Annotated in this window: 52 protein-coding genes and 1 pseudogene (1 of these 53 only partly in view); 44 read left to right on the top strand and 9 right to left on the bottom strand. The window is 67.3% G+C overall.

Translation table 11 applies throughout. The features are described 5' to 3' along the window. The 41 genes and pseudogenes from ACIBI5_RS45695 to truA all read left to right on the top strand — a co-directional run. Positions 1-1097, top strand: a pseudogene (locus tag ACIBI5_RS45695) (DNA-directed RNA polymerase subunit beta); the annotation flags it as partial. Positions 1098-1111: 14 nt separating this feature from the next. Next, positions 1112-4987 carry a DNA-directed RNA polymerase subunit beta' gene (locus ACIBI5_RS45690; protein ID WP_397256737.1) on the top strand — a complete coding sequence of 1292 codons (3876 nt, stop codon included), beginning with the start codon at positions 1112-1114 and terminating at the stop codon, positions 4985-4987. Positions 4988-5549: 562 nt separating this feature from the next. After that, positions 5550-5924, top strand: a complete 375-nt coding sequence (gene rpsL / locus ACIBI5_RS45685) for a 30S ribosomal protein S12 (RefSeq protein WP_020542315.1) — start codon at positions 5550-5552, stop codon at positions 5922-5924. A gap of 2 nt (positions 5925-5926) precedes the next feature. Next, positions 5927-6397, top strand: a complete 471-nt coding sequence (rpsG, locus tag ACIBI5_RS45680; RefSeq protein WP_184958080.1) for a 30S ribosomal protein S7 — start codon at positions 5927-5929, stop codon at positions 6395-6397. A gap of 36 nt (positions 6398-6433) precedes the next feature. Then, positions 6434-8533, top strand: a complete 2100-nt coding sequence (gene fusA / locus ACIBI5_RS45675; RefSeq protein ID WP_397256735.1) for an elongation factor G — start codon at positions 6434-6436, stop codon at positions 8531-8533. Positions 8534-8649: 116 nt separating this feature from the next. Next, positions 8650-9843 (top strand): elongation factor Tu, encoded by a 1194-nt coding sequence (gene tuf / locus ACIBI5_RS45670; RefSeq protein ID WP_397256733.1) that lies wholly within the window; start codon positions 8650-8652, stop codon positions 9841-9843. A gap of 267 nt (positions 9844-10110) precedes the next feature. After that, positions 10111-10419 carry a 30S ribosomal protein S10 gene (gene rpsJ / locus ACIBI5_RS45665; RefSeq protein ID WP_012887830.1) on the top strand — a complete coding sequence of 103 codons (309 nt, stop codon included), beginning with the start codon at positions 10111-10113 and terminating at the stop codon, positions 10417-10419. 14 nt (positions 10420-10433) lie between these two features. Next, entirely contained in the window at positions 10434-11087 is a 654-nt protein-coding gene (rplC, locus tag ACIBI5_RS45660; protein ID WP_184958077.1) for a 50S ribosomal protein L3, read from the top strand. Next, positions 11084-11740, top strand: coding sequence for a 50S ribosomal protein L4 (gene rplD, locus ACIBI5_RS45655; protein ID WP_184958076.1), 657 nt, complete (start codon positions 11084-11086; stop codon positions 11738-11740). The genes rplC and rplD overlap by 4 nt, the downstream gene beginning before the upstream one ends. Then, positions 11740-12042 carry a 50S ribosomal protein L23 gene (gene rplW, locus ACIBI5_RS45650; protein ID WP_379614536.1) on the top strand — a complete coding sequence of 101 codons (303 nt, stop codon included), beginning with the start codon at positions 11740-11742 and terminating at the stop codon, positions 12040-12042. The genes rplD and rplW overlap by 1 nt, the downstream gene beginning before the upstream one ends. A 90-nt stretch (positions 12043-12132) precedes the next feature. After that, the gene (gene rplB, locus ACIBI5_RS45645) at positions 12133-12969 is read left to right on the top strand and encodes a 50S ribosomal protein L2 (RefSeq protein ID WP_379570559.1); all 837 of its coding nucleotides are present in this window, start codon (positions 12133-12135) and stop codon (positions 12967-12969) included. A gap of 11 nt (positions 12970-12980) precedes the next feature. After that, positions 12981-13259 carry a 30S ribosomal protein S19 gene (rpsS, locus tag ACIBI5_RS45640; RefSeq protein WP_184958073.1) on the top strand — a complete coding sequence of 93 codons (279 nt, stop codon included), beginning with the start codon at positions 12981-12983 and terminating at the stop codon, positions 13257-13259. 29 nt (positions 13260-13288) lie between these two features. Then, positions 13289-13642, top strand: a complete 354-nt coding sequence (rplV, locus tag ACIBI5_RS45635) for a 50S ribosomal protein L22 (protein ID WP_379614534.1) — start codon at positions 13289-13291, stop codon at positions 13640-13642. Then, positions 13642-14502 (top strand): 30S ribosomal protein S3, encoded by an 861-nt coding sequence (rpsC, locus tag ACIBI5_RS45630; protein ID WP_397093431.1) that lies wholly within the window; start codon positions 13642-13644, stop codon positions 14500-14502. Before rplV ends, rpsC begins: the two co-directional genes overlap by 1 nt. A 2-nt stretch (positions 14503-14504) precedes the next feature. Further along, a complete protein-coding gene (rplP, locus tag ACIBI5_RS45625; RefSeq protein ID WP_184958070.1) occupies positions 14505-14924 on the top strand; it encodes a 50S ribosomal protein L16 in 420 nt (139 codons plus the stop codon). Then, complete coding sequence (gene rpmC, locus ACIBI5_RS45620) at positions 14924-15163, top strand: 50S ribosomal protein L29 (RefSeq protein ID WP_184958069.1); 240 nt, start codon at positions 14924-14926, stop codon at positions 15161-15163. Before rplP ends, rpmC begins: the two co-directional genes overlap by 1 nt. Further along, entirely contained in the window at positions 15156-15437 is a 282-nt protein-coding gene (gene rpsQ, locus ACIBI5_RS45615; RefSeq protein WP_184958068.1) for a 30S ribosomal protein S17, read from the top strand. Before rpmC ends, rpsQ begins: the two co-directional genes overlap by 8 nt. 205 nt (positions 15438-15642) lie before the next feature. Further along, a complete protein-coding gene (gene rplN, locus ACIBI5_RS45610) occupies positions 15643-16014 on the top strand; it encodes a 50S ribosomal protein L14 (protein WP_043623452.1) in 372 nt (123 codons plus the stop codon). A gap of 11 nt (positions 16015-16025) precedes the next feature. After that, positions 16026-16322 carry a 50S ribosomal protein L24 gene (rplX, locus tag ACIBI5_RS45605; RefSeq protein ID WP_379614716.1) on the top strand — a complete coding sequence of 99 codons (297 nt, stop codon included), beginning with the start codon at positions 16026-16028 and terminating at the stop codon, positions 16320-16322. Then, positions 16322-16897 carry a 50S ribosomal protein L5 gene (rplE, locus tag ACIBI5_RS45600; RefSeq protein WP_184958066.1) on the top strand — a complete coding sequence of 192 codons (576 nt, stop codon included), beginning with the start codon at positions 16322-16324 and terminating at the stop codon, positions 16895-16897. Before rplX ends, rplE begins: the two co-directional genes overlap by 1 nt. 3 nt (positions 16898-16900) lie before the next feature. Continuing rightward, complete coding sequence (locus ACIBI5_RS45595; RefSeq protein ID WP_020542298.1) at positions 16901-17086, top strand: type Z 30S ribosomal protein S14; 186 nt, start codon at positions 16901-16903, stop codon at positions 17084-17086. A gap of 249 nt (positions 17087-17335) precedes the next feature. Then, complete coding sequence (gene rpsH / locus ACIBI5_RS45590) at positions 17336-17734, top strand: 30S ribosomal protein S8 (RefSeq protein WP_184958065.1); 399 nt, start codon at positions 17336-17338, stop codon at positions 17732-17734. Positions 17735-17750: 16 nt separating this feature from the next. After that, positions 17751-18293, top strand: coding sequence for a 50S ribosomal protein L6 (rplF, locus tag ACIBI5_RS45585; RefSeq protein WP_379614528.1), 543 nt, complete (start codon positions 17751-17753; stop codon positions 18291-18293). A 2-nt stretch (positions 18294-18295) separates the two neighbouring features. Next, complete coding sequence (rplR, locus tag ACIBI5_RS45580; protein ID WP_184958063.1) at positions 18296-18679, top strand: 50S ribosomal protein L18; 384 nt, start codon at positions 18296-18298, stop codon at positions 18677-18679. 52 nt (positions 18680-18731) lie between these two features. Continuing rightward, entirely contained in the window at positions 18732-19364 is a 633-nt protein-coding gene (gene rpsE / locus ACIBI5_RS45575) for a 30S ribosomal protein S5 (protein WP_379614526.1), read from the top strand. Between the two features lie 2 nt (positions 19365-19366). Further along, complete coding sequence (gene rpmD / locus ACIBI5_RS45570; protein ID WP_049572666.1) at positions 19367-19549, top strand: 50S ribosomal protein L30; 183 nt, start codon at positions 19367-19369, stop codon at positions 19547-19549. 2 nt (positions 19550-19551) lie between these two features. Then, a complete protein-coding gene (gene rplO, locus ACIBI5_RS45565) occupies positions 19552-20007 on the top strand; it encodes a 50S ribosomal protein L15 (RefSeq protein ID WP_397256731.1) in 456 nt (151 codons plus the stop codon). A 171-nt stretch (positions 20008-20178) separates the two neighbouring features. Beyond that, complete coding sequence (secY, locus tag ACIBI5_RS45560; RefSeq protein WP_397256729.1) at positions 20179-21489, top strand: preprotein translocase subunit SecY; 1311 nt, start codon at positions 20179-20181, stop codon at positions 21487-21489. After that, on the top strand, positions 21489-22139 hold the full coding sequence (locus tag ACIBI5_RS45555; RefSeq protein ID WP_379614521.1) for an adenylate kinase: 651 nt from the start codon (positions 21489-21491) through the stop codon (positions 22137-22139). Before secY ends, ACIBI5_RS45555 begins: the two co-directional genes overlap by 1 nt. A gap of 107 nt (positions 22140-22246) precedes the next feature. Continuing rightward, positions 22247-23053, top strand: coding sequence for a type I methionyl aminopeptidase (gene map / locus ACIBI5_RS45550; protein WP_397093435.1), 807 nt, complete (start codon positions 22247-22249; stop codon positions 23051-23053). A gap of 38 nt (positions 23054-23091) precedes the next feature. Next, positions 23092-23505: a DUF1707 domain-containing protein gene (locus tag ACIBI5_RS45545; RefSeq protein WP_397256727.1), complete on the top strand. Its 414-nt coding sequence runs from the start codon at positions 23092-23094 to the stop codon at positions 23503-23505. Positions 23506-23602: 97 nt separating this feature from the next. Further along, positions 23603-24007, top strand: coding sequence for a hypothetical protein (locus ACIBI5_RS45540; RefSeq protein WP_397256725.1), 405 nt, complete (start codon positions 23603-23605; stop codon positions 24005-24007). Between the two features lie 857 nt (positions 24008-24864). After that, positions 24865-25473: a class F sortase gene (locus ACIBI5_RS45535; protein WP_397256723.1), complete on the top strand. Its 609-nt coding sequence runs from the start codon at positions 24865-24867 to the stop codon at positions 25471-25473. A 195-nt stretch (positions 25474-25668) separates the two neighbouring features. Next, the gene (gene infA / locus ACIBI5_RS45530; protein WP_012887858.1) at positions 25669-25890 is read left to right on the top strand and encodes a translation initiation factor IF-1; all 222 of its coding nucleotides are present in this window, start codon (positions 25669-25671) and stop codon (positions 25888-25890) included. Between the two features lie 88 nt (positions 25891-25978). Then, positions 25979-26092, top strand: a complete 114-nt coding sequence (rpmJ, locus tag ACIBI5_RS45525) for a 50S ribosomal protein L36 (RefSeq protein WP_003956441.1) — start codon at positions 25979-25981, stop codon at positions 26090-26092. 193 nt (positions 26093-26285) lie between these two features. After that, a complete protein-coding gene (rpsM, locus tag ACIBI5_RS45520) occupies positions 26286-26666 on the top strand; it encodes a 30S ribosomal protein S13 (protein WP_379614509.1) in 381 nt (126 codons plus the stop codon). Positions 26667-26710: 44 nt separating this feature from the next. Then, positions 26711-27115: a 30S ribosomal protein S11 gene (gene rpsK, locus ACIBI5_RS45515; protein ID WP_020542285.1), complete on the top strand. Its 405-nt coding sequence runs from the start codon at positions 26711-26713 to the stop codon at positions 27113-27115. A gap of 20 nt (positions 27116-27135) precedes the next feature. Further along, the gene (gene rpsD, locus ACIBI5_RS45510; RefSeq protein WP_379614507.1) at positions 27136-27762 is read left to right on the top strand and encodes a 30S ribosomal protein S4; all 627 of its coding nucleotides are present in this window, start codon (positions 27136-27138) and stop codon (positions 27760-27762) included. A 101-nt stretch (positions 27763-27863) separates the two neighbouring features. Then, on the top strand, positions 27864-28880 hold the full coding sequence (locus ACIBI5_RS45505) for a DNA-directed RNA polymerase subunit alpha (protein ID WP_184958053.1): 1017 nt from the start codon (positions 27864-27866) through the stop codon (positions 28878-28880). A 140-nt stretch (positions 28881-29020) separates the two neighbouring features. Further along, positions 29021-29569, top strand: a complete 549-nt coding sequence (gene rplQ, locus ACIBI5_RS45500; protein ID WP_397256721.1) for a 50S ribosomal protein L17 — start codon at positions 29021-29023, stop codon at positions 29567-29569. 75 nt (positions 29570-29644) lie between these two features. Continuing rightward, positions 29645-30493, top strand: coding sequence for a tRNA pseudouridine(38-40) synthase TruA (gene truA, locus ACIBI5_RS45495; RefSeq protein WP_397256719.1), 849 nt, complete (start codon positions 29645-29647; stop codon positions 30491-30493). A gap of 285 nt (positions 30494-30778) precedes the next feature. Here the strand turns inward: truA and ACIBI5_RS45490 are convergent, their stop codons facing one another. The 3 genes from ACIBI5_RS45490 to ACIBI5_RS45480 all read right to left on the bottom strand — a co-directional run bounded on the left by ACIBI5_RS45490 (position 30779) and on the right by ACIBI5_RS45480 (position 34944). Next, positions 30779-33268 (bottom strand): hypothetical protein, encoded by a 2490-nt coding sequence (locus ACIBI5_RS45490; RefSeq protein WP_397256717.1) that lies wholly within the window; start codon positions 33266-33268, stop codon positions 30779-30781. A gap of 102 nt (positions 33269-33370) precedes the next feature. Further along, the gene (locus ACIBI5_RS45485; RefSeq protein WP_397256715.1) at positions 33371-34186 is read right to left on the bottom strand and encodes a hypothetical protein; all 816 of its coding nucleotides are present in this window, start codon (positions 34184-34186) and stop codon (positions 33371-33373) included. Between the two features lie 17 nt (positions 34187-34203). After that, positions 34204-34944 carry a CAP domain-containing protein gene (locus tag ACIBI5_RS45480; RefSeq protein WP_397256713.1) on the bottom strand — a complete coding sequence of 247 codons (741 nt, stop codon included), beginning with the start codon at positions 34942-34944 and terminating at the stop codon, positions 34204-34206. Between the two features lie 311 nt (positions 34945-35255). On the opposite strand from ACIBI5_RS45480, the gene rplM reads away from it, so the two are divergent. The 3 genes from rplM to glmM are packed head-to-tail and all read left to right on the top strand — an operon-like array spanning position 35256 to position 37600. Next, entirely contained in the window at positions 35256-35699 is a 444-nt protein-coding gene (gene rplM, locus ACIBI5_RS45475; RefSeq protein WP_184958047.1) for a 50S ribosomal protein L13, read from the top strand. Between the two features lie 26 nt (positions 35700-35725). Then, the gene (rpsI, locus tag ACIBI5_RS45470; RefSeq protein WP_379614493.1) at positions 35726-36250 is read left to right on the top strand and encodes a 30S ribosomal protein S9; all 525 of its coding nucleotides are present in this window, start codon (positions 35726-35728) and stop codon (positions 36248-36250) included. After that, positions 36251-37600, top strand: coding sequence for a phosphoglucosamine mutase (glmM, locus tag ACIBI5_RS45465; protein ID WP_397256711.1), 1350 nt, complete (start codon positions 36251-36253; stop codon positions 37598-37600). It abuts the gene before it with no gap. Here the strand turns inward: glmM and ACIBI5_RS45460 are convergent. The 6 genes in view from ACIBI5_RS45460 to ACIBI5_RS45435 are tightly spaced (at most 44 nt apart) and all read right to left on the bottom strand, a layout consistent with a single transcriptional unit that may run on beyond the window. Next, positions 37518-38255 (bottom strand): hypothetical protein, encoded by a 738-nt coding sequence (locus ACIBI5_RS45460; RefSeq protein WP_397256710.1) that lies wholly within the window; start codon positions 38253-38255, stop codon positions 37518-37520. The two genes, glmM and ACIBI5_RS45460, sit on opposite strands and share 83 nt — an antisense overlap. A 44-nt stretch (positions 38256-38299) precedes the next feature. Next, positions 38300-38449 (bottom strand): hypothetical protein, encoded by a 150-nt coding sequence (locus tag ACIBI5_RS45455; RefSeq protein ID WP_397256708.1) that lies wholly within the window; start codon positions 38447-38449, stop codon positions 38300-38302. A gap of 13 nt (positions 38450-38462) precedes the next feature. After that, positions 38463-39182: an ABC transporter permease gene (locus ACIBI5_RS45450; RefSeq protein ID WP_397256706.1), complete on the bottom strand. Its 720-nt coding sequence runs from the start codon at positions 39180-39182 to the stop codon at positions 38463-38465. Further along, a complete protein-coding gene (locus ACIBI5_RS45445) occupies positions 39182-40096 on the bottom strand; it encodes an ABC transporter ATP-binding protein (protein WP_397256704.1) in 915 nt (304 codons plus the stop codon). Before ACIBI5_RS45445 ends, ACIBI5_RS45450 begins: the two co-directional genes overlap by 1 nt. Then, positions 40093-40950, bottom strand: coding sequence for an ABC transporter permease subunit (locus tag ACIBI5_RS45440; RefSeq protein ID WP_397256702.1), 858 nt, complete (start codon positions 40948-40950; stop codon positions 40093-40095). The genes ACIBI5_RS45445 and ACIBI5_RS45440 overlap by 4 nt, the downstream gene beginning before the upstream one ends. After that, on the bottom strand, positions 40940-41014 hold the 3' end of the coding sequence (locus tag ACIBI5_RS45435) for an ABC transporter ATP-binding protein (RefSeq protein WP_379614479.1). Its footprint extends 837 nt past the window's final position; only the last 75 of its 912 coding nucleotides appear in the window; its start codon lies off the right edge, out of view — the gene reads right to left on this strand; the stop codon is at positions 40940-40942. Before ACIBI5_RS45435 ends, ACIBI5_RS45440 begins: the two co-directional genes overlap by 11 nt.

Below are 41014 nucleotides of genomic sequence, written 5' to 3'. Positions count from 1 at the left end.
AGACCGAGCTGACCCCCGAGGAGCGGCTGCTGCGCGCGATCTTCGGTGAGAAGGCCCGCGAAGTGCGCGACACCTCGCTGAAGGTGCCGCACGGCGAGCAGGGCAAGGTCATCGGCGTCCGCGTGTTCTCCCGTGACGAGGGCGACGAGCTTCCCCCCGGTGTCAACGAGCTGGTCCGCGTGTACGTGGCCCAGAAGCGTAAGATCACCGACGGTGACAAGCTCGCCGGCCGCCACGGCAACAAGGGCGTCATCTCCAAGATCCTGCCCGTCGAGGACATGCCGTTCCTCGAGGACGGCACGCCGGTCGACATCATCCTCAACCCGCTGGGCGTGCCCGGCCGGATGAACATCGGGCAGGTGCTCGAAGCTCACCTCGGCTGGATCGCGGCCCGCGGCTGGGACATCTCGGGCCTGACCGAGCAGTGGGCGGAGCGCCTGCGCGAGAAGGGCTTCGAGCAGGTCGCGCCGCGGACCAACGTGGCCACGCCGGTCTTCGACGGCGCCCACGAGGAGGAGATCGTCGGTCTGCTCAGCAACACCCTGCCCAACCGCGACGGCGATCGCATGGTGCAGGAGAGCGGAAAGGCGCTGCTGTTCGACGGCCGCTCCGGCGAGCCGTTCCCCTACCCGATCGCGGTGGGTTACAGCTACATCCTGAAGCTGCTGCACCTGGTGGACGACAAGATCCACGCTCGGTCCACCGGCCCGTACTCCATGATCACCCAGCAGCCGCTCGGCGGTAAGGCCCAGTTCGGTGGCCAGCGCTTCGGTGAGATGGAGGTGTGGGCGCTGGAGGCCTACGGCGCGGCCTACGCCCTGCAGGAGCTCCTGACCATCAAGTCCGACGACGTCCTCGGCCGGGTCAAGGTCTACGAGGCCATCGTCAAGGGCGAGAACATCCCCGAGCCCGGCATCCCCGAATCCTTCAAGGTCCTCATCAAGGAAATGCAGTCGCTGTGCCTGAACGTCGAGGTGCTCTCCAGCGACGGCATGTCCATCGAGATGCGCGACACCGACGAGGACGTCTTCAGGGCCGCCGAAGAGCTCGGTATCGATCTGTCCCGGCGTGAGCCGAGCAGCGTGGAAGAAGTCTGAGGGGGAGATCGCACATGCTAGACGTCAACTTCTTCGACGAGCTCCGGATCGGGCTGGCGACGGCCGACGACATCCGCCAGTGGTCACACGGCGAGGTCAAGAAGCCGGAGACGATCAACTACCGGACGCTCAAGCCGGAAAAGGACGGACTCTTCTGCGAGAAGATCTTCGGCCCGACCCGCGACTGGGAGTGCTACTGCGGTAAGTACAAGCGCGTCCGCTTCAAGGGCATCATCTGTGAGCGCTGCGGCGTCGAGGTCACTCGCGCCAAGGTGCGTCGTGAGCGGATGGGCCACATCGAGCTGGCCGCGCCCGTCACGCACATCTGGTACTTCAAGGGCGTTCCCTCGCGTCTCGGCTACCTGCTCGACCTGGCCCCGAAGGACCTCGAGAAGGTCATCTACTTCGCGGCCTACATGATCACGCAGGTCGACGCCGAGATGCGCGACCGTGACCTGCCCTCGCTCGAGGCGAAGATCTCGGTCGAGCGGCAGCACATCGAGCAGCGTCGTGACGCCGACATCGAGACCAGGCAGAAGAAGCTCGAAGGCGACCTGGCCGAGCTTGAGGCCGCCGGCGCCAAGGGCGACCAGCGCCGCAAGGTCCGTGAGGGCGCCGAGCGCGAGATGCGCCAGCTGCGCGACCGCGCACAGCGCGAGCTCGACCGCCTGGACGAGGTGTGGAGCCGGTTCAAGAACCTCAAGGTCCAGGACCTCGAGGGCGACGAACTGCTCTACCGCGAGATGCGCGACCGCTTCGGCCGCTACTTCAAGGGCGGCATGGGCGCGCAGGCGATCCAGGACCGTCTGACCAGCTTCGACCTCGACGCCGAGGCCGAGAACCTGCGCGAGACGATCCGCAGCGGCAAGGGCCAGAAGAAGGCCCGCGCGCTCAAGCGGCTCAAGGTCGTCTCGGCGTTCCTCAACACCACCAACTCGCCCCGCGGGATGGTGCTCGACTGCATCCCGGTCATCCCGCCGGACCTGCGCCCGATGGTGCAGCTCGACGGTGGCCGGTTCGCGACCTCCGACCTCAACGACCTCTACCGTCGTGTGATCAACCGGAACAACCGCCTCAAGCGTCTCCTTGACCTCGGCGCCCCCGAGATCATCGTGAACAACGAGAAGCGGATGCTCCAGGAGGCCGTCGACTCGCTGTTCGACAACGGCCGCCGCGGCCGCCCGGTCACGGGCCCCGGCAACCGTCCGCTCAAGTCCCTCAGCGACATGCTGAAGGGCAAGCAGGGCCGCTTCCGCCAGAACCTGCTGGGCAAGCGCGTCGACTACTCCGGCCGTTCGGTCATCGTCGTCGGCCCGCAGCTGAAGCTGCACCAGTGCGGTCTGCCCAAGCAGATGGCGCTGGAGCTGTTCAAGCCGTTCGTGATGAAGAGGCTCGTGGACCTCAACCACGCGCAGAACATCAAGTCGGCCAAGCGGATGGTCGAGCGCGCCCGCCCGGTCGTGTGGGACGTACTCGAAGAGGTCATCACCGAGCACCCCGTGCTGCTCAACCGCGCTCCGACGCTGCACCGCCTGGGCATCCAGGCGTTCGAGCCGCAGCTGGTCGAGGGCAAGGCCATCCAGATCCACCCGCTCGTCTGCACCGCGTTCAACGCGGACTTCGACGGCGACCAGATGGCCGTGCACCTGCCGCTGTCGGCTGAGGCCCAGGCCGAGGCACGCATCCTGATGCTCTCGACCAACAACATCCTCAAGCCGGCCGACGGCAAGCCCGTGACGATGCCCACCCAGGACATGGTCATCGGCCTCTACTGGCTGACCACGCAGAAGGAGGGCGCCCTCGGCGAGGGCCGCGTCTTCGGCTCCGTGGCCGAGGCCCAGATGGCGTTCGACCGCCGCGAGCTGGACATCCAGGCGAAGATCCAGATCCGGCTCAAGGACGTCTTCCCCGCGCGCGACTGGGTCGCGCCGGAGGGCTGGGAGCAGGGCGACCCGATCCGCCTGGAGACGACGTTCGGCCGGTGCCTGTTCAACCAGACGCTGCCGCCGAACTACCCGTTCGTCAACTTCCAGGTCGGCAAGAAGCAGCTGTCCACGATCGTGAACGAGCTGGCCGAGACCTACCCCAAGGTCGAGGTCGCGGCTTCGCTCGACGCGCTCAAGGACGCAGGCTTCCGCTGGGCGACCCGCTCCGGTGTCACGATCTCGATCGATGACGTCGTCGCGCCGCCCAACAAGGCCGAGATCATGGAGAACTACGAGCGCCGGGCCGACAAGGTCCAGCGTGAGTACGAGCGCGGCCTGATCACCGACGAGGAGCGCCGCCAGGAGCTCATCGAGATCTGGACCCACGCCACCGCGGACGTCGAGACCGACATGGTCAACGCGTTCCCGGCGACGAACCCGGTCTGGATGATGCTCAACTCCGGCGCCCGCGGCAACAAGATGCAGGTGCGTCAGATCGCCGGTATCCGTGGCCTGGTGTCCAACACCAAGGGTGAGACGATCCCGCGTCCGATCAAGGCCTCGTTCCGCGAGGGCCTGTCGGTGCTGGAGTACTTCATCTCCACCCACGGACAGCGGAAGGGTCTGGCCGACACCGCCCTGCGTACCGCCGACTCGGGTTACCTGACCCGTCGTCTGGTGGACGTGGCGCAGGACGTCATCGTGCGCGAGATCGACTGCGGCACCGACCGCGCGGTCCCGCTGCACGTCGGCGACCGTGACGCGTCGGGCAACCTGGTCAAGGCCGACAACGCCGAGTCCAACGTGCACGGCCGCATCCTGGCCGAGGACGTCGAGGTCGACGGCAAGATCATCGCCCCGGCGGGTGTCGACATCAACGACATCCACGTGACCGACCTGGTCAACGCCGGGATCGAGACCGTGCGCACCCGCTCCGCGCTGGTGTGCGAGGCCAAGATCGGTGTCTGCGCGACCTGCTACGGCCGCTCGCTGGCCACCGGCAAGCTCGTGGACGTCGGCGAGGCGGTCGGCATCATCGCCGCCCAGTCGATCGGTGAGCCCGGTACCCAGCTGACGATGCGTACCTTCCACACCGGTGGTGTGGCCGGTGCGGACATCACCCACGGTCTGCCCCGTGTCCAGGAGCTCTTCGAGGCGCGCATCCCCAAGGGTGTCGCCCCGATCTCCGAGGCCGAGGGCCGCGCGCGGATCGACGAGACCGACAAGACCCGCAAGGTGGTCATCACCCCGGACGACGGTTCCGAGGAGATCGCCTACCCGGTGTCGATGCGGTCGCGTCTGCTCGTCTCCGAGGGCCAGCACGTCAAGGTCGGCCAGCAGCTGATCGCGGGTGCGGTCAACCCGAACGAGGTCCTGCGCATCATGGGCCCGCGCGAGGTGCAGCTGCACCTGGTCGCCGAGGTTCAGCAGGTGTACCGCTCGCAGGGTGTGTCGATCCACGACAAGCACATCGAGATCATCGTCCGCCAGATGCTCAAGCGCGTGAACGTGCTGGAGTCGGGCGACACCGACCTGCTCCCCGGCGAGCTGGTCGAGCGTCCCCGCTTCGAGAACATGAACCGCGAGACCGTGGCCGAGGGCGGCCAGCCCGCCGCCGGCCGTCCGGTCCTCATGGGCATCACGAAGGCGTCGCTGGCCACCGAGTCGTGGCTGTCGGCGGCCTCCTTCCAGGAGACGACCAGGGTCCTGACGGACGCGGCGATCCACGCCAAGTCCGACTCGCTCCTGGGCCTGAAGGAGAACGTCATCATCGGTAAGCTCATCCCGGCCGGTACGGGCATGCCCCAGTACCGCAACATCCGGGTGGAGCCGACCGAGGAGGCCAAGGCCGCGATGTACACGGTCGGCGGCTACGACGGCTCCGCGGCGGACTACACGTTCGGCACGGGGTCGGGCGAGGCTGTGCCGCTGGAGGAGTACGACTTCGGCCAGTACAACCGATGAGCCTGTCGCGCTGGACGGTTAGCTAGGAGAAGCGCCCGAGATCTACGGATCTCGGGCGCTTCCGCGTTCGCCCGGCCCTGTGGGGGTATCCGCGTGGTCTGGGTGCATCCGCCCGGTGTCCGGCTCCCGGGCGCGCAGGGCCTCGCTGGGAGCTCCTCACGCACTCGTGTGCGGGAAGGGTTGCCGGGGCTTGCCGTACCCGCGGAGAAGGTTGGTGTAACAAGGGCAGAACAGTGGCCCGGAGCGGGTAAACTTGGCGCGGAGTCTGCTACTGACCACGGCGCGAAACATATCGACGCGCAGCCGTTTTGACGTGCTGCGCGGGGCTAGGTAGTCTTGCCCTTCGTGCCCGTGTATTCATGGGCTCTCACGCGTGCGCTCGCAATGGCGCAGTGTGGCCTCCCCCTGGCGTTCTTCTGCGCGGGAGTGTGGCTCTGTAAGAGCGCGACACGCCCGACCGCGTGGGTCGAAGCAGGGGAGAAAACCGCAGGTCATGACACCGGCAGTACCTGCGAAATGCACAACCTGACGTATCACCGGCTTAGGCATGAACGGAGTGGCAGTGCCCACTATTCAGCAGTTGGTCCGCAAGGGCCGGCAGGACAAGGTCTCCAAGACCAAGACTCCTGCCCTAAAGGGGAGTCCGCAGCGACGCGGCGTCTGCCAGCGCGTCTACACCACGACCCCCAAGAAGCCGAACTCGGCACTGCGCAAGGTGGCCCGTGTCCGCCTCACCAACGGCATCGAGGTCACGGCCTACATCCCGGGTGTGGGTCACAACCTGCAGGAGCACTCCATCGTGCTCGTGCGTGGCGGTCGTGTGAAGGACCTGCCGGGTGTTCGCTACAAGATCATCCGTGGCTCGCTCGACACCCAGGGCGTCCGTAACCGCAAGCAGGCCCGCAGCCGCTACGGCGCGAAGAAGGAGAAGAGCTAACTATGCCTCGCAAGGGTTCTCCTGGCCGTCGTCAGCTCATGTCTGACCCGGTTTACAGCTCGCCGCTGGTTACGGCCCTGATCAACAAGGTGCTGCTGGACGGCAAGCGCTCCATCGCGCAGTCGATCGTCTACGGCGCCCTCGAGGGTTGCAAGGACAAGACCGGCAACGACCCGGTCATCACGCTCAAGCGTGCCCTCGACAACGTCAAGCCCACTCTTGAGGTCCGCAGCCGCCGTGTCGGTGGCGCGACCTACCAGGTCCCGGTCGAGGTGCGCGCCTCGCGCAGCACCACCCTGGCCCTGCGCTGGCTGGTGCAGTACTCCCGCGCCCGCCGTGAGAAGACCATGACCGAGCGCCTCATGAACGAGCTCCTCGACGCCAGCAACGGCCTGGGGGCGAGTGTCAAGAAGCGCGAGGACACCCACAAGATGGCCGAGTCCAACAAGGCCTTCGCCCACTACCGCTGGTAACAGCGGGTTCGACGAGACGACGAGGACGCGAGAGAAGTGGCCGCAACGACCGCTCTTGACCTGGCCAAGGTCCGCAACATTGGGATCATCGCCCATATCGATGCGGGCAAGACCACGACGACCGAGCGCATCCTGTTCTACACCGGTATCAACTACAAGATCGGTGAGGTCCACGATGGCGCTGCCACCATGGACTGGATGGAGCAGGAGCAGGAGCGCGGCATCACGATCACGTCCGCCGCGACGACTGCCGAGTGGGACGGTCACACGATCAACCTGATCGACACGCCGGGCCACGTCGACTTCACCATCGAGGTTGAGCGCAACCTGCGCGTCCTCGACGGCGCGGTCACCGTGTTCGACGGTGTCGCGGGTGTCGAGCCGCAGTCCGAGACGGTGTGGCGGCAGGCTGACCGCTACGGCGTTCCGCGCATCTGCTTCGTGAACAAGATGGACCGCGTCGGCGCGGAGTTCCACCGCTGCGTCGACATGATGGTCAGCCGGCTGGCGGCGACGCCGGCGGTTGTCCAGCTTCCGTGGGGCGTCGAGGCCGGCTTCAAGGGCGTCATCGACCTCATCCGGATGAAGGGCCTGCTCTGGAGCGAGGAGGCGGCCAAGGGCGAGATGTACGACGTCGTCGACATCCCGGCCGACCACGCCGAGATCGCTCGCGAGTGGCGCGACCGTCTGGTCGAGACCGTCGCCGAGAACGACGACGAGCTGATGGAGCTCTACCTCGACGCGGTCGAGCCCACCGAGGAGCAGCTGGTCGCCGCCATCCGGCGCGCGACCCTCGCCAGCGCCATCAACCCGGTCCTCACCGGCACCGCGTTCAAGAACAAGGGCGTGCAGCCCCTGCTCGACGCCATCGTCGCCTTCCTCCCCGCGCCGACCGACATCCCGGCCTTCAAGGGCCACGCGGTCGGCAACGAAGAGGAGATCATCGAACGGCACGCGGACCCCGACGAGCCCTTCTCGGCTCTGGCCTTCAAGATCATGAGCGACCCGCACCTGGGCAAGCTCACCTACCTCCGCATCTACTCGGGTTCGCTCGAGACCGGCTCGCAGGTGCTCAATCCTGTGAAGGGCCGTAAGGAGCGGATCGGCAAGATCTACCAGATGCACGCCAACAAGCGCGAAGAGCGCCCGGCGGCCTACGCTGGTCAGATCGTCGCCGTCATGGGTCTGAAGGACACCACGACCGGTCACACGCTCTGCGACGTGAACAAGCCCGTGGTTCTGGAGTCGATGACGTTCCCGGCCCCGGTCATCCAGGTCGCGATCGAGCCCAAGACCAAGGGCGACCAGGAGAAGCTGTCCACCGCCATTCAGCGTCTGGCCGAGGAGGACCCGTCCTTCCGCGTCCAGCGTGACGAGGAGACCGGTCAGACGATCATCTCCGGCATGGGCGAGCTCCACCTGGAGATCATCGTCGACCGTATGCGCCGCGAGTTCAAGGTCGAGGCCAACGTCGGTCGTCCGCAGGTCGCCTACCGCGAGACCATCCGCCGCAAGGTGGAGAAGGTCGACTACACCCACAAGAAGCAGACCGGTGGTTCCGGTCAGTTCGCGCGGGTCATCATCAACCTCGAGCCGCTCGGCGAAGGCAACGACGGGTACGAGTTCGAGAACAAGGTCTCGGGTGGCCGCGTCCCGAGGGAGTACATCCCCTCGGTCGACGCCGGCGCCCAGGAAGCCGCCGAGTTCGGCGTGCTGGCCGGTTACCCGATGGTCGGCGTGAAGGTGACGCTGACCGACGGTGCCGCGCACGACGTCGACTCCTCGGAAATGGCCTTCAAGATCGCTGGCTCGATGGCCTTCAAGGAGGCCGCGCGCAAGGCGGACGCTGTGCTTCTCGAGCCGATGATGGCCGTCGAGGTCACCACGCCCGAGGACTACATGGGTGACGTCATCGGTGACCTCAACGGCCGCCGCGGGCAGATCCAGTCGATGGACGAGCGCTCCGGCGCCCGCGTCATCACCGCCCTGGTTCCGCTGTCCGAGATGTTCGGCTACGTGGGTGACCTTCGTAGCAAGACGCAGGGCCGCGCGAGCTACAGCATGCAGTTCGACTCCTACGCGGAGGTGCCGCCCGGCATCGCCAAGGAGATCGTCGCGAAGGCCCGGGGCGAGTAGTACGAACCCCGGAGTCCCTGGTGGGGCGGCGCGAGCCGCCTCACCGCCCAGGGGCCGGGTAACTTCCCGGGCCCGAGTGTGAAGTAAGTCAGTCAGATTCTCTAAGGAGAGAACCAGTGGCTAAGGCCAAGTTCGAGCGGACTAAGCCGCACGTGAACATCGGCACCATTGGGCACATCGACCACGGCAAGACCACTCTGACCGCGGCGATCACCCAGGTGCTGCACAAGCGCTTCCCCGAGATCAACGAGGCGACCCCGTTCGACAAGATCGACAAGGCGCCCGAGGAGAAGGCTCGCGGCATCACGATCTCGATCGCGCACGTCGAGTACCAGACCGAGAAGCGCCACTATGCCCACGTGGACTGCCCCGGTCACGCCGACTACGTGAAGAACATGATCACCGGTGCTGCCCAGATGGACGGCGCGATTCTGGTGGTCGCGGCGACCGACGGTCCGATGCCCCAGACGAAGGAGCACGTTCTCCTGGCTCGCCAGGTCGGCGTTCCCTACATCGTCGTGGCGCTCAACAAGTCCGACATGGTGGACGACGAGGAGATCCTGGAGCTCGTCGAGCTCGAGGTTCGTGAGCTCCTGTCCGCTCAGGAGTTCCCCGGCGACGACCTCCCCGTGGTCCGCGTCTCCGCGCTCAAGGCGCTGGAGGGCGACACCAAGTGGGAGGACAGCATCATCGAGCTGATGACCGCTGTCGACGAGAACGTCCCCGAGCCGGTCCGTGAGACCGACAAGCCGTTCCTGATGCCGGTCGAGGACGTTTTCTCGATCACGGGTCGCGGCACCGTCGTCACCGGTCGTATCGAGCGCGGTATCGTCAAGGTCAACGAGACCGTCGACATCATCGGCATCAAGACCGACAAGACCACCACCACGGTCACCGGTGTCGAGATGTTCCGCAAGCTGCTCGACGAGGGCCAGGCCGGTGACAACGTCGGTCTGCTCCTGCGTGGCATCAAGCGCGAGGACGTCGAGCGCGGTCAGTGTGTCATCAAGCCGGGCACCACGACCCCGCACACCGACTTCGAGGCTCAGGTCTACATCCTGGGCAAGGACGAGGGCGGCCGCCACACGCCGTTCTTCAACAACTACCGCCCGCAGTTCTACTTCCGTACGACGGACGTGACCGGTGTGGTGAACCTCCCCGAGGGCACCGAGATGGTCATGCCGGGCGACAACACCGAAATGCGCGTTGAGCTGATCCAGCCCATCGCCATGGAGGACGGTCTGAAGTTCGCGATCCGTGAGGGTGGCCGCACCGTCGGCGCCGGTCGCGTGACGAAGATCCTCAAGTAGCACGATTCGCCGGGGCGGCGGTCGGCCTCATCACAGGGCCGGCCGCCGATCCGCGAAAGCTCCAGCACGGCTCCACGCAAAGCCGTGATCTCGCAGTGGCTTCGGACGACCGCAGGTTGTGACCGAAGTAACTGCCGGATCACGGAAGAAAACGGCAGATCGTATACGTCTGCTACGTGGGGTTATCGGGCGGTTTCGCCCGTATGAACAGCGGCAACAGGCCGCACGATACTTTTTCAGACGACAGCGAAGGACACCGAGGCCACTATGGCGGGACAGAAGATCCGCATCCGGCTTAAGGCCTATGACCACGAGGTCATCGATAGCTCGGCCAAGAAGATCGTCGAGACGGTGACGCGGACTGGCGCGAAGGTCGCGGGCCCGGTGCCGCTGCCGACCGAGAAGAACGTGTACTGCGTCATCCGCTCGCCGCACAAGTACAAGGACAGCCGCGAGCACTTCGAGATGCGCACGCACAAGCGGCTGATTGACATCATCGACCCCACGCCCAAGACCGTCGACTCGCTCATGCGTCTCGACCTCCCCGCGGGCGTTGACATTTCGATCAAGCTCTGAGGGAACGCACTGACATGGCTAAGACGATCAAGGGCGTCCTGGGCAAGAAGCTCGGCATGACCCAGGTCTTCGACGCGGACAACCGGATGGTTCCGGTGACCGTGGTCGAGGCCGGTCCGTGCGTGGTGACCCGCGTCCGCAGCGCTGAGAAGGACGGCTACTCCGCCATCCAGCTCGGCTTCGGGCAGGTCGACCCCCGGAAGGTCAACAAGCCGCTCGGCGACTACCTGCGTAAGCACGACATCACCCCGCGCCGTTACTTTGCGGAGATCCGCACCGACGACGCGAGCGACTACACCCTGGGCCAGGAACTGCTGGCCGACACCTTCGAGGCCGGCCAGTACGTCGACGTGACTGGCAAGTCCAAGGGCAAGGGTTTCGCCGGTGTCATGAAGCGCCACGGCTTCAAGGGCCTGGGCGCCTCGCACGGTACGCAGCGCAAGCACCGCTCGCCGGGTTCCATCGGTGGCTGCGCCACCCCGGGCCGCGTATTCAAGGGTCTTCGCATGGCCGGCCGGATGGGTAACGTCCGCACCACCGTGCAGAGCCTCAAGGTTCACGCCGTGGACGCCGAGAAGGGTCTCATCCTGATCAAGGGTGCGATCCCCGGTGCCAACGGCAGCCTGGTCCTCGTCCGTACCGCTGCCAAGAAGGGGGCTGCCAAGTGAGTACCACTATTGACGTCCTCGACGCCAGCGGCGCGAAGACCGGCACGGTTGACCTCCCCGAGAACATCTTCGGGGCCAAGGTCAACGTTCCGCTGATCCACCAGGTGGTCGTGGCCCAGCTCGCCGCTCGCCGGCAGGGCACCCACAAGGCCAAGACCCGTGGTGAGGTCCGTGGCGGCGGCAAGAAGCCGTACCGCCAGAAGGGCACCGGCCGCGCCCGTCAGGGTTCGACCCGCGCGCCCCAGTTCGCCGGCGGTGGCGTCGTCCACGGTCCGGTTCCGCGCGACTACTCGCAGCGGACCCCGAAGAAGATGAAGGCCGCCGCCCTGCGTGGCGCCCTGTCCGACCGGGCGTCCGGCAACCGCGTTCACGTGGTCAGCACGCTGGTCACGGGGGAGACCCCGAAGACCAAGGCCGCCCTGGAGGCGCTGCGTAAGATCACCCAGGCTCCGCGCGTTCTCGTCGTCGTCGACGAGGCCGACGAGCTGACCTGGATGAGCCTGCGCAACGCTCCGGAGGTCCACCTGCTGGACGCCGGGCAGCTGAACACCTACGACGTGCTCGTCCACGACGACGTGGTCTTCACGCAGGAGGCCTACGACCAGGTCGTCGCGCGGCTTTCGGTCGAGTCGAGCAAGAAGGAAGACGCCTGATGGAGAAGATCGCCGACCCGCGCGACGTCATCATCAAGCCGGTCGTCTCCGAGAAGAGCTACGGCCTGATCGATGAGCACAACAAGTACACGTTCCTGGTCCGTAAGACCGCGAACAAGACTCAGGTGAAGATTGCCGTTGAGCAGATCTTCGGGGTCAAGGTCAGCAGCGTGAACACCATCAACCGGCAGGGCAAGCGCAAGCGCACCCGCACCGGTTTCGGCAAGCGTCCCGACACCAAGCGCGCGATTGTGAGCCTGGTCGAGGGCGATCGGATCGACATCTTCGGTCAGATCGGCTAGTGCTCGCCGTACATAGCTAGAAAAGGGCGAACCGCCGCACGTTCGTGCGGCGGGCTCTCCCATGTAACCGACAAAGGATGAACGAAAAAGATGGGCATCCGTAAGTACAAGCCGACGACCCCGGGTCGCCGCGGCTCGAGTGTCTCGGACTTCTCCGAGATCACCCGCAGCACGCCCGAGAAGTCGCTGCTTGCGCCCCTTCACAGTAAGGGCGGCCGCAACGTACACGGCCGGGTCACCGCTCGCCACCAAGGCGGCGGTCACAAGCGCGCCTACAGGATTATCGACTTCCGCAGGCATGACAAGGACGGCATTCCGGCCAAGGTCGCTCACATCGAGTACGACCCCAACCGGACCGCCAACATCGCTCTGCTGCACTACGCCGATGGTGAGAAGCGCTACATCATCGCTCCCACCGGCCTCAAGCAGGGCGACCGGATCGAGAACGGCCCTTCGGCCGACATCAAGCCGGGCAACTGCCTGCCGCTGCGCAACATCCCGACCGGTACCTTCATCCACGCGGTGGAGCTCCGTCCGGGCGGTGGCGCCAAGCTGGGTCGTTCCGCCGGTGCGCAGATCCAGCTGCTCGCCAAGGAGGGCCAGTACGCCACGCTGCGTATGCCTTCCGGCGAAATGCGCATGGTCGACGTGCGTTGCCGCGCGACTGTCGGTCAGGTGGGCAACGCCGAGCAGGCCAACATCAACTGGGGCAAGGCCGGACGTATGCGGTGGAAGGGCAAGCGCCCGACCGTCCGCGGTGTCGCGATGAACCCCGTCGACCACCCCCACGGTGGTGGTGAGGGTAAGACCTCCGGTGGTCGCCACCCGGTCAACCCCAAGGGCAAGCCCGAGGGCCGTACCCGTCAGGCGAACAAGGCCAGTGACAGGCTGATCATCCGCCGTCGGTCCAAGAGGAAGAAGCGGTAGGAGCAGCCACAATGCCACGTAGCCTTAAGAAGGGCCCCTTCGTGGACGACCACCTTCAGAAGAAGGTCGAAGTCCAGAACGAAAAGGGCTCCAAGAACGTCATCAAGACGTGGTCGCGCCGGTCGATGATCGTGCCCGACATGCTCGGTCACACGATCGCCGTGCACGACGGCCGCAAGCACGTCCCGGTGTTCGTCACCGAGTCGATGATCGGCCACAAGCTCGGCGAGTTCGCGCCTACGCGGACGTTCCGCAGCCACGTCAAGGAAGACCGCCGCAGCCGGCGATAAACAGCCTTCAGAAGTAAGAGGAGTAAGCGATGGAAGCCAGGGCTCAGGCGCGGTTCGTCCGTGTCACGCCCCTCAAGGCCCGCCGCGTGGTGGACCTTATTCGCGGGCTGCCCGCTTCGGAGGCGCAGGCCGTGCTGCAGTTCGCTCCCCAGGCGGCGAGCGAGCCGATCTACAAGGTGCTCTCGAGCGCGATGGCGAACGCGGAGCACAACTTCAAGCTCGACCCCGAGTCGCTCGTCGTGAGCCGTGCGTGGGTCGACGAGGGCCCGACGCTGAAGCGGTTCCGACCGCGTGCCCAGGGTCGCGCCTATCGGATCAACAAGCGGACGAGCCACATCACCGTGATCGTGGAGTCCCGCGAGCCGAAGGGAAGGACCCGATAGTGGGCCAGAAGGTTAACCCGCACGGGTTCCGCCTCGGCATCACGACCGACTTCAAGAGCCGGTGGTACGCCGACAAGCTGTACAAGTCGTACGTCGCCGAGGACGTGTCGATCCGCCGCATGCTGCAGAAGGGCATGGAGCGGGCCGGCATCTCCAAGGTCGAGATCGAGCGCACGACGGACCGCGTCCAGGTGGACATCCACACCGCGCGTCCGGGCATCGTCATCGGCCGCCGCGGCGCTGAGGCGGACCGCATCCGTGGCGACCTGGAGAAGCTGACCAAGAAGCAGGTTCAGCTCAACATCCTCGAGGTCAAGAACCCGGAGATCGACGCTCAGCTGGTGGCTCAGGCCGTCGCCGAGCAGCTGTCCAGCCGTGTCTCGTTCCGCCGCGCCATGCGCAAGGCGATGCAGTCGGCCATGAAGTCCGGCGCCAAGGGCATCCGTGTCCAGTGCTCCGGTCGTCTGGGCGGCGCCGAGATGTCCCGGTCGGAGTTCTACCGCGAGGGTCGCGTGCCGCTGCACACCCTTCGCGCGGACATCGACTACGGCTTCTACGAGGCCCGCACGACCTTCGGCCGTATCGGCGTGAAGGTCTGGATCTACAAGGGCGAGGCTCCGACCAGCCGCGCCGAGCGTGAGGCAGCTGCCGCCGGTGCTCGTGCCGGCCAGCGTCGTGAGCGCGACGACCGTCGTGGTGGTGGCGGCGGCGACCGTCCGCGTCGTGGTGGTGGCGCCGGTGGCGCTCGCCGCGGCGGCGGTGGCGGTGGCCGTGGCGACCGCGCCCCCCGCACCGAGGCGGCCGCACAGGCTGCCCCCGAGACCGGCCCGGCTGCGCAGCCGGGTGCTGAAGGGAGCTGACCATGCTGATCCCGCGCAGGGTCAAGCACCGCAAGCAGCACCGGCCCGACCGCAGTGGCGCCGCCAAGGGTGGCACCAGGGTCACGTTCGGCGAGTTCGGCATTCAGGCGATTGAGCACTCCTACGTGACCAACCGTCAGATCGAGTCCGCGCGTATCGCGATGACCCGCCACATCAAGCGTGGTGGCAAGGTGTGGATCAACATCTACCCCGACCGTCCCCTCACCAAGAAGCCCGCCGAGACCCGTATGGGTTCCGGTAAGGGTTCGCCGGAGTGGTGGATCGCCAACGTCAAGCCCGGACGCGTGATGTTCGAGCTGTCGGGTGTCGCGGAGCCGGTGGCTCGTGAAGCGCTGAAGCGCGCGATCCACAAGCTGCCGATGAAGTGCAAGATCGTCAAGCGTGAAGTGGGTGAGGCGTGATGGCCAAGAGCCTGACCGCCGGCGAGCTGCGGGTGGAGGACCAGGACACCCTGGTCCAGAAGCTCAAGGAAGCCAAGGAGGAGCTGTTCAACCTCCGCTTCCAGTCAGCGACCGGTCAGTTGGAGAGCCACGGGCGGCTGCGCGCCGTTCGCCGCGAGATCGCCCGCATCTACACCGTGATGCGCGAGCGCGAGCTCGGCATTGTCACGGTGGTTGAGAAGGAGTCGAGCGATGGCTGAGACCGAGACCACTGAGACGACGCAGCGGACCTTCCGCAAGGTCCGCGAGGGCCTGGTCGTCAGCGACAAGATGGACAAGACCGTCGTCGTCGCTGTCGAGGACCGCGTCAAGCACCGTCTGTACGGCAAGGTCATCCGCCGTACGACCAAGTACAAGGCACACGACGAGGCCAACGCCTGTGGCGTCGGCGACCGCGTGCTGCTCATGGAGACCCGCCCGCTCTCCGCCACCAAGCGGTGGCGCGTGGTGGAGATCCTCGAGAAGGCCAAGTAAGGCCTGCTCGGATATATGCGCGCCTCGTGGGGGCTGTCTCGACAGCCCCCATGACGGCGTCCAAGGACGTGGCCGTCGTACGGCTGCCGCGTCGCCTGCGGTGCGGCCTCTCTCCTTGAGAGGGGCTGTGGCCGTGGGAACAAGACAACGACAGGTTCCGCCAGGCTCAGCTCGCTGAGAACCGGCGCGACTAACAGGAGTAACAGTGATCCAGCAGGAGTCGCGACTCAAGGTCGCCGACAACACGGGTGCCAAGGAGATTCTCTGCATCCGCGTTCTCGGTGGCTCGGGTCGACGCTACGCGGGTATCGGCGACGTCATCGTCGCCACGGTTAAGGACGCCCTCCCCGGCAGCACGGGCGTCAAGAAGGGTGACGTGGTCAAGGCCGTCGTCGTCCGCACGGTCAAGGAGCGCCGCCGGCCTGACGGCTCCTACATCCGCTTCGACGAGAACGCCGCCGTCATCATCAAGGACAGCGGTGACCCTCGTGGCACTCGTATCTTCGGCCCGGTCGGCCGCGAGCTGCGCGACAAGAAGTTCATGCGCATCATCTCGCTCGCTCCGGAGGTGTTGTAATGCCGAAGTTCCTGCACGTGAAGAAGGGTGACCTGGTTCAGGTCATCGCCGGCAAGGACAAGGGTGCCAAGGGCCGGGTCATCGCCTCCCTCCCGCACGAGGACCGTGTGGTGGTCGAGGGCGTCAACCTGATCAAGAAGCACTCGAAGGAGACCAACCAGGGTCCGCGTGGCGCCAAGCAGGGCGGCGTGCAGACCATGGAGGCCCCCATCCACGTGAGCAACGTGAAGAAGCTCAAGGACGACAAGCCCGCGGAGAAGAAGGCCGACGAGAAGAAGGCCGACGCTTCGGAGGGTGAGGACAGCTGATGACTGCCACGACCACCGAGACCGAGCGTCCGACGCCGCGCCTCAAGACGAAGTACCGCGAGGAGATCATCGCGAAGCTTCGTGAGGAGTTCGGCTTCGAGAACGTCATGCTGGTGCCCGGCCTGACCAAGATCAAGGTCAACATGGGTGTCGGCGAGGCCGCTCGCGACTCCAAGCTGATCGAGGGCGCTGTCCGCGACCTCACGGTGATCACCGGCCAGAAGCCGGCCGTCGTCCGCGCCCGCAAGTCCATCGCGCAGTTCAAGCTGCGTGAGGGCATGCCGATCGGCGCGCACGTGACCCTTCGCGGCGACCGGATGTGGGAGTTCCTCGACAGGCTGCTGTCGCTGGCGCTGCCCCGTATCCGTGACTTCCGCGGTCTGTCGCCGAAGCAGTTCGACGGCAACGGCAACTACACCTTCGGTCTGACCGAGCAGGTCATGTTCCACGAGGTCGACCAGGACAAGGTCGACCGGCCGCGGGGCATGGACATCACGGTCGTGACCACCGCGAAGAACGACGACGAGGGCCGGGCGCTGCTGAAGCTCCTCGGCTTCCCTTTCAAGGAGGCCTAAACGATGGCGAAGAAGTCGCTGATCGCCAAGGCGGGGCGTAAGCAGAAGTTCGAGGTCCGGGCCTACACCCGTTGCTCTCGCTGTGGCCGTCCCCGCGCCGTCTACAGGAAGTTCGGCCTGTGCCGTGTCTGCTTCCGTGAGATGGCGCACCGGGGCGAGCTGCCCGGCATCACCAAGTCCAGCTGGTAGGTACTCTAAGGGGCGGCCGTTCTCCGGCCGTCCCTGGAGTGCGCCAGCCGTACTTTCCAGATATATCCAAACTGGGTGCTCCGTCGGAGCGCCCGTGACCACGCCGAAGGTCCACCGGTAGAGCGCGGAGAGGTAGCTGAAGCGGACACTGAGGGAGGCATTCGCCCACCCCGAGGTGCGAGCTGAGGCGGACTCGACCATCAGAAGCGCTTCACCGACTGGAAACCGCGGCGAGGAAGGCCGTTGGCCATGACGATGACCGACCCGATCGCAGACATGTTGACGCGTCTGCGCAATGCGAATTCGGCATATCACGACAGCGTGACCATGCCGTATTCCAAGATCAAGGCGCACATCGCCGAGATCCTCCAGCAGGAGGGTTACATCCAGGCCTGGACCGTTGAGGACGCCAAGGTCGGGAAGAACCTCGTGGTGGAGCTCAAGTTCGGGCCGAGCCGTGAGCGTTCGCTCGCGGGGCTGCGCCGGGTTTCCAAGCCCGGGCTGCGTGTATATGCGAAGAAGGACAACCTGCCTCGAGTTCTGGGTGGGCTGGGCGTCGCGATCATCTCGACGTCTGGCGGGCTCATGACCGACAAGCAGGCCGGCAAGCGTGGCGTGGGCGGCGAAGTCCTCGCCTACGTCTGGTAGAGGGGAGGAACACAGCATGTCGCGAATCGGACGGCTGCCCATCCCTGTGCCCAGTGGCGTAGACATCACGATCACCGGCCAGGACGTCCAGGTCAAGGGCCCGAAGGGCACGCTTTCTCACACGGTGGCCGAGCCCATTTCGGTGGCTCGCGCCGAAGACGGGACCATCGCGGTCTCCCGTCCCAATGACGAGAACAAGGTCCGTGCGCTGCACGGCCTGTCTCGCACGCTCATCGCCAACATGGTGCAGGGTGTCACTCAGGGCTACTCCAAGAGCCTTGAAATCGTCGGTGTCGGCTACCGCGTTCAGGCCAAGGGCCCGTCGCAGCTCGAGTTCGCGCTCGGCTTCAGCCACCCGGTGATCGTTGACGCTCCCGAGGGTGTCACCTTCCGCGTCGAGAAGCCGACGCTGTTCCACGTGGACGGCATCGACAAGCAGAAGGTCGGCGAGGTCGCCGCGAACATCCGCAAGCTGCGCAAGCCTGACCCGTACAAGGGCAAGGGTGTGCGGTACCAAGGCGAGCAGATCCGCCGCAAGGTCGGAAAGGCTGGTAAGTAGGCATGGCTGGCAAGACTGCGTACAGCAAGCACACGGCTGCCCGCACCGTCTCGCGGGCCCGCCGTCACGGCCGCGTCCGCAAGAAGGTCGTCGGTACGGCGGAGCGTCCGCGCCTCGTCGTCAACCGCTCGACCCGGCACCTGTTCGTCCAGATCGTGGACGACTCCAAGGGTCACACGCTGGTCAGCGCCTCGACCATGGACGCCACGCTGCGTTCGGCCGAGGGCGACAAGACCGCGAAGGCCAAGAAGGTCGGCGAGCTCCTCGCTCAGCGGGCCAAGGATGCCGGTATCACCGCTGTCGTGTTCGACCGTGGTGGTAACCGCTACGCGGGCCGTATCGCCGCTCTGGCGGACAGCGCCCGTGAAGGCGGGCTCGAGTTCTGATGAGGAACCGAGGATCGCAACTGATGGCAACAGCTGAGAAGAGGAACCACTGATGGCTGCAGCTCCGCGTCGCGGTGGCGGCACCGGTGGCGAGCGGCGGGACCGTCGCGACGACCGCCGCGGTGGCGCCGCCGACAAGGGCGTTTCGTACATCGAGCGCGTAGTGAAGATCAACCGAGTGGCCAAGGTCGTGAAGGGTGGTCGTCGCTTTAGCTTCACCGCCCTGGTAGTCGTCGGTGACGGCAACGGCCTGGTCGGCGTCGGCTACGGCAAGGCCAAGGAAGTCCCCGCGGCCATCGCCAAGGGTGTCGAAGAGGCGAAGAAGCACTTCTTCCGCGTTCCTCGCATCCAGGGCACCATTCCGCACACCGTGCAGGGCGAGGAGGCGGCCGGCGTCGTCTTCCTGCGTCCGGCCTCGGCCGGTACCGGCGTCATCGCCGGTGGCCCGGTGCGCGCGGTTCTGGAGTGCGCGGGCATCCACGACGTGCTGTCCAAGTCGCTCGGCTCGGACAACCCGATCAACATCGTGCACGCCACGGTCGCGGCGCTGCGGGGTCTTTCGACTCCCGAGGCGATCGCGGCCCGTCGTGGCCTGCCGATCGAGGACGTCGCTCCCAAGGCGATGCTCAAGGCGCGCGCCGAGGGTATTGCCGAGGCTGCCGCGGCGGCTAAGGCGGTGAGCTAGTCATGGCACGCCTGAAGATCACTCAGGTTCGCTCGAAGATCGGTGGCAAGCAGAACCAGCGTGACTCGCTGCGTTCGCTTGGCCTGAAGCGAATCGGCGACGTCGTCGTCAAGGAGGACCGTCCCGAGATCCGTGGGATGGTCTCCGTGGTGACGCACCTCGTCGTGGTGGAAGAGGTCGACTAGTCATGACTGACAAGGCTCCGCTCAAGATTCACGACCTGCGTCCTGCTCCTGGATCCAACAAGTCGAAGGTCCGCAAGGGCCGCGGCGAGGCGTCCAAGGGCAAGACCGCTGGTCGCGGCACCAAGGGCTCGCGGGCCCGCACGACGGTTCCCCTCGGTTTCGAGGGTGGCCAGGTGCCGCTGCAGCGCCGTCTGCCGAAGCTGAAGGGCTTCTCCAACGCGCTGTTCAAGACGACGTACCAGGTTGTCAACCTGGACAAGCTCGGCGAGCTGTTCCCCGACGGTGGCGAGGTCACCGTCGAGACGCTGGTCGCCAAGGGCGCCGTCCGCAAGAACCAGCTGGTGAAGGTCCTCGGCACCGGTGAGATCTCCGTCGCGGTGAACGTGCAGGCTCACGCCTTCTCGGGTTCCGCGAAGGAGAAGATCACCGCTGCTGGTGGGTCCGTTACCGAGCTGTAAGACCGCTATGACGAGGCGTGGGGGCCCTGACCATGGGCCCTCACGCCCGTAGTGCGTTAGAGTTCGCGAGACGGCAGGCATCTGTCCGGCTCGAATTGACTTGACACTTCAAATGGCAGATCCCCGCACCATCGCATACTCACACCGCCACCATGGCGCGCAGGAGGGACCGTGCTGACCGCGTTTACCCGGGCGTTCCGGACGCCGGACCTGCGCAAGAAGTTGCTCTTCACTCTGGGCATCATCGCGCTGTTCCGACTCGGCTCGGTTCTTCCGACTCCGGGCGTTCACGTCCAGAATCTCGCGACCTGTCTCGAACAAGCACGAGACAGTTCCGCCGGCAACATCTATGGAATGGTGCAGCTGTTCAGCGGCGGCGCCCTTCTGAAGTTGTCGGTTTTCGCGCTGGGCATCATGCCGTACATCACCGCGAGCATCATTCTGCAGCTGCTCGTCGTCGTGATCCCCCGACTAGAAGCCCTGAAGAAGGAGGGGCAGGCCGGGCAGACGAAGATCACGCAGTACACGCGTTATCTGACCATCGGCCTCGGCATTCTCCAGTCGACCGCCTTCATCGCGCTGGCCCGTACCGGTCAGTTGTTCCCGCAGTGCCAGCAGGAGATCCTGCTCGACCCGGACAACATCTTCGGGATCGTCACGATGGTCATCATCATGACGGCGGGCACCTCGGTGATCATGTGGCTCGGTGAGCTCATCACCGACCGCGGCGTCGGCAATGGTATGTCGATCCTCATCTTCACGCAGGTCGTCGCGGTCTTCCCGTCCGAGCTGGCCAACATCTTCCAGGCGAACAAGTTCACCTTCGCCGCCGTTCTGGTGGTCGGCATCTTCATGATCGCCGCGGTCGTCTTCGTCGAGCAGGCTCAGCGCCGGATCCCCGTGCAGTACGCCAAGCGGATGGTCGGGCGCCGGATGTATGGCGGCACTTCCACCTACATCCCGCTGAAGGTGAACCAGGCGGGCATCATCCCGGTCATCTTCGCCTCGTCCCTGCTCTATCTGCCGCAGCTGCTCACCTCGCTGTTCGCCAACGCGGAGAGCCCGAACGCGGTCGTGCAGTGGATCTCGCAGAACTTCGTGACGGGCGACACCCCGATCTACATGATCACGTTCTTCCTGCTGATCGTGTTCTTCACCTACTTCTACGTGTCGATCACCTTCAACCCCGCTGAGATCGCCGACAACATGAAGAAGTACGGTGGGTTCATTCCGGGTATCCGCCCGGGACGGCCCACGGCCGAATACCTGAACTTCGTGCTCACCCGGTTGACCGCGCCCGGTTCGCTGTATCTGGGTCTGATCGCCATGGTCCCGATCGTCGCCCTGGCCATCGCCGGTGCGAGCCAGAACTTCCCGTTCGGAGGGACGAGCATTCTCATCATGGTTGGTGTCGGCCTGGACACGGTGAAGCAGATCGAAAGCCAGCTCCAGCAGCGTAACTACGAAGGTTTCCTGCGCTAGTGAGGCTGGTTCTGGTCGGGCCCCCCGGAGCGGGTAAGGGGACACAGGCCCAGTACATCGCATCAAACCTGTCCATCCCGAAGATCTCGACAGGTGACATCTTCCGTGCCAATGTCTCGGGCGGCACGGAGCTCGGCACGCTCGCCAAGACGTACATGGACCGCGGCGACCTCGTGCCCGACGAGGTCACGATCGCCATGGTCCGCGACCGGCTCCGTGAGGACGACGCGCAGGACGGTTTCCTGCTCGACGGCTTCCCCCGCAACGTGTCGCAGGCCGAGGTGCTGCGCGACATGCTGAAGGACTGGGAGCAGGGTCTCGACCTCGTGCTGGAGCTCGTGGTCGACGACGAGGAGGTGGTACGCCGGCTGGCCGGCCGGCGTACCTGCAGTCAGTGCGGGCGCATCTGGCACGTCGAGTTCGACGACAAGAAGGACGACGTCTGCGACGCGTGCGGAGGCAAGCTCTTCCAGCGCGACGACGACAAGGAGGAGACCGTCAGGCACCGCCTGGAGGTCTACCAGGAGCAGACGGCGCCGTTGGTCTCCTTCTATGCCAAGGACGACCTTCTCGTGGGCGTCGACGCCACTGGGCCGGTGGAAGAGGTCACGCAGCGGGCCATGGAGGCGATTCGCCCTTTCATGGGATAGCGATCTAAGTATGCGAGGTGGCGCGGGATTCCGTGCCACCTCGCGGCTATTGTGGGGGAATTGACCTCCCGCGTCCGCCCGTTGAAACACCCTGGGGGGTGCCACACGTGTTCAAGAAGAACCGGCATGGAATTCAGATCAAGTCGCCCGAGCAGCTCGAGAAGATGCGGGCGGCCGGTCTGGTCGTCGGGCGTACGCTCGATCTGCTGAAGCGCTCGGTGCGGCCCGGCATGACGCCGCTGGACCTCGACGTGATCGCGGAGAAGGCGATTCGCGAGGAGGGCGCCGTTCCGTCGTTCAAGGGCTATCAGGGCTTTCCCGCGACGATCTGCGCCTCGGTCAACGACGAGGTCGTCCACGGAATCCCGACCAATGCCCGCCAGTTGCGCGAGGGCGACATCATCTCGATCGACTGCGGCGCGATCCTGGACGGCTGGCACGGCGACTCGGCGGTGACCGTCGCGGTCGGCGAGGTGGCACCAGAGCTCGTCGAGCTCATGCGGGTGACGGAGGAGTCGATGTGGCGGGGGATCGCGGCACTCAAGGTGGGCGCGAACCTGTCCAACATCGGCTTCCAGGTGGAGAAGTACGTCAAGTCCCAGGGCCGCTACGGCATCCCCCAGGAGTACGGCGGGCACGGCATCGGCACCGAGATGCACATGGACCCCTGGATCGCCAACCACGGCAAGCCGGGCCGCGGGCCGGTTCTGGAAGAGGGCATGTGCCTGGCGATCGAGCCCATGGTGAACCTGGGCGGAGCGCGTACGCGCGTGCTGGCCGACGAGTGGACCGTCGTGACGATGGACGGCAAGCCCTCCGCGCACTTCGAGCACAGCGTCGCGGTGACACATAATGGTCCTTGGGTGCTAACCGCCCTCGATGGGGGCAAAGAGCGACTAGCACAGCTGAACTAGCGGGCCGGGAGTTGAGGGTGATGGCGCAAAGCCCCGAGATGAGGGCGTCCGACGTCGATCGCGACCGGGTGGCCGCAGTCCTGCGTGAGCACACGGCACAGGGCCGCATCACCATGGACGAGTTCAACGATCGGCTTGAGCAGCTGTACCAGAGCAAGACCTACGGCGAGCTGGCCAGGCTGACCGCCGACCTGCCCGACGTGGACCTGCGGGCACGGCCCGCGAAGGCGGTCGGAGCTGGAGTGCCCGCGCCCAAGCAGGGCATGCATCCCGGGATGCGCGGCGCGTGGGGCGCGTGGGCGGCGGCCAGCGGTATCAACTGGGTGATCTGGCTGATCGTCAGCGTGACCTCGGGCGACTTCATCTATCCGTGGCCGCTGTGGGTGATGGGGCCGTGGGGTGTGATCCTTCTGCTGAGCACGGTCTTCGGTAGCGGGCCGCGGCGTACGTAAAAGTGGTATGTGTGCATTCCTGCGCAGATCGGGCGGGTTCTGCTTCCTAACGTGAGCGGTGTCGGCAACAGCCGGCCCAACTCCCGGAGGAAGACAGATGCGTAAGTTCCTCGTAGCAGCAGCGATCGCCGGATCCGTCGCCGGCGGCCTCGCCCTCGCACCCGCCGCCCAGGCGAGCACCGACACGTCGAGCTCGGCCGACTTCTGGGGGCCGTACTTCTCCAGCAACGGTGGCAAGGCCTACGCGAAGGGCCGCACCCACAAGTCCGGCGGATACGTCCACACGATCTGGTCCGGCAAGGAGAAGTTCGGCGGCGACAAGAAGTACGGCTACGTCTGGTTCGAGTACTACAAGGGCGGCAGCTGGCACAAGTTCTACCGCCACTGGAACGGCTCGGGCGGCGACAGCTGGAAGGCCAAGGGCATCAAGAAGATGTACACCTACACCTGCTGGGGCAAGAAGCCGAACCACAACTGCGGCTCGAAGCACCGCATCTACTAGGCGATTCGCGCACAGAGCCCGTCCGTGACCTGGTCACGGGCGGGCTTTGCCCTATATCCGGAGTGAAAGACGCACTCTTTACCGCTGGTGCCAGTTGGCGGCGATCACGAGGGGTAGATGATCTTTGACCAGCGAACCGGCGCTTTAGGGGGACAGATTGAGACGTGTCCTGCTCGGGGTGCTGGTGACCGCGTTCTCCACTACGGGGGCTTCGTCTGCTGAGCCCGGGGTGAGTGTTTCGCCCACCAGTGCCGGGCCTGGGCAGCGGGTGACCGTTCATGTGCACGCGTGCGGCGCCACGGACCAGGTGGTCGCCTCGTCGATGGCGTTTGCGGGGCAGCACGTCCGGCTGGCGCGCGGCGGGAGTCCCGGCGGGTGGGCGGGGAGCGTGGAGGTGCAGGACAACGCGGTCAGCTCGGTGCACGAGGTGACCGCTCGGTGCTCCGATCGGCTGGTCAGGACCTACCTCACCGTGCGTGGCCATCCCCGGCGCGGGCCGGAGACCGGAGGGGGCGGGCTGGCGCTTGGCGCCGGGTCCGAACTCGCCGGCTCTTCGCGGGCCGGCTCTTCGCTCGCGCGTTCTGAGCTTGCGGGTTCTGAGCTTGCGGGTTCAGAGGTCGCGCGTTCTGAGCTTGCGGGTTCTGAGCTTGCGGGTTCAGAGGTCGCGGGTTCTGAGGTTGCGGGGGAGGACGGGCGGGCGCCGTGGCTGGCGGGTGCGCTGGGCGTGCTCGTGCTGGCTGCCGGGGGCGGTGCGCTGGCCGGCTGGAAGCGGTGGCGCGGCTCGCGTGACGCCGCGCCCTAGAGACTCGTGCCCGCCTGGCGCCGCGTGTCGGCGGTCGTCGGCGCCGGGCGGGCACGTGATCGTCGCTGTGGGGCTCGTTCTGGGCCTTTCCTCCTGTACGGCGCCGCCCGCCGTGCCCTGGGAGGTGGCCGGCGGGCCGCCTGCCGTACCGGGGAAGGGGTGGCCGCGGCCGCTCGCGGGAGAGCTGAGCCGGGCCGAGCCCACGCGGGTGCTGATCCCGCGCCTTCATGTGAGCGCGCCGCTCGTGGTGCTCGGGGTGGGTGACGACGGGGCGCTGGCGGTGCCACCTCTGGATCACGGGAATGTGGCCGGATGGTACGGCGGCGGCGTGACGCCGGGGGAGCGTGGCTCGGCGGTGATCGCGGGGCATCTCGACACCAGGCGGGGACCGGCGGTCTTCGCCCGGCTGGCCGAACTGCGGGCGGGAGACGTGGTGGGCGTGGTGCGCGCCGACACGAGCGTGGCGGTGTTCGTGGTGGAACGGCTGTCGCGCGCGCCCAAGGACCGCTTCCCCGCGGAGGAGGTCTACGGGCCGGCGGACACGCGCTGGCTGCGCCTGGTGACCTGTGGCGGAAGCTTCGATCGGGTCCGGCGTACCTACAGTGACAACGTGATCGTGCACGCGCGCTTCCGAGCGGCGTACGCGAGCGCGGACTTGCGCTAAACTGGCGCATGGTTGTGTCAGGACACCTGGCACGCGTTTCGCGTTTTTAGCTCAGGTGTCGTACACTCCTTAGTCGGCTCACTTTGACTCTCACGCGTCGGCGATCCTTGCCGATCGCCGCTCTCTTCGAAGCGTGATGTCGCGGCTGCAGTGAACCGAAACCTCAGACGACCGATCAGTGAAACGCGAGGGATTTTGGCCAAGAAAGACGGCGCCATCGAGATCGAGGGCACTGTGGTTGAGTCGCTCCCGAACGCCATGTTCCGGGTGCAGCTCGACAACGGCCATAAGGTCCTGGCCCACATCAGCGGCCGGATGCGGATGCACTACATCCGAATCCTGCCTGACGACCGGGTAGTCGTTGAACTGAGCCCCTACGACCTCAGTCGTGGGCGGATCGTCTACCGATACAAGTAACGACGGAACCCGCAGCTCCGCGGGGAAGTTCCGGCGTTAGGCGCGGGCTCCGGCCCGCGAGGAAACACGTCTGAGGATACGAAGGACAATGAAGGTTAAGCCGAGCGTCAAGAAGATCTGCGACAAGTGCAAGGTGATTCGCCGGCACGGTCGCGTCATGGTGATCTGCGACAACCTGCGCCACAAGCAGCGTCAGGGCTAGTCGCGGTAAGGCTTCTCCGAGTCCGACACCCGTCAAGGGGTGGCGGGCTCGACGCATGAGCAGCCTGAAGTAATCGCGTGCCACACCCACATCAGTGGGACACCCTCGGTCGGAGGCCGAGGCCCTCACCCCGGGCATGGGGAGGGGCAGTGGAGCGCAAGACCTCCGCCACAGAGAAGGAGAATGCCCGACCATGGCTCGCCTGGTTGGCGTCGATCTCCCCCGCGAAAAGCGGCTGGAGATCGCTCTCACCTACATTTTCGGAATCGGCCGCACCCGGGCCCTTGAGATCCTCAAGGCCACCGGCGTCAGCGGCGACCTTCGCGTGCACCAGCTCTCCGACGCTGAGCTCGTCCCGATGCGTGACTACATCGAGTCGAACTACAAGATCGAGGGTGACCTGCGCCGCGAGGTCCAGGCCGACATCCGTCGCAAGATCGAGATCGGTTGCTACCAGGGCATCCGTCACCGCAAGGGTCTTCCCGTCCACGGCCAGCGCACGCAGACCAACGCGCGCACCCGTAAGGGCAAGAAGAAGACCGTCGCCGGTAAGAAGAAGCCCGGTAAGAAGTAGTTCGCGCAGCCGCGGACCGAAGACCTCAGGAGTAATGGCTAACAATGCCTCCTAAGAGCCGTCAGGGCGCACCGAAGAAGGTGCGCCGCAAGGAAAAGAAGAACGTCGCTCACGGGCACGCCCACATCAAGAGCACGTTCAACAACACGATCGTCTCGATCACCGACCCCAACGGGAACGTGATCTCCTGGGCCAGCGCCGGCCACGTGGGTTTCAAGGGCTCCCGTAAGTCCACCCCGTTCGCCGCCCAGATGGCCGCCGAGAATGCCGCCCGCCGCGCCATGGAGCACGGTATGCGCAAGGTCGACGTCTTCGTGAAGGGCCCCGGCTCCGGCCGTGAGACCGCGATCCGTTCGCTGCAGGCGACCGGGCTCGAGGTCGGGTCCATCCAGGACGTGACCCCGGTTCCGCACAACGGCTGCCGTCCGCCGAAGCGCCGCCGCGTCTGACACCCAGGAGATATTGAGAAATGGCTCGTTACACGGGCGCGGACTGCAAGCTCTGCCGTCGGGAGAAGACCAAGCTCTTCCTCAAGGGCAGCAAGTGCGAATCCGCCAAGTGCCCCATCGAGATCCGTCCTTACCCGCCGGGTGAGCACGGTCGCGGTCGTCCGAAGGAGTCTGAGTACCAGCTCCAGCTTCGTGAGAAGCAGAAGACCCGCCGCATCTACGGCGTCCTCGAGAAGCAGTTCCGCAACTACTACGAGGAAGCCAGCGCCAAGACCGGCAAGTCCGGTGAGGTGCTTCTCCAGATTCTGGAGAGCCGTCTCGACAACGTCGTCTTCCGCGCCGGGTTCGCCCAGTCGCGTGACGCCGCCCGCCAGCAGGTGCGCCACGGCCACATCCTGGTGAACGGCAAGAAGGTCGACATCCCGTCGTACCGTGTTCGCGAGCACGACATCGTCGAGGTCCGCGAGAACAAGCGCAACCTGATGCCGTACGAGGTGGCCCGCGCCACCGCCGGCGAGCGCACCGTTCCGCCGTGGCTCGGCGTCGTGCCGGAGAAGCTCCGCGTCCTGGTTCACCAGCTGCCCGTCCGCGGTCAGATTGACACCCAGGTCCAGGAGCAGCTGATCGTCGAGTACTACTCCAAGTAGTCACTCGTCTCTAAGTGGAGTACGGCACGCCGTACTCCACTTAAGCTGTTATGGAGAGCGGCGTCATATAGCGGTCGCCGCACTACAAGGGGAGATCCCACATGCTGATCGCTCAGCGTCCGACTCTTCTCGAAGAGTCGCTCGACGAGACCCGGTCCCGATTCGTCATCGAGCCGCTGGAGCCGGGCTTCGGCTACACCATCGGCAACGCGGTGCGGCGTACGCTGCTGTCGTCCATTCCGGGCGCGGCCGTCACCAGCATCCGCATCGAGGGCGTGCTCCACGAGTTCTCGACCGTGCCGGGGGTCAAGGAGGATGTCACCGACATCATCCTGAACCTCAAGGAACTGGTCGTCTCCTCCGAGCACGACGAGCCGGTCGTCATGTACCTGCGCAAGCAGGGCCCGGGTGAGGTCACCGCCGCCGACATCGCGCCCCCGGCCGGTGTCGAGGTGCACAACCCCGAGCTGCGCATCGCCACCCTCAACGGCAAGGCGAAGCTGGAGATGGAGCTGACCGTCGAGCGCGGTCGCGGCTACGTCTCCGCCGCGCAGAACAAGCAGCCCGGCCAGGAGATCGGCCGCATTCCGATCGACTCGATCTACTCGCCGGTCCTCAAGGTCACCTACAAGGTCGAGGCGACCCGAGTCGAGCAGCGTACCGACTTCGACCGTCTGATCCTGGACGTCGAGACCAAGGCCGCGATGAAGCCCCGCGACGCGGTGGCCTCCGCCGGCAAGACGCTGGTCGAGCTGTTCGGCCTGGCCCGCGAGCTGAACGTCGAGGCCGAGGGCATCGACATCGGCCCGTCGCCGACCGACGCGGCCCTGGCCGCCGACCTCGCGCTGCCGATCGAGGAGCTGAACCTCACGGTTCGTTCCTACAACTGCCTCAAGCGCGAGGGCATCCACACTGTGGGCGAGCTAGTCGCCCGCAGCGAGCAGGACTTGCTCGATATAAGGAATTTCGGCGCCAAGTCCATCGAAGAGGTCAAGCAGAAGCTCCACGAGATGACGCTTGCTCTCAAGGACTCCCCGCCCGGGTTCGACCCGAGCGCGGTGGCCGGCGGCGGCTACGACGACGACGACTCCGCGTACGTCGAGACCGAGCAGTACTGAGCACGTCCCCGGCGCCCCTCTCGGGGTGACGGGTTCGCACCACGCATCTGGTTTATCGCGGGCGCCCCTGCGGGGGCGCCTGGCGGCCCGACTCCGGTACCTCGTACGGCCGGGGCGGGTTCATTCTCAAGGAGAACGCAATGCCCAAGCCCACCAAGGGTGCACGTCTTGGCGGCAGCCCGGCTCACGAGCGGCTGATCCTGGCGAACCTCGCCACCGATCTGTTCCGCTACGGCCGGCTCACCACCACCGTGACCAAGGCCAAGCGCGTCCGCCCGCTGGCGGAGCGCCTGATCACCAAGGCCAAGAAGGGCGACATTCACAACCGTCGCCAGGTGCTGACCGTCGTCAAGGACAAGGGCGTCGTCCACCACCTGTTCACCGAGATCGCCGTGACTTTCGCGGAGCGTCCCGGTGGCTACACCCGGATCACCAAGATCGGTAACCGTAAGGGCGACAACGCGCCCATGGCGGTCATCGAGCTGGTCACCGAGCAGCTGAACCCGGTCACCGTCTCGCGCACCACCCCGGCCGCCGAGGCTGCCGCCGCTCCCGCGGCCGCCGCCGAGGTCGTCGAGGAGGTCGCTGAGGAGACCACCGAGGCTGAGACCACTGAGGCCGAGGCCCCCGAGGCCGTCGCCGACGAGGCTCCCGCCACGGAGACCGAGGCGAAGAAGGACGAGGCCTGATCTTTCAGGCCGTCAACGGGCCCGGACCCCTCTTGCGGGGGTGCGGGCCCGTTTCGCATTCAGGAGGATGACATCGTGGTACGGCTCCGCCTCGACCTCGGCTACGACGGCACGGACTTCTCCGGATGGGCGCGTCAGCCGGGGCGGCGCACGGTGCAGGGCGAGATCGAGGAAGCGCTGACGCGGATCCTGCGGCTGCCGGAGCCTGCCTCGCTGACGGTCGCCGGGCGGACGGATGCCGGGGTGCACGCCCGGGGGCAGGTGGCGCACGTCGACCTGGACGAGGAGTCGCTGGGGCAGCTGGATCCCCGGGCCGGCGCGCCTGCGGGGCGAGCTGAGAGGCTCGCTGCGCTGGTGCGGAGGTTGGCGGGAGTACTAGCGGCAGATGTACGGATATTTCGCGTCTCGGTGGCTCCTGAGGGCTTTGACGCGCGATTCTCGGCTATGTCCCGGCGGTATGCGTACCGGGTGTGCGACGCGCCCGGTGGGGTGGACCCGTTGGTGCGGCGGGAGGTGGTCTGGCATGCCAGGCCGCTGGACGTCGAAGCCATGAACGCCGCGGCCGTGCGGTTGCTGGGCGAGCACGACTTCGCGGCGTTCTGCAAGAAGCGCGAAGGCGCCACGACGATTCGGGAACTGCAGCGGCTCGAATGGCTGCGAGATGGGCGCGGGCTGCTGGTCGCCACCGTGGTCGCGGACGCGTTCTGCCATTCCATGGTCCGGGCGCTGGTCGGGTCGTTGATGGCGGCTGGTGATGGGCGCCGGCCGGTGGAGTGGCCGGGGGAGGTGCTGGCGGCAGCCGTACGGGATTCGGGGGTGCATGTGGCGCCCGCCCACGGGCTGTGCCTGGAGGAGGTCGTCTACCCGGCGCCCGCCGAACTCGCCACCAGAGCAGCCGCCACCCGCCGCGTCCGCACCCTCTGACCACCTTCGCCGCACTCCCCGGGCTCCCGCATCTGGCGGTACGGCCGGCGCCCGCCCATGCCACGCGACGCCCCGCCTCGGGACCAGCCGGGTCTTGCCCGCACCCGCAACTCCGGGAAGCGCCAAGTCGGCCGTACCCGCACTCCGGCTGAGCGTCACGCCCAGGAGCCCCCTGCGCGCGCTCGCCGCTGCTCTCCTGCCTGCAGCCACCCCCACCCCTGCGTCCCAGGCATGGGTGTTCACTCGCGGCGACGAACGTCCCATGCGGGCGCGTCTGTGCGGGGGTCAGCTGGCGGCTATGCGGCGTTCCAGGACCTTGGCGGTCTGGTCGCGGAAGCCGCCGCTGATCTTGCCCAGGCCGGTTTCCTTTTCCGTCGGGGTGTGGCCGTCGGCGTAGGTGGCGTAGCTGAAGACGATGTAGCGGCCCCAGACCAGGCCGGCCGCGTAGCCTCCGGCGATGTGGATGCGGTCGCCGCCGCTGCCCGCCGAGCCGGGCAGGGCGCGGAACCAGAGGTTGCGGCTCAGGTTCTTGGCCTGGTCGGCTTCCACGGCCGCCTCCTTCGTGGGCAGGACCGCGAGGCCGGTGGTGACGGCGTAGCGGCGCTTGCTGTCGACGTAGGTGGCGCGCAGGACGCGGCTGCAGTCCTGCTTGCGCAGCGCGTCGGCGAACGGGCCCGCGGCGACCTTCTCGCAGTTCTCGGCCATGCTGGTCTTGACCCTGGTGAACGACCTGCCGCCGATCTTGATCTTCTTGGCGGGGAAGGCCTCGGTGAGGGCGAGCTTCTTGGGGTCGGTCTGCTCGGAGTTCAGGACCGAGGCGCCTGCGGTGTCGTCCGGTGGGTCGGTGGGCGCCGTGGCGGAGGGCTGCGAGGTGGCCGGGGGTTGTGAGGCCGCGGCGTCGGCGGGTTTGGAGCTGTTGATCGACCGGTAGGCGAAGAACGCGCCGGTCGCCACGCCTGCCAGAACCAGGACGCCCAGCGCGGCCAGGAGGACCTTCCTGCCCTTGGCCGGTGGTTGCGGGGGGCCGGGTTGCGGGGGCGCGGTGGGGCCGCCCGGGGTGAACAGGCTGCCCGGCTGGGTGTGCGCCTGCTGACCGGCGAAGGGCTGGTTGCCGAAGGCCTGGCGGGACGGGGGCTGGAAGCTGCTGGGCGGGCCGACCGGTACCGGTGCCTGCGGGCGCGCGGGGTCCGGGTGGGGGCTGTCCGTCGCCGGAGGGCGGGGGCCGGGGAAGGCGGGGATGCCGTGGGGCGGGGTGTCCGAGTCGGCCGGCGGCAGCGCCATGGGCTGCCTCGGTGCGGGCAGCGCGGGCTTCGGACCCCAGACCTCCGGCGGGAACGGGAGCTCGGGCATCTGGTGCGGACCGGTGTCGTCGGACTGCTTCATCGGCCACACCGGGATGTCGCCGCGATCGGCCTGGCGGGCCACCGGGAGGGTGAGGCCCGGGTCGAACGGCTGGTTCGGTCCGGCGCTCTGTGGTCCGGGTGGCTGGTTGTGCCCAGCGCTCTGGTGTCCGTGTGGTGGGTTCGGTCCGGCGCCTTGGTGCCCGGGGGGCTGGTTCGGTCCGGTGTTCTGTGGTCCGGGCGGTTGGTTCGGTGCGGCGCCCTGGTGCGCGGGTGGCTGGAGCGGGCTGCCGGGGGGCTGAGGTGGGTTGCCTATGGGGGCTGTGGCGGGGCGCTGGACGTCCTGGGGGTTCGCGGGTACGGCTGGCGCGCCCGGCCAGGGGGCCGGGGACTCCAGGGCGTCGTAGTCGGCGCCGGGGATGGGTTCGCCGGTCGCCGCGGGCCATGGGGGTGCCGCCGGGTCGGTCACCGGAGACGGCCAGACCTGCATGCCTGCCGCCGCGGCGGTGAAGCCGGGCGGGGGTTCCCAGGTGGGCTCGCCGGGAGGCGGCGGGGTGTCGGACGGGAGGTCCGGCTTGGGCCAGGAGGTGCGGGTGAGCTGGGGGTCGTCGGGCTCGGGGTCGGCGAACCAGTCGTACTCGGCTTCCTCGCCGGGGACCTCCCACGGCTTCGCGCCGGGGAAGGCGGGCAGCTCGGGCAGGTCGGCGGTGGGTACGGGCTCGGGTGCCGGTGCCGGAGTGGGGGCCGCAGTCGGGGCCGGGGCCGGGGTCGGGGCCGCGACGTTCCACGGCTGGACGTCGGCATGAGGCGCCCCGGGCACGGGGTTGGCCGGGTTGGTGTCCGCGGAGGGGCCGGGCGGCGGTGGGTACCCGAGCGCGTCCGTCGGCGCGGGCTGGGGGCCGCTGGCGCCGGGAGGTCCGGACATGGCCTGGGGCCCGTTGTCGCCGAACCGTTCGGCCATGGGCTGGGGGCCGCTGTCGAGCGGGTGTCCGGCTATCGGCCTGGTGGGGTCATGGCGGGGCTCCGGGGTGGTGGCGCGGGGGGCCTCGGGCCAGAACGGGGGCTGGGGCAGGGAAGGCTGACCCGGCAGAGGTGGCCGGCCGTCCAGGGGTGGCTGACCGGGCGGGGGCGGTTGACCTGGCAGCCCTCCATGGCCGGGCAGGGGCGGTTCGGGGGCCGGGAGGTTGGGGGGTGGGCCCGGGTAGACGGGGATGGCGGCGCCGCCGGCACTTGGCCAGGGCAGGCGCTCCGCCGTCTCCTGCTGGTCGCCCTCGCCACCCTCCGGTACGGCCTCGCCGTACAGGATGGGTGGGGTGGTTTGGTCGGCGGCGGGTGAGAGGAGCTGGCCGAAGCTCGGCGGCGGTGTCGTCGCCGGAGCGACCGAGCTGTCGGTCTCGGCGCGCTCGTGCTCGGACCCGGGTTCCTGGCCACGCATAAGGGGGAGCCTAGCGAGAAGGTCGAGATCGTCATGCCGGTATGGGCGTTCCCGGCCGGATCGACCGCCTTGTTTGTCCGCTTATGGGGGGCTGTGGGTGGTTCAGGTCCCGGGGTAGCCGCTGAGGGAGCGGGCGTCCAGGGCCTTGAAGGCGGTCGCCTTCGCGATGTCGTCGGCCGCCTGGGCGAGAACCTTCGAGGTCTTCTTGGTCGGCTCGGAGCCGTCCTTGTTCTGGAACCAGACCATGATCGCGTAGTGGCCGTGGACCCAGATCTCGGCGGCGCCGGAGCCCGATCCGATGTACTTGGTGACCGCGTCCTTGCCGGGCAGCGCCTTCACGTACACCGAACGCTTGTCCTTGCCGCCCGCGGAGGCGACCTTCTTGGCGGAGCCGGTGGTGTTGAGGTTCGCGACGCCGACGGTGCCGATGACCTTGCCGGCCTTGTCGCGGAAGCTGGCGCGTACCACCTGGGTGCACTTGCCGGACTTCAAGGCCTTCACCAGCTTTTCGCCGTTGGCGGCGTCACCGCACTTCTTGTCGCTCTTGGTGATGGTCATCTCGTAGGAGCGCCCGTCCACCGTGAACTTCTTCTGGGCGAAGAGCTCCTTGACCGTCAGTGGTTCCGGGTCGGTCTTGCGTTCGCCGGCGAAGCCGAACTCGCCGGGCGGCGCCGACGGCAGCGGCGCGGAGGTACGGCGCGCCGTCTCGGCCTGGCCGGGAGTCTTGGTGTTCCACATGATGACGAGGCCGCCGGCGAGCAGCCCGAGCACGGCCAGCCCGCCCAGGGCGAACCACAGCGGCCCCCGGGAGCGCGGTCCCTCGTCATAGGGGCTCCACATGGTGCTCTGCCGTGTGGTCTCGGTCGTGGCCGAGGCCTCGTCTTCGCCGCCGGTCGATCGCTTCTTGGGGAAACCCATGCCGGGAGATTACCGCGTCAGCGGTAGCCGAAGTCCTGGGTCCACCACAGGCCGGTCGGTCCGTTGGCGACTCCTACGCCGATGGCGACGATGTCGCAGTTGAGAATGTTGCCGCGGTGGGAGCGGTTGGTCAGCCACCCGCTGACCGCCTCGTCGGGGGTGGTGTAGCCGCTGCCGATGTTCTCCGCGGCGCCCTGGCGGTAGCCCGCGCGCTCCATCCGCTCCCACGGCGAGGAGCCGTCGGGCGAGACGTGGTCGAGCTTGCCCTCGGTGGCCATCTCTTTGGAGTGGGCGCGGGCCGATCGGGTCAGGCGCGTGTCGACGCGCAGCGGCCGGCAGCCCTTCTTGACCCTGGCGCTGTTGGTGAGGACGACGACGCGCCGGGCGAACTCGGGCTCCAGCCGTACCACCGGATCGCCGAGGATCTGCGTGGGGTGGTCCTGCGGGAAGAATCCGGAGATCTCGCTCGACGGCGAGGGCAGCGGCTTGGCGGTCGCGCGGCCGTGCGGCTGCGACGGGGTGGTCTCGCGCGGGATCGGGGCCGCGAAAGGCTGCTTCTTCGGCGTCGGTACGGCTGTCGCCGCCGCGGGCGGCACGCTGTCGTTGAGGTAGAGCTGCTCGGCCTGCGGCTCGGCGTCGGTCAGGCGGCCGATCAGCACACCGGCGAAGACCGCGGCAGAGAGGCACGCCAGCACCCCCAGGTGGTTCCGGCGCCGGAATGTCCGCTGGGTCAGCCGGGTGTGAATGCTCTGCCACATACCGGAGCCAACGATAGGGATGAGCGGTGGTGGTAAAGAAGGGATTGCCGGGAAACGAAATAGAACCGTTCTGTGTCGGGTAGACTCGGCGCTGGTTACCGGTAGCTCTTGAAGTGAGGTAGCCTAGTCAATCGTTGTGTGCATAGGTCCAGAGCGACCGATGCGCGGCGCGTCCGGCGTCATCTCCCATGAAGCCTGTTGAGGCAGGGAGACGGAAGGTCCGGGCTGTCGTGCGCCCGCACCGACCGACAAAGGCGCTGACCGATTCCGGCAGCGGTAAGAAGACGCCGAGCAAGATAAGGCTAACGACCGTGCGCACGTACTCACCGAAGCCCGCTGACGTCGAACGTCAGTGGTACGTCATCGACGCGACCGATGTCGTGCTGGGCCGGCTGGCCAGCCACGTCGCGACCCTGCTCCGCGGCAAGCACAAGCCGATCTTCGCCAACCACGTCGACACCGGTGACTTCGTCATCGTCATCAACGCGGAGAAGATCGCGCTGAGCGGTAACAAGCTTGAGCAGAAGAAGGCTTACCGCCACTCGGGCTACCCGGGCGGTCTGCGTTCCGTGACCTACGGCGAGCTCATGGAGAAGCGCCCCGACAGGGCGGTCGAGAAGGCCGTCAAGGGCATGCTCCCCAAGAACTCCCTCGGCCGGAAGATGGCGAAGAAGCTCAAGGTCTACGCGGGTTCCGAGCACCCGCACCAGGCCCAGCAGCCCGTGCCGTTCGAGATCACCCAGATCGCCCAGTAGTAGTTCGAAAGATTTAGAGGAGAACCGTGGCTGAGCCCACCGGTGTCGAGACGGCCGTCGTCGAGGCCGAGCAGGAGGACTTCTCCACCGAGGAGTTCCCGTCCGAGTACACCACCGAATCCGCCGCCAGCGCCGACGCCCCCGTGCGTAAGCCCGTCACCACGGGCAACTCGTACGGCACCGGCCGCCGCAAGGAGGCGATCGCCCGCGTGCGCATCGTCCCCGGCACCGGCAAGTGGACGATCAACGGTCGTTCGCTGGATGCCTACTTCCCCAACAAGGTCCACCAGCAGATCGTCAACGAGCCCTTCGTGGTGCTCGGTGCCGAGGAGGCCTTCGACGTCATCGCCCGCATCGACGGCGGCGGCGTGACCGGCCAGGCCGGTGCCCTGCGCATGGGCCTGTCCCGCGCGCTGGCGGTCCTGGACGTCGAGAACAACCGCCCGCCGCTGAAGAAGGCCGGCTTCCTCACCCGTGACGCCCGCGCCACGGAGCGGAAGAAGTACGGCCTCAAGAAGGCCCGCAAGGCTCCGCAGTACAGCAAGCGCTAAGTGGGGCGCCTTTTCGGCACCGACGGGGTACGTGGGGTCGCGGGTCGCGACCTCACGGCCGAGCTCGCCATGGACCTTTCGGTCGCGGCGGCTCACGTCCTCGGCGATGCAGGCGCGTTCACCGCGACAGGCCACAAGAGGCCTGTCGCGGTCGTAGGCCGGGACCCCCGGGCTTCAGGTGAATTCCTGGAGGCCGCGGTGGTCGCCGGCCTCGCGTCGTCCGGAGTGGATGTGCTGCGCCTCGGCGTGCTGCCCACCCCGGCCGTCGCCCACCTCACGGCCGCGCTCGGCGCCGACATCGGCGTCATGTTGTCGGCCTCGCACAACCCGGCGCCGGACAACGGCATCAAGTTCCTGGCCAGGGGCGGCTTCAAGCTGTCCGACGCGGTCGAGGACGAGATCCAGCGGCGGCTCGGTGAGGCGTGGAACCGGCCCGTCGGCTCGGCCGTCGGCCGGGTCAGAGACGCCTACGGCGAGGCCGACCGCTACATCTCCCACCTGCTGACCACCGTCCAGGGCAGCCTTGACGGGCTGAACGTGGTGGTCGACTGCGCGCACGGCGCGGCGCACATGGTGGCGCCGGAAGCGCTCGTCCGCGCGGGCGCCCGGGTGGAGGCGATCGGCGCCAGGCCCGACGGGCTCAACATCAACAACGGCTACGGCTCGACCCACCTGGACAAGCTTCAGCAGGTGGTCATCTCGCGCGGCGCCGACCTCGGGGTCGCCTACGACGGCGACGCCGACCGTTGCCTCGCGGTCGACCACACCGGTGCGGTCGTCGACGGCGACCGCATCATGGCGGTGCTGGCCAGGGCGATGCACGACGAGGGCACGCTGGCCAACGACACCGTGGTAGCGACCGTGATGTCGAACCTCGGCTTCAAGCTGGCCATGCGCGAGGCCGGGATCAACGTGATCGAGACCGCGGTGGGCGACCGCTACGTTCTCGAACGCATGAAGGCCAACGGCTACAACCTCGGCGGTGAGCAGTCGGGCCACGTCATCATGCTCGACCACGCCACCACCGGCGACGGCCTGCTGACCTCGCTCCACCTGCTGTCGGTGGTCGCGCGGACCGGCAAGACGTTGCGTGAGCTGTCCTCGGCGATGACGGCGCTGCCGCAGATCCTCATCAACGTCAAAGACGTCGACAAGGGCAAGGCGTCGGTGCCGGAACTGGTGGCCGCCGTGGCCGCGGCGGAGGCCGAACTGGGCGAGACCGGCCGGGTGCTCATCCGGCCGAGCGGTACGGAGCCGATGATCCGGGTCATGGTCGAGGCCTCGTCGGAGGACCAGGCCTCGCAGGTCGCGGGCCGCCTGGCCGACGTGGTGCGCACGTCCTGCTCGTAGAGGTTCCAAGGGGTACGGCGGGCGCCGTGCCCCTTTCCTCATTCCACGCGCCCGTCGGGTAGACGCACACCTGGGCCCGCCTGCTCACCTCGGCCAGTGCCTCCGTCGCCACGTCGGGGTCCCAGGCGAGGCCCGGCTCTTCGATGACCTTCAGGAGTTCGTGCACGGTCTCCACGTCCTCGCCCACGTCGCCGATCCGCTCGATCAGCCGTCTCGCGTCGTCGAAGTCGAGTACCTCCAGCGTCCTGAAGGCGGGCAGCTGGCCGCGCAGCCCGCGCGGCGGCAGGTGACGGCGATGCGGGCGCTGGGGTAGCGGGCGGCCAGGCGGTCGATCGAAGGCGGGCAGGATCTCGTCGGTGGCGGCCTTGAAGCCCAGGTAGCGCAGCATCGTGGTCTTGCCCGCGCCGGGGTCGCCCAGGTCGACCATGCGGCGGAAGCGGGTGAAGGCCTCTTCCGGGGTGAGGATCTCGGCCTGCCGGTCCTTCTTGCGGGCTCTGGTGAGCCTGCTGAGGCCGCCCGGAGCGCGGCCGCGCAGTTCCTGGAGTTCCTCGTGGTGCATGAAGCGCAGCGGCTGCCGGTCGTGGACGCGCAGCTGCACGTACAGGCTCTCGATGTTGAGGGGTTCGGGGTGGTTGAGGAGATTGATGTGGCGCATGTCGTCGGTCAGCCGGTCGAGCAGGCCATTGCGGCCGAGACCCTTCAGGCCTCGGAGCGGGAGAGTTTTCCCGGTGGTGGCGGGCCCGGGGTGGTCGCGGCCTGGTGGCCCTTGCGCCACTGGTAAAAGCCGAGGCCGGCGGTCAGCGGACCGCCGGCCAGGCCGATCAACGCGACGATGATCTCCGTCCCCATGCAGGGGAGTGTCTCACTCGTCCCCGGTGAGGGAGAAGGCGCGCAGCCGCAGCCCCGCCCAGACGACCGCGCCGACCGTGACGATCACGATCGCCGGTACGGCCCAGCCGATCGTCACCGCGGTCTGGTCGATGAACGCCGAGGTGGAGATCTGGTCGGCGATCGCCTGGGCCCACTGCTGGATGGAGAAGTTCTGGGCGCCCTTGACGAAGCTGCCCACCATGCCTTCCCAGATCAGCGCGTAGATGATGCCGATCGTGACCGCGTGGCGGGTGAGGACGCCCAGCAGCAGGAAGAGCGCCGCGTACGCGATGCCGCCGAGCAGGGAGCCCAGGGCGAACCCGAAGGCGATGCCGTCCTCGTTGCGCACCAGCAGCCAGGCGGCGACATAGGTGGGGACGGCGGCGAAGACGGCCAGCATGGAGGCGGCCACCAGGAACTTCGTCTGGGCGATCACCGGCCGGGAGATCGGCTTGGACATCAGGTGGATGATGGTGCCGTCGTCGATCTCGGGCGCGATGACGCCGGTGCCGGCGATCAGGCCGAGCAGCGGCAGCATGGTGGCGATCGCGAAGTTCTGCATGAGCAGGATGGCCGAGCGCTGGTCGGCGCCGCCGGTCAGGCGCAGCAGGACGGCCAGCCCGACGAGCGCGAGCGGCAGCAGGAGCAGCAGCAGGATGCGCCGCCTGCCGAGCAGCGCGCGGTAGGTGATCCCGGCAACCACGGTGTTCATCAGGTGCTCCGGTTGATCAGGTAGGAGAAGACGCTCTCCAGGTCCTCGTCGACGGGGGAGACCTGGTGCAGGTTGATGCCCTCTGCGCGGGCGACGCGCGGCAGCAGCCAGGCGAAGCGGCGGAACTCCACCGCCTGCACCTCCAGGCCGTCGGGGCCGAGCGTGACGCCGCCTGAGGAGGCGTCCACGATGAGCGCGGCGGCCAGCTTCCTGTCGTCGCTGGACTTGATGCGGAACAGGTGCGGGCGGTCGGTCATCAGGCGGCGGATCTGCCGGAAGTCGCCGGAGGCCGCGTGGCGTCCGGCGACCAGCACCTCGATGTGCTGGGCGACCCGCTCGACCTCTTCGAGGATGTGCGAGCTGAACAGGATGGTCTTGCCGGCGGTGCCCATGGCGCGGATGAGGTCCATCAGGTGCATGCGCTGGCGCGGGTCCATCCCGTTGAACGGCTCGTCGAGCAGCAGCACCTCGGGGTCGTGGACGAGGGCGGCGGCGACCTTGACGCGCTGGCGCATGCCCTTGGAGTAGGTCTCGACGCGGCGGTCCTTCGGCCCCTCCATCTCGACCGTGGCCAGCGCCTTCTGGGCGGCGCTGACGGGGTCGGACAGGCCGTGGAGTTTGGCGGCCGACAGCACGAACTGCCAGCCGGTGAGGAAGCCGTAGACGCCCTCGCGCTCGGGCACCAGGCCGATGTTGCGGTAGATGTGGTGGTTCTTCCACACCTTGGTGCCGTCGAGCGTGACGCTGCCTCCGGACGGTCCCAGGAATCCGGCCATCATGTGCAGGAGCGTCGACTTGCCCGCGCCGTTGGGGCCGAGCAGGCCGGTCACGCCGGGCCCGATCGTCATGGTGACGTCGTTGACCGCCACCACGTTGCCGTACCAGCGCGAGACCTGGGAGAGCTCGAGTTTCATTGGGCCGCCGCCTTCCGGTAGCGCAGGGCCAGCACGCCGATGGCGAAGGCGATCAGCGCGAGCGTGATCAGCGCGGGCGCGGGGCCCGGCGGATATCCGCCTTCGGAGTTGGGCGTGGTGCCGAACAACCACACCTGGACCGCGTCCACCAGCCAGAACGGGTTGAGCAGCCACGCCCATTTGGCGGCCGCTTCCTCGTTCAGCGACAACAGCGTGCCGTAGATGACCGGTACGGCGGCCAGTGACAGCAGGTAGACGGCGATGACCGAGGCCACGCCGAGCCCGCGCCGGGGCGTGAGCGAGGCCAGCGCCAGGCCGAACGCGGTCAGCAGCACCGCCAGCAGCAGCGCCATGGCCATCGCGCCCAGGTACTCCTTGGTCTGCGGCGGCCCCGGCAGGTCGATGAGCAGCTCGCCGACGTAGATGAGTGTGAGCGGCACCGCCACCAGCATGAACAGCGCGACCGTCATCGAGATGACCTTGGCGCTGACGTATTGCGCGACCGCGACCGGCCGCGAGAGGTAGAGCGGCAGCACGCGGTAGCGCAGGTCGGGGGCGACCACGGTGGGCGCCTGCGCGGCCAGGAAGATGGCGATCACCGCCTGCATGATGACCGCGAACGCGCTGTAGGCCATGCCGCGCTGCTGGAGCAGGGCCATCATGGCGATGCTCACGACCGCGGGCAGCAGCATGATGATGGCCAGCAGGAACGGCATGATCTTGCTGCGGGCCGTACGGCCGAGGCCGAAGATGCCGCGCAGGCTGTGCAGCGTCAGCGCCCGCGTCGCGTAACCGGGGCCCAGTCGTGGCCCGTCGTAGTGGCGGTAGCCGATGTCATAGATCTCAGACGACATCCGCGGCCTCCTCCCTGAAGACGTCCTCGATGCGGTGGCGGCCCTGCTCCATCCGGATGAGGCA

This window comes from Nonomuraea sp. NPDC050540 (assembly GCF_044457485.1).
In the GTDB taxonomy this organism is placed as follows: domain Bacteria; phylum Actinomycetota; class Actinomycetes; order Streptosporangiales; family Streptosporangiaceae; genus Nonomuraea.
This window is presented reverse-complemented; position numbering and strand designations above follow the sequence as displayed.

What these genes read in the sequence shown, in the direction of transcription:
- ACIBI5_RS45485 (WP_397256715.1), bottom strand. Translation starts at nt 34,186, where the DNA reads ATGGGTTTCCCCAAGAAGCGATCGACCGGCGGCGAAGACGAGGCCTCG.
- ACIBI5_RS45505 (WP_184958053.1), top strand. Translation starts at nt 27,864, where the DNA reads ATGCTGATCGCTCAGCGTCCGACTCTTCTCGAAGAGTCGCTCGACGAG.
- rpsJ (WP_012887830.1), top strand. Translation starts at nt 10,111, where the DNA reads ATGGCGGGACAGAAGATCCGCATCCGGCTTAAGGCCTATGACCACGAG.
- rpsH (WP_184958065.1), top strand. Translation starts at nt 17,336, where the DNA reads ATGACGATGACCGACCCGATCGCAGACATGTTGACGCGTCTGCGCAAT.
- ACIBI5_RS45455 (WP_397256708.1), bottom strand. Translation starts at nt 38,449, where the DNA reads ATGGGGACGGAGATCATCGTCGCGTTGATCGGCCTGGCCGGCGGTCCG.
- rpmD (WP_049572666.1), top strand. Translation starts at nt 19,367, where the DNA reads ATGGCACGCCTGAAGATCACTCAGGTTCGCTCGAAGATCGGTGGCAAG.
- rpsE (WP_379614526.1), top strand. Translation starts at nt 18,732, where the DNA reads ATGGCTGCAGCTCCGCGTCGCGGTGGCGGCACCGGTGGCGAGCGGCGG.
- rplB (WP_379570559.1), top strand. Translation starts at nt 12,133, where the DNA reads ATGGGCATCCGTAAGTACAAGCCGACGACCCCGGGTCGCCGCGGCTCG.
- rpmC (WP_184958069.1), top strand. Translation starts at nt 14,924, where the DNA reads ATGGCCAAGAGCCTGACCGCCGGCGAGCTGCGGGTGGAGGACCAGGAC.
- rplQ (WP_397256721.1), top strand. Translation starts at nt 29,021, where the DNA reads ATGCCCAAGCCCACCAAGGGTGCACGTCTTGGCGGCAGCCCGGCTCAC.
- ACIBI5_RS45595 (WP_020542298.1), top strand. Translation starts at nt 16,901, where the DNA reads ATGGCGAAGAAGTCGCTGATCGCCAAGGCGGGGCGTAAGCAGAAGTTC.
- ACIBI5_RS45545 (WP_397256727.1), top strand. Translation starts at nt 23,092, where the DNA reads ATGAGGGCGTCCGACGTCGATCGCGACCGGGTGGCCGCAGTCCTGCGT.
- ACIBI5_RS45440 (WP_397256702.1), bottom strand. Translation starts at nt 40,950, where the DNA reads ATGTCGTCTGAGATCTATGACATCGGCTACCGCCACTACGACGGGCCA.
- rpsD (WP_379614507.1), top strand. Translation starts at nt 27,136, where the DNA reads ATGGCTCGTTACACGGGCGCGGACTGCAAGCTCTGCCGTCGGGAGAAG.
- ACIBI5_RS45450 (WP_397256706.1), bottom strand. Translation starts at nt 39,182, where the DNA reads ATGAACACCGTGGTTGCCGGGATCACCTACCGCGCGCTGCTCGGCAGG.
- rplP (WP_184958070.1), top strand. Translation starts at nt 14,505, where the DNA reads ATGCTGATCCCGCGCAGGGTCAAGCACCGCAAGCAGCACCGGCCCGAC.
- rplE (WP_184958066.1), top strand. Translation starts at nt 16,322, where the DNA reads ATGACTGCCACGACCACCGAGACCGAGCGTCCGACGCCGCGCCTCAAG.
- rplO (WP_397256731.1), top strand. Translation starts at nt 19,552, where the DNA reads ATGACTGACAAGGCTCCGCTCAAGATTCACGACCTGCGTCCTGCTCCT.
- rpsQ (WP_184958068.1), top strand. Translation starts at nt 15,156, where the DNA reads ATGGCTGAGACCGAGACCACTGAGACGACGCAGCGGACCTTCCGCAAG.
- ACIBI5_RS45690 (WP_397256737.1), top strand. Translation starts at nt 1,112, where the DNA reads ATGCTAGACGTCAACTTCTTCGACGAGCTCCGGATCGGGCTGGCGACG.
- rpsS (WP_184958073.1), top strand. Translation starts at nt 12,981, where the DNA reads ATGCCACGTAGCCTTAAGAAGGGCCCCTTCGTGGACGACCACCTTCAG.
- rplV (WP_379614534.1), top strand. Translation starts at nt 13,289, where the DNA reads ATGGAAGCCAGGGCTCAGGCGCGGTTCGTCCGTGTCACGCCCCTCAAG.
- rplR (WP_184958063.1), top strand. Translation starts at nt 18,296, where the DNA reads ATGGCTGGCAAGACTGCGTACAGCAAGCACACGGCTGCCCGCACCGTC.
- ACIBI5_RS45445 (WP_397256704.1), bottom strand. Translation starts at nt 40,096, where the DNA reads ATGAAACTCGAGCTCTCCCAGGTCTCGCGCTGGTACGGCAACGTGGTG.
- rpsK (WP_020542285.1), top strand. Translation starts at nt 26,711, where the DNA reads ATGCCTCCTAAGAGCCGTCAGGGCGCACCGAAGAAGGTGCGCCGCAAG.
- ACIBI5_RS45480 (WP_397256713.1), bottom strand. Translation starts at nt 34,944, where the DNA reads ATGTGGCAGAGCATTCACACCCGGCTGACCCAGCGGACATTCCGGCGC.
- ACIBI5_RS45460 (WP_397256710.1), bottom strand. Translation starts at nt 38,255, where the DNA reads ATGCGCCACATCAATCTCCTCAACCACCCCGAACCCCTCAACATCGAG.
- rplF (WP_379614528.1), top strand. Translation starts at nt 17,751, where the DNA reads ATGTCGCGAATCGGACGGCTGCCCATCCCTGTGCCCAGTGGCGTAGAC.
- rpsM (WP_379614509.1), top strand. Translation starts at nt 26,286, where the DNA reads ATGGCTCGCCTGGTTGGCGTCGATCTCCCCCGCGAAAAGCGGCTGGAG.
- ACIBI5_RS45490 (WP_397256717.1), bottom strand. Translation starts at nt 33,268, where the DNA reads ATGCGTGGCCAGGAACCCGGGTCCGAGCACGAGCGCGCCGAGACCGAC.
- rpsG (WP_184958080.1), top strand. Translation starts at nt 5,927, where the DNA reads ATGCCTCGCAAGGGTTCTCCTGGCCGTCGTCAGCTCATGTCTGACCCG.
- ACIBI5_RS45540 (WP_397256725.1), top strand. Translation starts at nt 23,603, where the DNA reads ATGCGTAAGTTCCTCGTAGCAGCAGCGATCGCCGGATCCGTCGCCGGC.
- rplC (WP_184958077.1), top strand. Translation starts at nt 10,434, where the DNA reads ATGGCTAAGACGATCAAGGGCGTCCTGGGCAAGAAGCTCGGCATGACC.
- rplW (WP_379614536.1), top strand. Translation starts at nt 11,740, where the DNA reads ATGGAGAAGATCGCCGACCCGCGCGACGTCATCATCAAGCCGGTCGTC.
- rpmJ (WP_003956441.1), top strand. Translation starts at nt 25,979, where the DNA reads ATGAAGGTTAAGCCGAGCGTCAAGAAGATCTGCGACAAGTGCAAGGTG.